Raw genomic sequence first — 57,671 nt, forward strand, 5'->3', positions numbered from 1 at the left:
CCTGAAAAGGCGAATTCCACCATGTTGGTGCGGCCCACCAGCACCGCGCCGGCGGCCCGCAGGCGGGCGACCGCGGGGCAATCGGCCTGGGCGGGGGCGTTTTGGGCCAGCACCTTGGAGCCGGCGGCAGTAACCTGGCCCGCCACGTCGAACAAATCCTTGATGGACACAGGGATACCGGCAAGCGGCAACCCGGAGCCGCCGGGAGGGGTGTTTTTCAGCGTTTCAGGGGGATTTGCGGGCGAGCCGGGCATAAAAACATGGCGGCAGGCCTCGCTTTGCGCGGCCAGGGCGGCTCGCGCCAGGATTTCCGGGGCTTGCGCTTGGCCCGCCTGGAGTGCCTGGCGGACGGTATGGAGGTCGCCGGAAAGGAGGGGCTGGCTCATGGGCGGAGGGTGGGATCGAGAGAGGAGGGCAGGAGGATGTTATACTCGACAGGCTTTGCGAATGACGATTGTGTTGTTTGCAATGCAAATCGCAAATCAGCCACCCCAAGGTGTTGTCCCGGAGTCTCAAAAAGAGAGCGTCGGGGCGATAAGCGCTGATTTTAGACACAACCTTTTGGAGTATTTTTATGTCGACCACTATGCGCGAAATGCTGGAAGCAGGCGTTCATTTCGGACACCAAACCCGCTTCTGGGACCCCAAGATGGCCCCGTACATCTTCGGCCATCGCAACCGCATTCACATCATCAACCTGGAAAAATCGCTGCCGATGTACCAGGAGGCGATGAAGTTCGCCAAGCAGCTGTCCGCCAACCGCGGCACCATCCTGATGGTGGGCACCAAGCGCCAGGCTCGCGAAATCGTCGCCACCGAAGCCAAGCGTGCCGGCGTGCCTTACGTTGACCAGCGCTGGCTGGGCGGCATGCTGACCAACTTCAAGACGGTCAAGACTTCCATCAAGCGCCTGAAAGAGATGAAGGCCCAGCAGGAAGCCGGCCTCGAATCCATCAGCAAAAAAGAACAGCTGACCTTCAAGCGCGAGATCGAAAAGCTGGAAAAAGACATTGGCGGCATTCAGGACATGAACGCATTGCCGGACGCCATCTTCGTGATCGACGTGGGTTTCCACAAAATCGCGATCCTGGAAGCCAAGAAGCTCGGCATCCCACTGATCGGCGTGGTTGACTCCAACCACTCGCCTATCGGCATCGATTACGTGATCCCCGGCAACGATGACTCCTCCAAGGCCGTGGCGCTGTATGCCCGCGGTATCGCCGACGCGATCCTCGAAGGCCGCGCCAACGCCGTGAACGACGTTGTCAAGGCGGTTTCCGCCGAGAGCTCGGACGAGTTCGTGGAAGTGGACAACGCAGCCGCCTGATAGTTTGCGGCGCTGCGCCAGACGCGAAAAAGGGGCTCGCGTAGCCCCTTTTTCACAACTCAAGCATCAAGAAGGGACAGGCCCGGTCGGCCCATCCCTGTGAACACGACAAAACGGAGAATCAAAATGGCAATTACTGCAAGCATGGTCGCTGAACTGCGCGCCAAGACCGACGCCCCCATGATGGAGTGCAAGAAGGCACTGACCGAGGCAGAGGGCAATTTCGAAAAAGCTGAAGAGCTCCTGCGCGTCAAGCTCGGCAGCAAGGCCGGCAAGGCCGCCTCCCGCGTCACCGCTGAAGGCGTGGTGGCCGCGCACCGCGAAGGCGATGTGGGCGCGCTGGTTGAGATCAACTGCGAAACCGACTTCGTGACCAAGAACGACAGCTTCCTGGCTTTTGCCAAAGCCGTGGTCGAAGGCATCGTCAAGAACAACCCGGCCGACGTGGACGCCGTGGGCGCCATGCCCCTGTCGCTGGACGGTTTCGGCCCTACGGTTGAAGACGTGCGCAAGGGCCTGATCGGCAAGATCGGCGAAAACATGAGCGTGCGCCGCTTCAAGCGCTTTAGCGGCAGCAAGCTGGCTTCTTACCTGCACGGCACGCGCATCGGCGTGGTGGTTGAGTTTGAAGGCGACGAAGCCGCCGCCAAGGACGTGGCGATGCACGTGGCCGCGATGAAACCCGTGTCGCTGTCCAGCGCCGAAGTTCCCGCCGAACTGGTCGCCAAAGAGCGCTCGGTGGCCGCTGCCAAGGCTGCTGAAGATGCCGCCAAGGCCCAGGCCGAAGGCAAGCCCGTGCAGTCCGCTGAAATTGTTGCAAAGCGTATCGAAGGCGGCGTGCAAAAGTACCTGAAGGAAGTCAGCCTGTATAACCAGACTTTCGTCAAGAACGACAAGCAGACCGTCGAGCAAATGCTCAAGGAAAAGGCCACCACGATCAAGTCCTTCACGCTGTACGTGGTGGGCGAGGGCATCGAGAAGAAGGTCGACGATTTCGCCGCCGAAGTCGCCGCCCAGGTCGCGGCCGCCAAGGGCGCTTAAGTACTCAGCCTAGCCGGAAGGCCGCTAAACTCCAGTTCACTTCAACCATAGAAAGCCCCTCACATGCCAGCCTACAAGCGAATCTTGTTAAAACTGTCAGGTGAGGCCTTGATGGGGGATGATGCCTTCGGCATCAACCGCGCCACCATTGTGCGCATGGTCGAGGAAATCGCCGAGGTCACCCGCATGGGTGTCGAGGTGGCTGTGGTGATTGGCGGCGGCAATATTTTCCGCGGCGTGGCGGGCGGCTCGGTCGGAATGGACCGCGCCACCGCCGACTACATGGGCATGCTGGCCACCGTGATGAACGCCCTGGCTTTGGGCGACACCATGGACAAGGCCGGCCTTATCGCTCGCGTGATGTCCGCCATCGGGATTGAGCGTGTGGTGGAGCCCTATGTTCGCCCCAAAGCCTTGCAGTATCTCGAAGAGGGCAAGGTCGTTATTTTCGCGGCCGGCACCGGCAACCCCTTCTTCACCACCGACACGGCCGCCGCGTTGCGCGGCGCCGAGATAGGCGCCGAGATCGTACTCAAGGCCACCAAGGTCGACGGTGTGTACACTGCGGACCCCAAGAAAGACCCGAAGGCCACGCGCTATACCAACATCACGTTTGATGAAGCCATGGGCAAAAACCTCGAGGTCATGGATGCCACCGCCTTCGCGCTGTGCCGCGACCAGAAGCTGCCCATCAAGGTGTTCAGCATTTTCAAACACGGCGCGTTGAAGCGCGTGGTGCAAGGCGAAGACGAGGGAACGCTGGTTCACGTCTAAGTTTGGGCCTTGCATGGCTTGCTTTTTTCGCTATAAAAATCCGGAGATTCGACCATGAGCATTGTTGAAGTCAAGCAGCTGGCAGAGCAAAAAATGCTGCAGTCCATCGACTCGTTCAAGAACGGCCTGACCAAGATCCGCACCGGCCGCGCCAACCCCGGCCTGCTCGATACCGTGCACGTTGACTACTATGGCTCCATGGTGCCTATCAGCCAGGTTGCCAATGTGTCGCTGCTCGACGCGCGCACCATCAGCGTGTCGCCCTGGGAAAAAGGCATGGGCGCCAAAATCGAAAAAGCCATCCGTGACTCCGACCTGGGGCTTAACCCGGCGGCGCAGGGCGACCTGATACGCGTCCCCATGCCGGCCATGACGGAAGAGCGCCGCAAGGAGCTCACCAAGGTCGTGCGCGGTGAGGGCGAGCACGCCAAAGTCGCCATCCGCAACCTGCGCCGTGATGCCAACGACGGCATCAAAAAATTGGTCAAGGAAAAGCTGGCGTCCGAAGACGACGAGCGCCGCGCCCAGGAAGACATCCAGAAGTTCACTGACCGTTTCATTGCCGAAGTCGACAAGCTGGTCGCCGGCAAGGAACAAGACATCATGGCGGTTTGACGCTTCAGCGTCTGGCCTGAACTGTCCATGGCCGCCACTTCCAATCCGGTCCCGCGCCACATTGCCATCGTCATGGACGGCAATGGCCGCTGGGCGACCAAACGATTTCTGCCCCGCATCGCGGGCCACAAGCAGGGCGTTGATTCGCTGAGCCGCTGCGTGCGCGCTTGCCTGGAGCGCGGCATCGGCGTGTTGACGGTATTTGCGTTCTCATCCGAAAACTGGAACCGGCCATCCGAAGAGGTCTCAGGCCTGATGGAGTTGCTGGCCCTGTCATTGGCCAAGGAAGTGCCCAGCCTGAATGAAAACGGCGTGCAGCTGCACTTCATCGGGGACCGTGAGCGGCTCTCTGAGAAGGTCCGGGCCGGCCTGGCAAAGGCCGAGCTGGATACCTCTGCCAACAGCCGGCTGGTTTTTAACGTCTGTTTCAACTACGGCGGCCGTTGGGACATCGCGCAGGCCGCGCAGAAGCTGGCCGACCGCGGCGAGGCGATCACCGAGCTGTCGCTGGACCGGGCCATGGCCATGGCGCATGTGCCGGATCCGGACCTGCTGATACGCACCGGCGGTGAACTGCGCATCAGCAACTTCTTGCTGTGGCAGGCAGCCTATTCGGAGCTGCATTTCTCTGACAAGCTCTGGCCCGAATTCGACGAGGCGGCGCTCGATGAGGCGATTGCCGTTTTTCGCACTCGCGAGCGGCGCTTTGGCCAGACGTCGGCGCAGGTCGGCGGCCAGGGCAACAACCATAATGCAAAGGCGGCTTGATGCTTAAACAGCGTGTCATCACGGCGATCGTCCTGCTGGCCATTTTGCTGCCCGCACTTTTTTATTCCACCCCCCAGCCCTTTTGCGCCGTGGCGCTGCTGCTGATCGCAGCGGGTGCCTGGGAGTGGGGCCGCCTCAATGGTTACGGGCAGGGCGTATCCACGGCGCTGGGCCTGGTGTGCGTGGCGGCTTGCGCGCTGTCCTGGTACACCGGCCTGCTGGATCAATCCTTGCCCCTGCTCTGGGCCGCAGCGGGCGCTATCTGGGTGCTGGCCGGTGGCTGGCTGTTGCGCAATGGGGTAGCCGGCTGGCCGCGCATTCCCAAGGCGCTGCGGCTGGTGGCGGGGCTGGCTGCGCTGTGGCTGGCCTGGCTGGCCGTTGCACAGGCGCGTGTCCTTGGTATCAATTTCCTGCTGTCCGTGCTGCTGCTCGTCTGGGTGGCCGATATCTTTGCCTACTTCGCCGGTCGCACTTTCGGCGGCCGGTTCAGCAAGGGTAAGTTGGCACCTTCGATCAGCCCCGGCAAAAGCTGGGAAGGGGTCTGGGGCGGCATGGCCGGCGTGGTCGTGCTGTCATTGGTTTGGGGCTACCTGGGCAGCGGTTTTGGGGGCGAGGCCACGCTGTACAGCCGGCTGGCGGCGACCCACGGCGTGCTGATCATGCTTTTGGCGGTCATTTTCCTGGCGGCCATGAGTGTGGTGGGCGACCTGGTCGAATCGCTGATCAAGCGCAGCGCTGGCGTCAAGGATTCCAGCGGCCTGTTGCCTGGCCACGGTGGGGTGCTGGATCGCGTCGACGCCCTGTTGCCCACGCTGCCGCTGGCGATGATGCTGGTCAGCCTCTAAACCTATCTTTCCCGTATGTCCTTCAGCAAGCAGCGCGTCACCGTTCTGGGTTCCACCGGGTCCATAGGCGTCAACACGCTGGACGTGATCGCGCGCCATCCGGATCGTTTTGAAGTCTTCGCGCTCAGCGCGGCGACCCAGGTCGACTTGATGCTGGCGCAGTGCGTCCAGTTCAAGCCGCACTATGCCGTGATGGCGAGCGAGCCGCACGCCCGCCAACTGGCGGACAAAACCAAGGCCCACGGGCTGCCCGTGCAGGTGCTGTCGGCGCCCGATGCGCTGGAAATGATCGCCTCGCATGAGTTGGTGGACACCGTCATGGCGGCCATCGTGGGTGCGGCGGGCCTGGCGCCCTGCATGGCCGCGGCCCGCGCCGGCAAACGCCTGTTGCTGGCCAATAAAGAGGCTTTGGTCGTCGGCGGCGAAGTGTTTATGCGGGCGGTTCATGAAGGGGCGGCCCGGTTGCTGCCGATTGACAGCGAACATTCGGCCATCTTTCAGTCCTTGCCGGAAGACCCTGTAGTTTGGCCCCGGCGCATCGAAAAGATCATGCTGACCTCGTCGGGCGGCCCTTTTCGCGCTCGCGATCCGGCAACCCTGCGGGACGTAACGCCCGAGCAGGCCTGCGCGCACCCAAATTTTTCCATGGGCCGCAAGATTTCGGTGGATTCGGCCACGATGATGAACAAGGCTTTGGAGGTAATCGAGGCCAAATACCTGTTTGGTGTTCTGCCTGAGCAGATCGAAGTGGTCATCCATCCGCAGCAAATCATCCATTCGATGGTGCAGTTCCACGACGCGTCGGTGATGGCCCAGCTGGGCACGCCGGATATGCGGGTGCCGATCGCGTATGGTCTGTCTTGGCCGGAGCGGATCGAAAGCGGCACGGCACGCCTGGATTTTGCTCGCATGGCGGCCATGACATTCGAGGTTCCGGACTTTCAGCGCTTTCCCTGCTTGCCGCTGGCCTGGGAGAGTTTGCGTGGACCACCGGGCACCTGTGTGGTGCTGAATGCCGCCAATGAGATTGCTGTTGCCGCCTTCCTGGACAAGCGGATCCGGTTCGACCATATTCACCATGTAAATCACGCAACTTTGGAGGCGCTGGCGCCCTCTGAGGTAAGTGATATTGAGGGCCTGCTCGGTCTGGATGGGCAGGCTCGCCGCCTTGCCCTTCGCATTGCCGGACAACTGGAGCCCTGACATGCTGCTGACTGCGATTTCTTTCGTTGTAACGCTGGGAATCCTGATCGCCGTGCACGAGTATGGACATTACCGCGTGGCCGTGGCCTGCGGCATCAAGGTCCTCAAGTTTTCGATCGGATTTGGCACGCCGATTTACACCTGGAAGTTCAAAAACAAGCCCACCGAGTTTTGCATCGGCATGCTGCCGCTGGGGGGGTACGTCAAGATGCTGGACGAGCGCGAGGCGCCCGTCGACCCGGCCGAGCGCCACCTGGCCTTCAATACCCAGCCGCTGAAATCCCGGGCCGCGGTGGTTGCTGCCGGCCCGGCGGCCAACCTGCTGTTGGCCGTGCTCTTGTACGCCGTCCTCAACTGGAGCGGTCTGCAGGAGCCCAAAGCCGTCCTGGCCAGCCCCGTGGCCGGATCGCTCGCGGAAAAGGCCGGCCTGCGCGGTCATGAAACGGTGGTCCAGGCGTCTTTTGAAGGCGACGAACTCCAGGATGTACGCTCGTTTGAGGACCTGCGCTGGCGCCTGACACAGGGCGCACTGGACGGTCGCGACCTCACGCTGGTGCTGGGCGCAGACACCGCCGGCGCCGGGCAAACGGTGCGCCTGCCGCTGAGCGCATTGGGCGCTCCCGAGGCCGATGCGCAGTTGTTCCGCAAAATCGGCATCCTGGGGCCGTGGACCGCTCCCGTGATCGGGAACATGCTACCCGGAAGCCCGGCTGAAAAGTCCGGCCTCAAAACGGGGGACAGGGTGGTAGCTATAGGCGATGCCGCGATCAATGATGGGCAGCAGTTGCGCGAAGTCATACGCGCCTCCCCGCGAACCTCCGGTGCGGATCCCGCAGCCGTAGTGCCCCAGAGCTGGCAGATCATCCGCGCAGGCCAGAAGCTGATGTTGCAGGTCACGCCTGAGCTGAAGCTTCTGGACGGGACCATGGTGCCCCGGATTGAGGCCTCCGTGGATGCGCCACCCGAACTCGTCACGGTGCGCTACGGCTTTGCCGAAGGGCTATGGCAAGGTGCAGTTCGCACCTGGCAGGTGTCAGCCCTCACGCTGCGCATGATGGGGAAAATGCTGATCGGCGAGGCCTCCCTCAAGAACCTCAGCGGGCCACTCACCATCGCCGACTATGCGGGCAAGTCGGCGAGCCTGGGCTGGAGCTATTACCTGACCTTCCTGGCCCTGATCAGCGTGAGCCTGGGTGTCCTGAATTTACTCCCGCTGCCGGTTCTGGATGGGGGGCACCTGATGTATTATCTTTGGGAGGGGATCACTGGCCGAGGCGTGTCTGACGCCTGGATGGACCGGTTGCAGCGCGGTGGCGTTGCGATCCTGCTGGGCATGATGTGTGTTGCCCTGTTTAACGATGTCACCCGGCTCTTGGGCTAATTCCATACATTTCATGCAAAAACAAATAAATCGCTTCAAAGTTCGCGCAGTTTGCGCCATAGCCGCCGGTCTTTTTGCAGCCACTTCTGCCTGGGCGGTTGACCCATTTACGGTACGCGACATTCGGGTTGAAGGTTTGCAGCGCGTGGAGCCTGGAACCATTTTTGCGTCACTTCCCTTTCGTGTCGGCGAAACCTACAACGACGATAAAGGCTCCACTGCCATTCGCGCGTTGTTCGGCCTGGGCCTTTTCAAGGATGTGAGGCTGGAAGTCAATGGGGACGTGCTGGTGGTGATTGTTGAAGAACGCCCCACCGTGGCTGATGTGGATTTCGTCGGAACCAAGGAGTTCGACAAGGAAGTGCTGAAAAAAGCACTGCGCGAAGCGGGCGTCGCCGATGGCCAGCCTTTCGACAAGGCGCTTGCCGACAAGGCCGAGCAGGAGCTCAAGCGCCAGTACATCAACAAGAGCCTGTACGGTGTCGAAGTCATCACCACCGTCACACCCATTGAGCGCAACCGCGTCAACCTGACGTTTAGCGTCGTGGAGGGCGAGGTGGCCAAGATCAAGGAAATTCACGTTACGGGCAACAAAGCCTTCAGTGAATCCACGCTGCTGGGTCTGTTTGACCTGGACACCGGCGGCTGGCTCAGCTGGTACACCAAGTCCGACCGCTACTCGCGCACCAAGCTCAACGCCGACATCGAGACGCTGCGTTCCTACTACCTGTCGCGCGGCTACCTGGAATTCAAGGTCGAGTCGACCCAGGTCGCGATCTCTCCAGACAAGCAAAGCATCGCCATTACCGTCAATGTGAGCGAAGGTGAGCGTTTTGTGGTGTCGGGTGTCAAGCTCGAAGGCAACTATCTCAACAAGGAAGAAGAGTTCAAGACCCTGGTGAAGATTGAACCGGGCGAGCCCTACAACGCCGACCAGGTGGCCGAAACCACGAAAGCCTTCACCGACTATTTCGGCACCTTCGGCTTTGCTTTTGCACGCGTCGAGGCGGTGCCCGAGATAGACCGCAGCAACAACCGCGTGGCTTTCGTCATCCAGGCCGATCCATCCCGCCGCGCTTATGTGCGGCGCGTGAACGTGGCGGGCAACAACCGCACGCGCGATGAAGTCGTGCGCCGCGAATTCCGCCAGTTCGAGTCCTCCTGGTACGACGGCGACAAGATCCGCCTTTCGCGCGACCGCGTGGACCGTCTGGGTTACTTTACTGACGTGAACGTGGAAACCCAGGAAGTTCCCGGTACGCAAGACCAGGTCGATGTGACGATGAGCGTGACGGAGAAGCCCACCGGCAACCTGCAGCTTGGCGCGGGTTATTCCAGCGCAGACAGCGTGTCGCTGCTGTTCGGCATCAAGCAGGAAAACGTGTTCGGTTCGGGCAATTACCTGGGTATTGAACTCAATACCAGCAAGTCCAATCGCCAGGTGGTGCTGAGCACCATAGACCCTTATTTCACCGCCGACGGTATTTCACGCACGATAGACGTTTATGACCGCACCTCCAAGCCACTTTCCGGCCAGGGCGGCGATTACAGCCTGAAAACCCGCGGCGCCAGCATACGCTTCGGGGTGCCGTTCACCGAGAACGACACCGTCTATTTCGGCAGCGGTTACGAGCAACTGACCATTGTTCCCGGCACCAACCTTCCCGTCAGCTACCAGGACTACGCCAACCAGTTCGGCTACAAGAGCAGCTCCGTTCCCCTGACGATCGGCTGGTCCCGCGACAGCCGGGACAGCTCCCTGGTTCCCACCATGGGCCGCTACCAGCGTGTGTACGGCGACTGGGGCGTTGCGGGCGACATCAAGTTCGTCCGGGCGAATTACCAGGTCCAGCAGTACATTCCGCTGAACAAGCAGTTCACCGTGGCCCTGAATGGCGAGTTTGGCTGGGGCAAGGGCCTGAACGGCCAACCTTATCCGCTGTTCAAGAACTACTACTCGGGCGGCCTGGGATCAGTGCGCGGCTTCGAACAGGGGTCCCTCGGCCCGCGCGACGCCTCGGACCTGGCCATTGGCGGACCTAAAAAATTGACCCTGAATGCAGAACTGATCGCGCCGTTCCCGGGCGCCGGCAATGACAGGACACTGCGTTTGTACGGCTTCGTGGATGCCGGCAATGTGTTCGGGGAAAAAGAACAATACAAGTTGAACGACCTGCGTATCTCAACCGGTATTGGCATCAGCTGGATTTCCCCATTGGGGCCTTTGCGGCTCGCGATTGCGACGCCGATCCGTAAAAAGCCAGGCGATAGAATAGAGCGGTTGCAATTCCAAATTGGTACATCTTTCTAATGAAGCATCTTTCAAGCAAAATTTTTCTCGGCCTTGTTGTCGCATTGGCGGGTTTCTCCGCGAGCGCGCAGGAGTTCAAGGTCGGTGTCGTCAATCTGGACCGCATTTTCCGCGAAGCCAATTCCGCCAAAGCGGCCCAGACCAAGCTTGAGCAGGAATTCAGCAAGCGTGAAAAAGAGCTGAACGACCTGGCTAACCAGCTCAAGACGCTTTCCGATAAGTTTGAGCGTGAAGCACCCACGCTGGCCGAAAGCCAGCGCAACACGCGCCAGAAGCAGCTCGTGGACCAGGACCGGGATTTCCAGCGCAAGCGCCGTGAGTTCCAGGAAGACCTGAACACCCGCAAGAACGAAGAGCTCCAGCAGGTGATCGAGCGCGCCAACAAGGTCGTGAAGACCCTGGCGGAAACCGAAAAGTACGACCTGATTCTCCAGGAGTCGGTCTACGTCAACCCCAAACACGACATCACCGACAAGGTGATCAAGGCGCTGAACGCTTCCCGTTGATTGCGGGGGTGTTCACCACGATCACCATCGCCAAAACGGCAGGCGCAGTGTGACACTCCGTCTTGCCGACATCGTCCAGTTCCTCGCAGGCCTCAATGCGGAGTTGGTCGGCGATCCGGGCTTGCAGATTGAGCGTCTCTCTACCTTGGAGGCCGCTGGCCCCAGGGATCTGAGCTTCCTCAGCAACCCCAAGTACCAAGCCAAGCTCGCGCAGTCCGCTGCGGCCTGTGTCATCGTGGCGCCTGCCGCGCGGCAAGCCGCCGTAGCCAGGGGCGCCTGCATCGTGGTGGACGATCCCTACCACGCCTTCGCGCTGGTCACCCAGCTCTGGAAGCAGCGGCATACCCCACAGCCCGCGCCGCACGTTCACCCCAGTGCCTTCATCGACCCCACTGCCTCGCTGGCTCCCGGCGTTTCGGTGGGAGCCTTCGCCTGCATAGGGGAGGGCGCCGTCATAGGCGAGGGCGCCCGTATCGCCGAACACTGTGTCATCGGCAGGGGCGCGCAGATCGGTGCCGGCAGCCGCCTGTCGGCGCGCGTTACCCTGGCGGACGGTTGCCGCATGGGGGCGCGCTGCATTGTGCATCCGGGCGCTGTGATAGGCGCAGACGGCTTTGGTTTCGCCTTGCACCAGGGGCAGTGGGTCAAGATAGAGCAACTGGGCGGTGTGCTGATAGGCGACGACGTGGAGATCGGGGCCAACACCTGCATAGACCGCGGTGCCCTGCAGGACACCGTGCTCGAAGATGGCGTCAAGCTCGACAACCTTGTCCAGATCGGCCACAACGTGCGCGTGGGCAAGCACACCGCGATGGCAGGGTGCGCCGGTGTCGCGGGCAGCGCCACGATAGGCGCTCACTGCACGGTGGGCGGTGGCGCCATTGTGCTGGGCCACCTGAGCCTGGCCGACCATGTGCACGTGTCGGCTGCGTCCGTCGTGACGCGGTCCATCCTCAAGCCCGGAAATTACACCGGGCTCTTTCCCATCGACGACAATGCTGTCTGGGAAAAAAACGCCGCCTCGCTCAAACAGCTCCACACGCTGCGCGAGCGCCTGCGGCAGGCTGAAAAAGCCATTCTGAACTCAGGACACATTGAAGAAAAATCATGATGGATATCCACCAAATTCTCAAGCAGCTTCCGCACCGCTATCCCATCCTGCTGGTGGACCGCGTACTCGAAATTGAAAAAGGCAAAAGCATCAAGGCGCTCAAGAACGTCACGATCAACGAGCCGTTTTTTATGGGCCATTTTCCCCATCACCCGGTCATGCCCGGCGTGCTGATGCTCGAAGCCATGGCCCAGGCCGCCGCCTTGCTGGCCTTTGAAACCCTGGGCGTGACGCCCGACGACAAGACGGTGTATTACTTCGCGGGCATAGACGGCGCGCGCTTCAAGCGGCCGGTCGAGCCGGGCGACCAACTGATCATGGATGTCACGCTGGATCGCATGAAGGCCGGCATTTTCAAGTTCAAGGGCGTGACCCGCGTCGGCGACACCGTCGCCTGCGAGGCTGAACTGATGTGCACCATGCGCACCATAGCGTGAGCCGGGCAGCCACCATCCAGGCGAGCGCGACATGACCGCACCTCTTACCGCGCCGGGCATACACGCCACGGCCATCGTGGACCCGCAGGCCCAGCTCCATGAGTCGGTGAGCGTCGGGCCCTACACCATCATCGGGCCGCACGTGAAGATAGGCGCTGGCACCACGGTCGGCGCGCACTGCGTCATCGAGGGCCACACCACCATAGGCCGCGACAACCGGATTTTCCAGTTCAATTCGCTGGGGGCGATCCCGCAGGACAAAAAATACGCGGGCGAGCCCTGCGAGCTGGTCATAGGCGATCGCAACACCATCCGCGAGTTCTGCACCTTCAACATCGGCTCGCCTGGCGACACCGGCGTGACTCGTGTGGGTGACGACAACTGGCTCATGGCCTATGTGCACCTGGCGCACGACTGTTCGGTCGGCAACAACACCATTTTTGCCAACAACTCCCAGCTGGCCGGCCATGTGCATGTGGGTGACTGGGTGATCCTGGGCGGATTCACCGTGGTCCACCAGTTTGTCAGGCTGGGCGCGCACAGCATGACGGCGATGTGCTCGCTGCTGTTCGCCGATTTGCCGCCATTTGTCATGGTGCAGGGCCAGCCTGCCGAGGCGCGGTCCATGAACTTTGAAGGCCTGCGCCGGCGCGGTTTTTCGCCCGAGCGCATTTCCGCCGTCAAGGCCATGCACAAGGCGCTGTACCGTGACGACCTCACGCTGGACCAAGCCCGCGCGCGTATTGCCGAGCTGACCGGGAAACACCCGGAGTCGGCACCTGACGTGCAGATGATGCTCTCCTTTCTTGAGCACACCTCGCCGCAACGCGGCATTGTCCGGTAAGGCCCATGTCTCTCGAGACCAGCCCTCTGCCAGCCCGTGGAGAGGCTGGCGGCTCCACGGCAAGGCCCAAGGTGGCCATGGTCGCGGGGGAAACCTCCGGCGACCTGCTGGCGGGCTTGCTGCTTGACGGACTCAAGGCTCGCTGGCCGGCATTGTCTTCCAGCGGCATAGGCGGCCCGCAGATGGCCAGGCGCGGGTTTGAAGCGGGGTGGCCCAGCGAGAAACTGGCCGTGCGCGGTTACGTCGAGGTGCTGCGCCACTACCGCGAGATCGTCGGCATACGCGAGCAGCTCAAGCAACGCCTGCTGGCGCAGCGCCCCGACGTCTTTGTCGGTGTGGATGCACCCGACTTCAACCTGGACCTCGAGGCCGCATTGAAAGCCCAGGGCATCAAGACCGTGCATTTCGTCTGCCCGTCCATCTGGGCCTGGCGCGCCGACCGCGTTGAGAAAATCCGGCGCAGCGTCGACCACGTGCTGTGCATCTTTCCGTTTGAGCCGGCCTTGCTGGCCGTCCACGGCATTGCCGCGACTTATGTGGGGCACCCGCTGGCCAATGTCATTCCGCTGCAACCCGACCGCGCCGCGGCGCGCCGCGCGCTGGGGCTGCGGGACGAAAGCACTGTGGTCGCTATCCTGCCCGGTAGCCGGAAGTCGGAAATCCAGTATCTGGCCCAGCGGTTTTTCGCGGCTGCAGCCTTGATCCGGAAAGCGCAGCCAGCCATCCAGTTCGTCGTGCCCGCCATCCCGGCCCTGAAAGCGACGATCGAACGCATCGCCGACGAAACCGGCATGCGGGCCCATCTGAAAATCCTTGAGGGCCAGTCGCACACCGCCCTGGCCGCCTGCGACGTGACCCTGATCGCCAGTGGTACAGCCACCCTGGAGGCGGCGTTATACAAGCGCCCCATGGTGATCGCGTACAACATGAACTGGCTGTCCTGGCAGATCATACGGCGCAAAAAACTCCAGCCTTGGGTAGGCCTGCCCAACATTTTGTGCCGTGACTTTGCCGTGCCCGAATTGCTGCAGGACCAAGCCACACCCGAAGCGCTGGCCGGAGCGATCCTGCAATGGGTGGAGGCAAAATCGTCGGCACCTGACAAAATAGCGGCTGTGGAACAACGATTCGCCGCGCTGCACACCGAACTGCGGCGAGACACTTCAACATTAGCGACCGATGCGATCCAGCAAATTCTTGAAGGCTGAGCAAACCGCGCTGTCCTGGGACATTCCCGGGCTGGTGGCCGGCGTTGACGAGGCGGGACGCGGCCCCCTGATGGGCCCTGTGGTGGCCGCCGCCGTCATCCTTGACGAATTGAACCCCATCAAGGGATTGGCCGACTCCAAAAAGCTGACGACCCTGCGCCGTGAAAAACTTTACGACGAAATCCGTGCCAAGGCCTTGTGCTGCTCGATTGCCGAGGCCAGCGTCGAGGAGATCGACAGCCTCAACATCCTGCAGGCCACGATGCTGGCCATGAAGCGCGCGGTCGAGGGCCTGCGCCTGAAGCCCAACAAGGTGCTCGTTGACGGCAACCGCCTGCCTACGCTGGTCATCCTGTCGGAAGCCATTGTGGGAGGCGATGCGTTGGTGCCCGCCATCTCGGCGGCCTCCATCCTGGCCAAGGTGCACCGCGACCGATGGTGCGCCCAATTCCATCTCGAATATCCGCAATACGGCTTTGCCGACCACAAAGGCTACGGCACGGCCGAGCACCTGGCTGCGCTGCGCGAGCATGGTGCCTGCCCGCAACACCGCAAGTCCTTCGCGCCGGTGGCCGAGGTCCTGCGATGAGCCAGGATACTTCCGGGCCGTCCTCCGAAGTTACGCACGTCACCTCGCGCGACAACCCGCTGATCAAGGACTTGCGCAAGCTGTCCCAGGACAGCACGGCCTACCGAAAGCAAGGGCGCGTCTGGCTGGAAGGCGACCACCTGTGCCGCGCGGCGCTGGCGCGTGGACTTAAACCCGCTCTGGCCGTCTTCTCCGAGTCCTATTGGCCCGGGGCGCCTGCGGCGTTTACGCGGGCAGCGGCCAAAAGCATCGTGATCCCCGACACCTTGCTGCCCGAGATCAGCGGCCTGGAGTCGCCTGCGCGCATGGGCTTTGTGCTCGATTTGCCCGCCAGCGCGGGGCTGCAGCCCGATGCTGCTTCAGTGATTCTGGACCGGGTGCAGGACGCCGGCAATGTCGGCTCCATCCTGCGCAGCGCGGCGGCCTTTGGTTTCGGCCAGGTCATCGCCCTCAAGGGCACTGCGGCGCTCTGGTCGCCCAAGGTGCTGCGCGCAGGCATGGGCGCCCACTTTGCCCTGCAACTGGTGGAAGGCCTGGAGCCCGACGCGCTGGCAGCCTTGACGGTTCCCATCGTCGTCACCAGCTCGCACCACGGCAGCTTTTTGCACCAGCAAAAGCTGCCCATGCCCTGCGCCTGGGCCATGGGCCACGAAGGGCAGGGCGTAGGCGACGGCCTGATGGCCAGGGCAGCCCTCAAGGTCCGCATAGACCAGCCGGGCGGCGAAGAGTCGCTCAACGTCGCCGCCGCCGCGGCGATTTGCCTGTACGCAAGTTCGTTGGTGAAGAACTCCTAATTCCAGCAGGGGCCGCGGAACTGGTTTTGCCAGGCGGCAGGCGCAGCGGCCCCTCGTGTGATGAAAGGGGCAGGGAGATGCCGCAGGCCCACGCAGTGAGCGACCGTGGGGGCCACGGCCTAGGCTATAATCAGTGGCTTTTCAAAACACAGCTTCGCCCGAGCGCATACAAAGCCACCACCCTCTCAAAAGCAGCCTGCAAGAGTCTTGACCGAGACGTATCTTGTGCACGCTTGGGCGAACCGTAACCAACCCGGAGAACCCAGTGCTTTTGTCTCTACAGGGAAACACCCCTCACGCCATCCTGGCGCTCGCAGACGGCACGGTCTTTATCGGCAATTCGATTGGGGCCGCGGGCTCCACGGTCGGCGAAGTGGTGTTCAACACCGCGATGACCGGCTACCAGGAAATCCTCACGGATCCCAGCTACTGCCAGCAGATCGTCACCCTCACGTACCCGCACATCGGCAACTACGGCATCAATGCCGAAGACGTCGAAGCTGAAAAAGTCCACGCCGCCGGCCTGATCATCAAAGACCTGCCGCTGCTGGCCTCGAACTTCCGCATGTCCATGACCCTGTCCGAGTACCTGGTCAAGGAAAACACCGTCGCCATCGCCGGCATAGACACCCGCCAGCTGACCCGCCACCTGCGCACCAAGGGTGCGCAAAACGGCTGCATCCTGGCTTTGCCCGCGGGTGAGGCGGTGAGCCAGCCCGCGATCGAGAAAGCCGTCGCGGCAGCGCGTGGCGCCCCCAGCATGGCCGGCCTGGACCTGGCCAAGGTCGTCTCGGTCAAGCAGACCTATGAATGGACGCAGACCGAGTGGAAGCTGGGCGCCGGCTACGGCGTGCAGATCACCCCGAAGTTCCACGTCGTGGCCTTCGACTTCGGTGTGAAGAAAAACATCCTGCGCATGATGGCCGAGCGCGGCGCGCGCATCACGGTGGTGCCGGCGCAAACGCCCGCCGCCGACGTGCTCAAGCTCAAACCCGACGGCATCTTCCTGGCCAACGGCCCGGGCGACCCGGAGCCTTGCGACTACGCAATCACCGCGGTGCGCGAGCTGATCGAAACCGGCATCCCGACCTTCGGCATCTGCCTGGGCCACCAGATCATGGCGCTGGCCAGCGGCGCGAAGACCTTCAAGATGAAGTTCGGCCACCACGGCGCCAACCACCCGGTCAAAGACCTGGACAACGGCCGCGTCAGCATCACCAGCCAGAACCACGGCTTCGCGGTCGACGAGAAAAGCCTGCCCGCCAACCTCAGGCCCACGCACATCAGCCTGTTCGATGGCACGCTGCAGGGCCTGGCCCGTACCGACAAGCCGGCCTTCTGCTTCCAGGGCCACCCGGAAGCATCGCCGGGCCCGCACGATATTTCATACTTGTTTGACCGTTTCACCGCGCTGATGGAACAGGCTGGGGAGAAGAAAAATGCCTAAGCGCACAGACATCAAGAGCGTCCTCATCATCGGCGCCGGCCCCATCATCATCGGCCAGGCCTGCGAGTTCGACTATTCCGGCGTGCAGGCCTGCAAGGCCTTGCGCGAAGAGGGCTACAAGGTCATCTTGATCAACAGCAACCCCGCTACGATCATGACTGACCCGGCCACCGCCGACGTCACCTACATCGAACCCATCACCTGGCAGACTGTCGAAAAAATCATCGCCAAGGAGCGCCCCGACGCCATCCTGCCGACCATGGGCGGGCAGACCGCGCTCAATTGCGCGCTGGACCTCTGGCACAACGGCGTGCTCGACAAATACAAGGTCGAGCTGATAGGCGCCAAGCCCGAAGCCATCGACAAGGCCGAAGACCGCCTGAAGTTCAAGGACGCGATGACCAAGATCGGGCTCGGCTCGGCCCGCTCCGGCATCGCGCACAGCATGGACGAGGCCTGGGCGGTGCAGAAGACCGTCGGCTTCCCCACCGTGATCCGCCCCAGCTTCACGCTGGGCGGCACCGGCGGCGGCATCGCCTACAACTCTGAAGAGTTCGAAATCATCTGCAAGCGCGGCCTCGAGGCCTCTCCCACCAACGAGCTGCTGATCGAGGAATCGCTGCTAGGCTGGAAAGAGTACGAAATGGAAGTCGTGCGCGACACCGCCGACAACTGCATCATTGTCTGCTCCATCGAAAACCTGGACCCTATGGGCGTGCACACCGGCGACTCCATCACGGTGGCCCCGGCCCAGACGCTGACCGACAAGGAATACCAGATCCTGCGCAACGCCTCGCTGGCTGTGCTGCGCGAGATCGGCGTGGACACCGGCGGCTCCAACGTGCAGTTCTCGATCAACCCGGTCGACGGCCGCATGGTTGTGATCGAGATGAATCCGCGCGTGTCGCGTTCCTCGGCGCTGGCCTCCAAGGCCACGGGCTTCCCGATCGCCAAGGTTGCCGCGAAGCTGGCCGTGGGCTACACGCTCGACGAGCTGCGCAATGAAATCACGGGCGGCGCCACCCCCGCGAGCTTCGAGCCCAGCATCGACTATGTGGTCACCAAGATTCCGCGTTTCGCATTCGAGAAATTCCCGGCCGCTGATTCGCGCCTGACCACGCAGATGAAATCCGTCGGCGAGGTCATGGCCATGGGCCGCACCTTCCAGGAGTCTTTCCAGAAGGCACTGCGCGGCCTGGAGGTCGGCGTGGACGGCATGAACGAGAAAACCCAGGACCGCGAAGTGCTCGAGAAAGAGCTCGGCGCGCCCGGCCCGGATCGCATCTGGTACGTGGGCGATGCCTTCGCCCAGGGCATGAGCGTCGACGAAGTTTTTGCGTTGACCAAGATCGACCCCTGGTTCCTGGTGCAGATCGAGCAGATCGTCAAGATCGAGCTCGAACTCGAAACCACCTCGCTCGACAAAATCGATGCCGTCACTCTGCGCGCGCTCAAGCAAAAAGGCTTTTCCGACCGCCGCCTGGCCAAGCAGCTCAAGACCACCGACACAGCCATCCGTGAAAAGCGCCGCGCCCTGGGCGTGCGCCCGGTCTACAAGCGCGTGGACACCTGCGCCGCCGAGTTCGCGACCAACACCGCCTACATGTATTCGACCTACGAGGCCGAAGGCAGCGAGTGCGAAGCCGCGCCCACCGACAAGAAAAAAATCATGGTGCTGGGCGGCGGGCCCAACCGTATCGGGCAGGGCATCGAGTTTGACTACTGCTGCGTGCACGCGGCGCTGGCCATGCGCGAAGACGGCTACGAGACCATCATGGTCAACTGCAACCCCGAGACTGTCTCCACCGACTACGACACCAGCGACCGCCTGTATTTCGAGCCGCTGACGCTCGAAGACGTGCTCGAGATCGTCGACAAGGAAAAACCGCTGGGCGTGATCGTCCAGTACGGCGGCCAGACGCCCCTGAAGCTGGCGCTGGACCTCGAAGCCAACGGCGTGCCCATCATCGGCACCTCGCCCGACATGATCGACGCCGCGGAAGACCGCGAGCGCTTCCAGAAGCTGCTGCATGAACTCAAGCTGCGCCAGCCGCCCAACGCCACGGCGCGTACCGAGCCCGAAGCACTGGAAAAAGCCGCAGCGCTGGGTTACCCCCTGGTTGTGCGCCCCAGCTATGTGCTGGGCGGCCGTGCCATGGAAATCGTGCATGAGCAGCGTGACCTCGAACGCTACATGCGTGAAGCCGTCAAGGTCAGCCATGATTCGCCGGTGCTGCTGGACCGCTTCCTGAACGATGCGATCGAATGCGACGTCGACTGCCTGCGCGATCCTGAGGGCCGCACCTTTATCGGCGGCGTGATGGAGCACATCGAACAGGCCGGCGTGCACAGCGGCGACTCGGCCTGCTCGCTGCCGCCGTATTCGCTGAGCGCGGAAACCGTGACTGAAATCAAGCGCCAGACCGCGGCCATGGCCGAAGCGCTGACGGTGGTTGGCCTCATGAACGTGCAGTTCGCGATCCAGAACATTGACGGCAAGGACGTGATCTACGTGCTGGAAGTCAACCCGCGTGCCTCGCGCACCGTACCCTTCGTCAGCAAGGCCACCGGCATCCAGCTGGCCAAGGTGGCGGCGCGTTGCATGGTCGGCCAGTCGCTGGCTTCGCAAGGCATCAAGGACGAGGTCACGCCGCCTTACTTCAGCGTCAAGGAAGCGGTGTTCCCCTTCGTCAAGTTCCCCGGAGTGGACACGATTCTCGGCCCCGAGATGAAGTCCACCGGTGAGGTTATGGGCGTGGGCAAGACCTTCGGCGAAGCCTTCGTGAAGTCCCAGCTGGGCGCGGGCACCAAACTGCCCACCTCCGGCAAGGTCTTCCTGACCGTCAAGAACAACGACAAGCCGCGCGCCGTGGAAGTGGCGCGTGCGCTGGCCGCGCAGAAGTTCGAGCTGGTCGCGACCAAAGGTACGGCGGCGGCCATCCAGGCGGCAGGCATTGCCTGCACCGTGGTCAACAAGGTCACCGAAGGCCGGCCGCACGTGGTGGACATGATCAAGAACAATGAAATCGCCCTGGTCATCAACACGGTCGAAGAGCGGCGCAACGCGATCACCGATTCGCGCCAGATCCGCACCTCGGCGCTGCTGGCCCGCGTGACGACCTACACCACCATTGCCGGTGCCGAAGCGGCCGTGGAGGGTATGAAATACCTGGACAACCTGCCGGTGTATTCCGTGCAGGAGCTGCACGCCCAGCTGGCCTGATGGTCTGGTACCCGGGTTTTTCCCGGGCTATTTCCAGGGCCATTTCCAGCTTGAGCCGGGCTTGATTTGCATTAAACTTGTTTGATTGAAATTTTGGATTCAAGCGCCGCCGCCAGGTGACTGGTGGCGGTTTCGCTTTTGCAGGAGCAAAAAACATGGCCACCATTCCCATTACCAAGCGCGGCGCGGAAAGCCTCAAGGCCGAGCTGCACCAACTCAAGACCGTTGACCGCCCCTGGGTCATCAATTCGATTTCCGAAGCGCGCGCCCAGGGCGACCTGAGCGAAAACGCCGAATACGACGCCGCCAAGGACCGCCAGGGTTTCATCGAAGGCCGCATCCAGGAAATCGAGGGCAAGCTTTCCGCTGCGCAAATCATCGATCCGTCCGAACTGGACGCGGGCGGCAAGGTCGTGTTCGGCTCGACCATAGAGCTCGAAGATGAAGACACCGGCGACAAGGTGACCTACCAGATCGTCGGCGAAGACGAAGCCGACATCAAGCTGGGCCGTGTCAACATCAGCTCGCCGATCGCGCGCGCGCTGATCGGCAAGAACGAGGGCGACACGGCCGAAGTCCAGGCGCCGGGCGGTGTCAAGCGCTATGAAATCATCGCGGTGATGTACATCTGAGTTTCATTTCGTGAAGCAGCGCTTCAATGTGATGGTGGCCGCCCTCTGGTGGGGCAGCCTGACCGGCCTGGGCCTCGTCGTGGTTCCCATGCTGTTCGCCAACCTGGGCACGCCCGCCGCGGCCGGCGCCATGGCCGCCAAGCTCTTCACCGCACAAACCTGGCTCAGCACGGGTTGCACCATGCTCCTCTTGCTGGTGCTCAATAAAAAAGACGATGCGGCTCTTGCCTTGCAGGCGCAGGCCGCCATGAAGTTCGTGGTCGCCGGCTTGCTGCTGGCCTTGCTGGTGGAGTTCGGCATTGCGCCGCGCATCGTCAGCGCGCGCGCCGAGGGTGGCAACCTCAAGCTCTGGCATGGCCTGGGTACGGCCTTGTATGCCCTGCAGTGGCTATGCGCCGGCCTGGCGTTGTGGCGCCTGGTGCCCACAGCGCAAGTTGATCAGGCGCCTGCCGCGGACTAAGCGCCTCAGCCGCGCTCGGCGGCTTCGAGTGTGTTGACCAGCAGCATGGTGATAGTCATGGGGCCCACACCGCCGGGCACCGGCGTGATGTAGCCCGCGACTTCCTTGACCCCCTCAAAATCCACGTCGCCGCAAAGCTTGCCCTCGTCGTTGCGGTTCATGCCCACGTCAAGCACGACGGCGCCTGGCTTGACCATGTCGGCCGTCAGCACATTGCGTTTGCCGACGGCGGCCACGATCACGTCGGCCTGCAGCGTCATGGCCTTGAGGTCTTTGGTCGCGCTGTGGCAGATGGTGACGGTGGCATTCTTTTGCAGCAGCATCAGCGCCATGGGTTTGCCGACGATGTTGCTGCGGCCTATGACCACGGCATGTTTGCCTTTGAGGTCGTAGCCAATGCTCTCCAGCATCTTCATGCAGCCGTAAGGCGTGCAAGGCCAGAAGCCGGGCTGGCCGACCATGAGGGCGCCGGCGCTGGCGACGTGAAAACCGTCCACGTCCTTGGCGGGAGAGATGGCCTCGATGACCTTGTGCGCGTCGATGTGCGCGGGCAGCGGCAGCTGCACCAGGATGCCGTGGATGGACGGGTCATTGTTAAGTGCGTCCACGCGTGCCAGCAGATCGGCTTCACTGAGGGTGGCGGGGTATTTCTCGAGCACCGAATGCAGGCCGCTGTCTTCGCAGGCTTTCACCTTGTTGCGCACATAGACCTGGCTGGCCGGGTTGTCGCCCACCAGCACCACGGCCAGGCCTGGCGTGACGCCGCGCGCGCGCAGGGCGGCGGCCCGCTGGCCGACGTCGGCGCGCAATTGTTTGGAGAGGGCGTTTCCGTCAATCAGCTGGGCGGTCATTTTTGAATCGGTTTGTCAAAGTAAAAACGCCCGCTGGTCCAATCAATACGGGCGTCAAGGGGCTATCGGAAAAACAGCGAAGGAGAGCGGTCAGCCTTTGGGCGCGTTGGACCCCAGGGCGATTTTGAGCAGGTCGGCCACGGTGTTGGCGTTGAGCTTTTCCATGATGTTGGCGCGGTGCGCCTCCACCGTCTTGATGCTGATGCCCAGGTCGTCGGCGATCTGCTTGTTGAGCCTGCCCGCCACGATGCGCTCGAGCACCTGGGCCTCGCGCGAGGTCAGCTTGGCCAGCAGGGCGTCGCGGCTGGCGGACTGCTGGAACTCGCTGAAGGCTTCCTTGGCTTGCTCCAGCATGCGCTCCACCAGGTTGACCAGGGCTTCTTCCTGGAAAGGCTTCTGGATGAAGTCCATCGCGCCTTTTTTCATGGTGTTGACCGCCATGGGCACGTCGCCATGGCCGGTGATGAACACGATGGGCAGGGGCGACTTGCGCTCGACCAGGCGGTCCTGCAGCTCAAGGCCGGTCATGCCACCCATGCGGATGTCGACGATCAGGCAGGCCACTTCGCGGGGGTCGTAGCGGGAAAGGAAAGTTTCGGCCGAGTCGTAGCAGCGGACGCGGTAGTCCTTGCCCTCGAGCAGCCACTGCAACGAGTCGCGCACGCCTTCGTCATCATCAACGACGTAGACGGTACCTTTTTTGGGAATCAAGCTCATGCCAAACTTTCTTTCGTGAACTTCTCAAGAGACGGTTCTTGAAGGGTCTTCAGTGAACGCCTGCGTTTCGGGCTGCTGCGCTGTCGCCGGCTGGCGCCGCCGGCAGGAGCAGGGGTGTCACAGGGATCCAGAAGGTAAACCGGCACCCCACCACTTCGTCCCCATTGTAGAGGTTCTCGGCCTCCATCCTGCCCTGGTGGGACTCGACGATGCTGCGGCACAGTTTGAGGCCTATGCCCATGCCTTCGGCCTTGGTGGAATAGAAGGCTTCATACAGCCGGCTCATGACTTCGGGCGACAGGCCGCGCCCGGTGTCGAGCACTGAAAACTCCACCACGGCCTGGTCTTCGATCTGCTTGGGCACTACGCGCAGCTCGACGCTGCGGCGCGCCGTGGGCAGATGGGCCTGTTCAATCGATTCCGCTGCGTTTTTCATCAGGTTGATCAGCACCTGCTCGATCAGGATGGGGTCCACCATGATCTCCGGCAGGCGGGCCGCAATGTAGTGGCTCAGGCGCACGTGGTGGCGGCGCAGCTCGATGTCGGCCAGCTCCATGGCGTTGCTGACCATGGTGGCCACGTCGGCCGCCGTGCGGTTGGGCTCGCTGCGTTTGACGAAGGAGCGTATGCGCTGGATGATCTGGCCCGCCCGGTGCGCCTGCTTGGCTGTCTTGTCCAGCGCGATCAGCAGGTCTTCGTTGCTGATCTGCTTGCCCTTGATGCGCGACACCATGCCGTTGCAGTAGTTGTTGATGGCCGTGAGCGGCTGGTTCAGCTCGTGCGCTACGCTGGAGGCCATCTCGCCCATGGTGATCAGCCGGCTGGCGGTCTGGGCGCGCTCGTTCTGCTGCGCTGCCTGTTCTTCGGCATGGCGCCGCGGCGTGATGTCGGTGGCAATCACCATCTGGGCCAGGCGGCCGTCCACCCAGGTCAGGTAGCGTGAACGCACTTCCAGCCATTTGCTGAGCTCGGGCACGAAGATTTCGGCGTTCTCCGTCTGCGCCGCCGTCAGCGTATCGGTCGGGAAACCGGCCAGGCCGTCGACCGCATCCAGCGTGTCGTCGGTGGGCACGGCGCTGGGCACACCGGCCTGCGCGATCAGGTTCAGGTGGCCCGACACCTCGCCGCCAAACCAGGAGCGGTACAGCTTGTTGGCAAACAGCAGCTCCTCGCTGCCCAGCGGTGCCACTGAAACGGCGGCGTCCAGCCCTTCGAGCACCGTGGTGAAGCGCTCATAGGAGGCGGTCAGCTCCTCGCGGATGCGCTTGGGCTCGGTGATGTCCGTCATGGAGGTCATCCAGCCGGTCTGCTGGCCGCGCGGGTCTATCAGCGGCGAGACATACATGCGGGCGTCGAAGATCTGGCCGTTCTTGCGCTTGACGCGTACCTCAAAGCCGCCCGGCGGCGTGCGGCCGTGCAGCTCATCGTCCAGCCGTTGCATCAGGGTGTCGATCTCGCCTTCGGGCCAGTGCGGAAACGGCGGCGTGCGGCCCACCAGGTCACCCTCAGTCAGCCCCGTCATCTGGCAGAAGGCCGGGTTGACGTAGGTAATGCGGCCCTGCAGGTCGAGCGCGCGCATGCCGGTCAGCATGGAGTTCTCCATGGCGCGGCGGAAGTTGGTCTCGGCGATCAGCGCCTGCTGGGCCTGCACGCGGCGGCGCGTGTGGCGCCAGGTGCCCAGCAGCATCCATACCGTGAGCGCACTCAGGGCGCTGACCAGCCAGAAGAAGCCGCTACCCACCACACCCAGCGAGGTGCGGTAGCCCTCGGCGCGTATCAGCAGGCCGTTTCCGACCGGCGAGACCGGTATCTCGTATTCGGCCGCGCCGTCGGACCAGGGCAGCAGCCGGGCTGCAGGATTGCGCGGCGGCGGCAGGCTGCCCGCCAGCACCTGGTTTTTGTCGTCAATCAGGGTCACGGCGTATTTGGCGGTGACTTCGGTCGGCACGCCGAAGCGCAGCAGCCCGTCGATGGAGTATTCGCCCATGATCACGCCGGCGAATTTGCCCTGGTCGTCCAGCGGCACCTGCAATTGCAGGGTGGGGGCGTTGTAGCCGCCGGCTTCCTTGGGCGTCAGCGGGCGTGAGTACACCGGCTGGCGCAGGTCCCTGGCCAGCTCGTAGGTGCCGTCGGTCTCGCCGACCTTGAGCTGTTCACCCGCGCCGCGCAACTGGCTGCCGTTGGCGCTGGGCGATACATAAGCCACCTTGATGCGCCGCTTGCTGTCTACCCAGGTCACCGCCATGAGCTCGGGGTATTGGTTGACGAGTGATTCGGCCTGGGTGATGAATTCCTCGGTGTCGACTTCCTTGTTGGAGACGTCGCGGCCTATGCGCATGAGCTGCTCCTGCCGCTCCAGCAGGCGCAGCCGCAGGCGCTGCTGGGCGTACTCCACGTCGCGTTTCACAGCTTGTTGCTCGCGGTCGATTTCCTCGATGCGAAGGTAGCCGAAGGCGGCGATCACGGCCGCCAGGAAGAGCGCGACGGCCAGCAGCGGACCCAGCGTGATAAAGCGGTCCTGGCGCGACGGCGATTGCCGCCGCCACCAGCGGCGCCACAAGGCCAGGGGGGCAGGATTCACCGTGGGATCGGCGAGGGCAGGGGCTTGCTGGGTCATAGGGATGTGCAGTTTAAGGGAGATGCCTCGTGCGGGGCAGGGTTGTCCCTGATTCTTGAAGGTGAAGCGCGGCGCGGCGGTGCGGCGGCAATGCCGTGGAAATGTCGCGGAAAAGGCTTGCTCCGGACCCATGGATGCGACGTATGCTTACTTTTGAATTTCTTAATATGAAATCAATAAGCACTATTTGAAATCTCACAAATATTATGAGAAACTAGGGACTTGAATCTAATTTGCGTTTACAACACGTTTAGACCCAAGTTGGACACAGGCCCTGTGAGCGGCTCGACAAGAAGCCGCATCGCAGCTTAAACAAGCTTTATCAGGCTACTCAGGAGACAAAAAATGGCTGCCAATCCCACCCAAGCCGGCGACAACTTGCGCGCCGCCGCCAACGACGCGCTGGACAAAGACAGCCAGGAAACCCGAGAGTGGATGGACGCCCTGTCCGCCGTCATCGAAAGCGAAGGCCCTGAGCGCGCCCACTTCCTGCTCGAGCAACTGCTGGAGCACGCCCGCCAGAAAAGCATAGACATGCCTTTCTCGGCCAACACCGGTTACGTCAACACCATTGAGCCCGACCAGGAAGAGCGCTCGCCCGGCAACCTCGAGATCGAGGAACGCCTGCGCGCCTACATGCGCTGGAACGCCATGGCCATGGTGGTCAAGGCTAACCGCCTGCACCCCGCCGACGGCGGCGACCTGGGCGGCCATATCGGCTCCTTCGCCTCGCTGGCCAGCCTGTTCGGCGCCGGCTTCAACCACTTCTGGCACGCCGAGAGCACTGAACCAGGAAAAGAGCACGGCGGCGACTGCCTCTACATCCAGGGCCACGTGTCGCCCGGCGTCTATGCCCGCGCCTACCTTGAAGGCCGCCTGACCGAAGAGCAACTGCTCAACTTCCGCCAGGAAGTCGACGGCAAGGGCCTGTCCAGCTACCCGCACCCCAAGCTGATGCCCGAGTTCTGGCAGTTCCCCACCGTCTCCATGGGCCTGGGCCCGCTGATGGCGATCTACCAGGCGCGTTTCCTCAAGTACCTGCATGCCCGCGGCATCGCCAACACCGAAAACCGCAAGGTCTGGGCGTTCCTGGGCGACGGCGAGATGGACGAGGTCGAATCCATGGGCGCCATCGGCCTGGCCGCGCGCGAAAAGCTCGACAACCTGGTTTTTGTCATTAATTGCAACCTGCAGCGCCTGGACGGCCCGGTGCGCGGCAACGGCAAGATCATCCAGGAGCTCGAAGGCGAGTTCCGCGGCGCCGGCTGGAACGTCATCAAGCTGCTGTGGGGCAGCAACTGGGATCCGCTGTTGGCCCGCGACAAGGACGGCGCGCTGCGCAAGGTCATGATGGACACGCTGGATGGCGACTACCAGGCCATGAAGGCCAACGACGGCGCCTACGTGCGCAAGCATTTCTTCGGCCAGGACCCGCGCACGCTTGAGATGGTCGCCAAGATGAGCGACGAGGACATCTTCAACCTGCGCCGCGGCGGCCACGATTCGCAAAAGGTCTATGCGGCTTTCCACAAGGCGGTCAACCACAAGGGCCAGCCCACCGTGCTGCTGATCAAGACCGTCAAGGGCTTCGGCATGGGCAAGATCGGCGAAGGCAAGAACAACGTCCACCAGACCAAAAAACTGGCCGATGAGGACATCAAGGCCTTCCGCGACCGCTTCAACATCCCCATCCCCGACAGCAAGCTGGCCGACATTCCCTTCTACAAGCCGGCCGACGACACGCCCGAGATGCGCTACCTGCACGAGCGCCGCAAGGCCCTGGGCGGCTACCTGCCGCACCGCCGCGTCAAGGCCGACGAGCAGTTCACCGTGCCCGCGCTGGAAACCTTCAAGTCGGTGATCGAGCCCACGGCCGAAGGCCGTGAAATCTCGACTACCCAGGCCTACGTACGCTTCCTCACGCAGTTGCTGCGCGACCAGGCCCTGGGCCCGCGCGTCGTGCCCATCCTGGTGGACGAGGCCCGCACCTTCGGCATGGAAGGCCTGTTCCGCCAGATCGGCATCTACAACCCCGACGGCCAGAAGTACACGCCGGTCGACAAAGACCAGGTGATGTACTACAAGGAAGACAAGCAGGGCCAGATCCTGCAGGAAGGCATCAACGAGGCCGGCGGCATGAGCAGCTGGATCGCGGCGGCCACCTCGTACAGCACCAACAACCGCATCATGGTGCCCTTCTACGTGTACTACTCGATGTTCGGTTTCCAGCGCATCGGCGACCTGGCCTGGGCGGCCGGCGACATGCAGGCGCGCGGTTTCCTGCTGGGCGGCACCTCGGGCCGCACCACGCTCAACGGCGAAGGACTGCAGCACGAAGACGGACACAGCCATATCCTGGCCGGCACCATCCCCAACTGCATCAGCTACGACCCGACCTTCGCGCATGAAGTCGGCGTGATCCTGCACCACGGCCTCAAACGCATGGTCGAGAAACAGGACAACGTCTATTTCTACCTCACCCTGCTCAATGAAAACTACGCCATGCCCGGCCTCAAGCCCGGCACCGAGGAGCAGATCATCAAGGGCATGTACCTGTGCAAGGAAGGCGCCAAGCTCACGCCGCGTGTGCAACTGCTGGGCTCCGGCACCATCCTGCGCGAATCCATTGCCGCGCAAGAGTTGCTCGAAAAAGAATGGGGCGTCGCCGCCAACGTCTGGAGCTGCCCCAGCTTCAACGAATTGGCCCGCGACGGCCAGACGGCCGAACGCTGGAGCCTGCTGCACCCGACCGAAAAAGCGAAGGTGCCGTTTGTGGCTGAGCAGCTTGAAAAGCACACCGGCCCCGTCATCGCATCGACCGATTACATGAAGGCCTACGCAGAGCAGATCCGCTCCTTCATCCCCAAGGGCCGCACCTTCAAGGTGCTGGGCACTGACGGCTTCGGCCGCAGCGACTTCCGCAGCAAGCTGCGCGAGCACTTCGAGATCAACCGCCACTACATCGTCGTGGCGGCCCTGAAGGCGCTTAGCGAAGAGGGCACGGTGCCGGTTGCCAAGGTGACCGAAGCCATCAAGAAGTACGGCATCAATGTCGACAAGATCAATCCGCTTTACGCTTGAGTTAAAACCCTGACGTAGACGCCCGAATACTGAACGCCTGAAGCAAACGGAGACAAGAACATGGCAGTGGTAGACATTCAAGTTCCTGATATCGGGGATTTCGACGAAGTGACAGTGATTGAATTGCTGGTCAAGCCCGGCGACACCGTCAAGGCCGAGCAGTCGCTGATCACCGTGGAGTCCGACAAGGCTTCCATGGAAATCCCCTCCAGCCACGCGGGTGTGGTCAAGGAACTGCGGGTCAAGCTGAGCGACAAGGTCAAGCAAGGCTCGGTCGTGCTGACGCTGGAAGTGGCAGGGGCCGGCGCCGAAGCCGCCCCGGCTCCCAAGGAAAAGGCAGCGGCCGCTCCGGCGGCTCCCGCAGCCTCTGCGCCCACAGCGCCGGCACCTGCTGCCACCGCACCCGCCGCTACCGGCCCCGTCGAAGTCCGCGTGCCCGACATCGGCGACTTCAAGGACGTCTCCGTCATTGAAGTCCTCGTCAAGCCCGGCGACACCATCAAGGCTGAGCAGTCGCTGGTCACGGTCGAATCCGACAAGGCCTCGATGGAAATCCCGTCCTCGGCCGCCGGTGTGCTCAAGGAACTCAAGGTCAAGCTGGGCGACACCGTCAACATCGGCGACCTGTTGGCCATCCTCGAAGGCTCCACCGCCTCGGCTGCGGGCGCATCGCCCGCTCCGGCGCCGGCCCCTGCGCCGGCATCCGCTCCCGCCGCAGCTGCGGCAGCCGCACCCGCGCAAGCCGCCACATCGGCCCCCGCCAGCCAGCCGGCCCACGATCCCACCACGGCGCCGCAAGGCAACCTGCCGCATGCCTCGCCCTCGGTGCGCAAGTTCGCGCGCGAGCTCGGTGTGCCGCTGGCCGAAGTCAAGGGCTCAGGCCCCAAGGGCCGCATCACGCAGGACGACATCCAGGCTTTCACCAAGTCGGTGATGGACGGCAGCGTCCGCACCCAGGCACAGGCCGCCAAGGCGCCCGCGTCTTCGGGCGGCGGGGCGGGGCTGGACCTGCTGCCCTGGCCCAAGGTCGACTTCACCAAGTTCGGCCCGGTCGAGCGCAAGGACATGTCGCGCATCAAGAAGATCAGCGGCGCCAACCTGCACCGCAACTGGGTGATGATCCCGCACGTCTGCAACCACGACGATGCCGACATCACCGAGCTCGAAGCCTTCCGCGTGCTCATGAACAAGGAAAACGAAAAAGCCGGCATCAAGATCACCATGCTGGCCTTCCTGATCAAGGCCTCGGTCGCCGCGCTCAAGAAATTCCCCGAGTTCAACGCCTCGCTCGACGGCGAGCAGTTGGTGCTCAAGCAGTACTACAACATCGCTTTCGCCGCCGACACCCCCAACGGCCTGGTCGTTCCCGTCATCAAGAACGCCGACCAGAAGGGCATCGTGCAGATCTCGCAGGAGATGGGCGAACTCGCCAAGAAAGCGCGCGACGGCAAGCTGAGCCCTGCCGACATGTCCGGCGCCTGCTTCACGATCTCGTCGCTAGGCGGCATAGGTGGTCGTTATTTCACGCCCATCATCAATGCACCTGAAGTCGCCATCCTGGGCGTCTGCAAGAGCTCGACCGAGCCGGTCTGGGACGGCAAGGCCTTCCAGCCGCGCCTGATGCTGCCGCTGTCATTGAGCTGGGACCACCGCGTGATCGACGGCGCCGCCGCCGCGCGCTTTAACGCCTACCTGGGCCAAATCCTCGCCGACTTCCGCCGCGTCCTGCTCTAAACAGGAAGCGAATCATGACAACGCTAGTAGTCGTCAAAAAGGCGGGGCAGGTTGCCATCGCCGCCGACACGCTGGTCACCTTCGGCGACACCAGCCTGGGCCATCGATACGAGGCCAACAGCAAGATCTTCAAGGTCGACACGCCGGCAGGCATGAGCTACATCGGCATGGCCGGCACGGTGGCGCATTTCCCGGTGCTGCGCAAGGCCATGTCGGCCCTGCCCAAGGACCAGCTCAAGCTGGGCTCGCGCGACGAGGTGTTCGACACCTTCGTGAAGCTGCACCCGCTGCTCAAGGAAACGTTTTTCCTGCAGACCAAGGAAGACGACAACGACCCTTATGAGTCCAGCCAGTTCACCGTCGTCATCGCCAATGCCAGCGGCATCTACGGCCTTTACAGCTACCGCGAAGTCTTCGAGTTCAAGGAATTCTGGGGCATAGGCTCTGGCCGCAGCTTCGCGCTGGGCGCCATGCACGCCGCCTGGGACAAGGCCAAGACCGCGCGCGAAGTGGCCATGGCCGGCCTCAATGCGGGCTGCGAGTTCGACAAGAACTCCGCCGGACCCGTCGACATATTCACCCTTAAATTGAAAGCCTCCAAATGAGCGCATCCAGCCTGGTAGACATCAAGGTGCCGGACATTGGCGATTTTGACGAAGTGTCCGTGATTGAAGTGCTGGTCAAGGCCGGCGACACCATCAAGGCCGAGCAAAGCCTGATCACCGTGGAAAGCGACAAGGCCTCGATGGAGATTCCATCCTCCGCCGCTGGCGTGGTCAAGGAAGTCAAGGTCAAGCTGGGCGACAAGGTCAAGCAAGGTTCCGTCGTGCTGACGCTGGAAGCGTCCGGTGTCGCCGCCGCCGCCACTCCGGCGCCTTCGCCTGCGCCAGAGAAGAAAGCTGCTCCCGCTCCGGCCGCAGCCGCACCTGCCGCACCCGCCCCAACGGCCGCCAGCTTCAGCGGCTCCGCAGATCTTGATTGCGACGTGCTGGTGCTGGGCGCCGGCCCCGGCGGCTACTCGGCCGCCTTCCGCGCCGCCGACCTGGGCCTGAAGGTCGTGCTGGTCGAGCGTTACGCCACGCTGGGTGGCGTCTGCCTCAACGTCGGTTGCATTCCCTCCAAGGCGCTGCTGCACGTGGCCGCCGTGATGGACGAGGTCAAGCATTTCGACAGCCTGGGCGTGAGTTTTGGTGAACCCAAGCTCGACATCAACAAACTGCGCACGCACAAGGAAAAAGTCGTCGGCAAGCTCACCGGCGGTCTCACGGCCATGGCCAAGATGCGCAAGGTCACCACCGTGCGCGGTGTAGGCCAGTTTGTCGGCGCCCATCACCTCGAGGTTGAAGAAACCAGCGGCGCCCAAGGCCAGGAAAAAACCGGCAAAAAACAAACCATCGCCTTCAAGAACTGCATCATCGCGGCGGGTTCACAAGCCGTGCGCCTGCCTTTCATGCCGGACGATCCTCGCGTGGTGGACAGCACCGGCGCACTGGCGCTCAAAGAGGTGCCCAAGCGCATGTTGATCCTGGGCGGCGGCATCATAGGCCTGGAAATGGGCACCGTGTATTCCACCCTGGGCGCGCGCCTGGACGTGGTCGAGATGATGGACGGCCTGATGCAGGGCGCCGACCGCGACCTGGTCAAGGTCTGGCAGAAGATGAATGCGCCGCGTTTTGACAACATCATGCTCAAGACCAAAACCGTGGGCGCCAAGGCGACCAAGGCCGGTATAGAGGTCAGCTTCGAAGGCGAGGGCGCCCCGGCGCCGCAGACCTACGACCTGGTGCTGCAGGCCGTGGGCCGCACACCCAACGGCAAGAAGATCGCGGCCGAGAAGGCCGGCATCAGCGTGAGCGACCGCGGCTTTATTCCCGTCGACATCCAGATGCGCACCAATGTGCCCCACATCTTCGCCATCGGCGACATCGTGGGCCAGCCCATGCTGGCGCACAAGGCCGTGCACGAAGCGCACGTGGCCGCCGAAGTTATCGCCGGTGAACTGCAGGGCAACAAGGAACTGGCCAGCGCCGCCTTCAACGCCCGCGTGATCCCCAGCGTGGCCTACACCGACCCCGAAATCGCCTGGGTGGGCCTCACCGAGGACCAGGCCAAGGCGCAGGGCATCAAGGTCAAAAAGGGCTTGTTCCCCTGGACGGCCTCCGGCCGCGCCATCGCCAACGGCCGCGACGAAGGCTTCACCAAGCTGCTGTTTGACGATAGTCCTGAAGCCCACGGCCACGGCAAGATCCTGGGCGGCGGCATTGTCGGCACGCACGCCGGCGACATGATCGGCGAGATCGCGCTGGCGATTGAAATGGGCGCCGACGCGGTCGATATCGGCAAGACCATACACCCGCATCCCACGCTGGGCGAAAGCATGGGCATGGCCGCGGAAGTGGCGCACGGCAGCTGCACTGACTTGCCGCCGGCGCGCAAATAAGTCGTACCAGGGCCTGTCCCAAGCCCGGACCTTGATGGGTTCGGGCTTTTTTTTGCCTGGGCCTTCAATGCCCGTAATGAACACGCCTGAGACCGGCGACCAAAGCATTCTTGTGTTGTTTTGCCGTCGTCGAAGCGATCAATAGTCGCTGCTTGCCGTGGCAATCCCCTTAGAATTTCCGCGACGCCAGCATTCCAAGTGTTGCGAGCGGGACGTGATTCGTTGCTGCCTGTCCGCACCATGGGGTACCCCCATGGTTGTTTTGTACTTTGCGATTTCGGCGCGTGAGCGGCCTGCGCATTCTGCGCACCCAGCTCACGCAGGACCTGCTGGTTGGGATGCAGGCGTCAACCCAATTCCATGCGCGAAGCCAACTCCCGACATCTGATTGCACGCGGCCTGGCTCGCGCACTGCTCGCCGACGCGGACAGGCCGGGAGGCACCGCATTGCGTGCCCTTCAGGCCAGGGCTGAGGCAGCGCTCGGACAGCGCCCCGCGTGGCTTCGGGAGTTGCTTGAACCCTTGGTCCTGCTGTCGACTATCACCTGGCAAAAATTTGACATCACCTCGCTTGCGCGGCGGCTCGAGGCCTCACATGCCTTTGACCTGGCCTTTGGGAAAGAGGACGACGAAGACGAAGAGACCGGCGACACCGGTGATGCGCACAGCTTGCCGCAGAACGATGAGCGGGATGATGCTGAACCGCAAAAGCCACCGCGCATTCGCCGGCTGATTCTGCGGCCACCGGTGATGCGGCCCCGGCCTATGGGGCTGGAAGCCTGCGTCTTGCCTGATATCACCACGGATGCTGATCTAATGCGCTGGCTCCAGCTTTCGCGCGAGCAACTGCGCTGGCTGGCGCCGGCGACACCGCCGGTAGTTGAGCACTACCGTTACACCCTGCAGGCCAAACAGACGGGTGGCCTGCGCCTGCTCGAGACGCCCAAGGCGGGACTCAAGCGTGTGCAGCGCCACATCCTGCAAACGCTGCTAAGCCAGGTGCCTGTGCATGAAGCCGCGCATGGCTTTAGCGTCGGCCGTTCGGTCAAGACCCATGCGGCGGCTCATGTCGGGCAAGCTGTGGTCATTCGTTTTGATTTGCGCGATTTCTTTGGCAGTGTAGGGGCAGCCCAAGTCAACGCCGTCTGGCGCACCTTGGGTTATCCCGAAGGTATCGCGCGAAGCCTCACCACACTCTGCACACATCGTACGGCGAAGATGGTTGTTGAGCGTTTGCGCGACGACGGTGGGCTTGACTGGATAGGCGCCAAGCGCCTGGGCTCAGCGCATCTGCCGCAGGGCGCGCCGACCTCGCCGGCATTGGCAAACCTTTGTGCTTTCAATCTCGATTTACGGCTTGAAGGGTTGGCCTGGGTGTTCGGCGCGAGTTATACGCGTTATGCCGATGACCTTGTATTTTCGGGTCCGGAATCGCTGCGCCGGCAGTTTCGCGCCTTGCACGCCTGGGTCGCAGAAATCGTCCGGGAGGAAGGTTTTACCCTGCACCAGGACAAGACGCGCTGCCTGCCCGGGCATCAACGCCAGCGTGTGACCGGCGTCGTGGTCAACGTCCGCCCGAATGTGCCGCGAGACGATTTTGATCGGCTTAAAGCGTGTTTGCATCAAAGTGTGCTGCACGGGCCGGCATCGCAAAACGTGGACCGGCTTGCTGATTTCCGCTCGCACCTGCTGGGCAAGATCGGCTGGGTCGGGCAGTTCAGTACGACGCGTCAGGTCAGACTTATGCATCTGTTTGAGCAGATCGACTGGCGGGCTGAGCCCCTCTAGGGCCGCACGCCCGGCGCCTCCATGGCCATGCCTTTGGCGCGTGTCTTGAGGTAGAGCTCCAGCTCGACCAGTTCCTGCGCGCCATAGGCAAAGGGCTCGGCGCGCACGCCGCTCATGCAGCCGCGCAGGCGGCGCTGCAGCGAGCCCATGGCCTGCCATTCGAGGCGGTATACCGGGTAGCCGGTAGGGTGCGCTTCGGGGATCAGGCTGCCGGCCAGGCGTTTGCCGGGCAGGCTGTCGTGGCATTGCGCGCAGGACAGGTTGAGTTGCCCGATACGTTGCGCGAACAACTGCTGGCCGCGTTGCCGGAACGGGTCCAGTCTGGCATCGTCGGGCGGTGCCAGCGGCAGGCCGCGCGACTGCAGCGCGACATAGGCTTCCAGGCCCAGCAAGTCCTGGCTCTCGGGGCGCAGCGGCGAGGCCTGCTGGTGCTGCTGGCGGCACTGGTTGATGCGTTGGCTCAATGTGATGGGGCGGCCCAGTCCGGTGTCAAACGCCGGGTAGCGTGCCGCCACGCCGCGCATGCTGCTTTGCGCCGCCGCGTGGCAGCTGATGCAGGCCTTGCCGCTGACGCCTGCCGGCTGCTTCCATAGCGCCTCGCCGTCCTGGACCCACAGCATGCCGGGATTGAGCGCGTCATCCTTCTGCATGGCCTGGGTGGCGGCGCCCATGTCTTCAAAGCCCGAGCGGCGTGTGTCCTTGCCGGCAGTGTTTTGCGCGCAGGCATTTCCAAGGGATAAAGACAGCAGAAGGCAAACCAGAATGCGCGTCATGCCGTGACGGCCAGCTGGATGCTTTCCGCCTGCGAAAAACCGTTGTCGCCTTCCCAACTGAGCACCAGCGTGCCGCTCTCGGTGGCCAGGGTATGGAAGGCGATATAGGGATTGGCCGAGACGGCCGAAAACAGCTCGGCGCTGAAGACCAGTTCGCCGTTGTAGCGGCAGCTGAAGCTCTGGATGATGTTGCGCGGCAAGACCTTGCCGTCTTCGCCGGCGCGAAAACCGGTTTCCATCGGGTGGCCTATGGTGGCGCGTATCTCGATGACTTCACCACGCCTGGCGGTGGAAGGGGCGTTGATCAGGGTGCGGGCCATGTCAGCAACGCCTGTAAGAGTCACTCTGCCCATCATTAGGCAGGCAGATAGAAGTTAGAGAAGACCAAGCTGGGGCCGCGGAACCGGCTTTGCCGGGCCGCAGGCGCAGCGGCCCCTTTCGTCGTGAAAGGGGCAGGGAGAAGCCGTAGGCTACACGAAGTGAGCGACCGTGGGGGCTCATGTATCGCCTTCAATGCAGGCGGCTAGCGTGACGATGACATTCACCGTATGCGACCAGTAGCTGCCGTCGCTCATCTGCGCGACGGCGACGAGCTGCTGCGAGGTGGCCAGCCGTATGCGTGTCGTCACAGCGGCCTTGCCGGCGCGCGGCCCCAGCGTGAAGCGGGCGACGTCGCGCTGGGGATTTTTTTCGTTGAAGACGGCGATGCTTTTCACGTGGTCGGCGGCGGTCATGGGGCTGTCCACCGTGACGGTGATGGGCACCACATTGCCGTTGTCGACCAGTTCGGCTACGTCAAGCTTGACCTTGCCCGCACGCGCCGGCGCACCCTGGGTGTAAGCCGCTACGGCCACCGCCAGGTCGCCCGCAGCAGCGGATGCGGGGCGCAGCACCACCGCCATGGCCAGGCCGGTGGCGCCCGCCAGGATGTGGCGCCGGCGCGGCAGGGCGAGTGGGTGCATGGGCAGCGTCATGGCCGTCTCAGTTCCGCAGCGTGCTCAGGTAAGCCACGACGTCTTCAATCTGCTGTGGGGCCATGATGGGTTTGCCCTGCCAGGCTGTGCCCACGCGCACCAGGCCCTCGCTGCGGTAGTAGGCGGGCATGATGCTGGCCGGGTTCAGGCGTTGCGCATCGGCGATGCGCAGGCGCAGCTGGCCTTCGCTCCAGCGCGAACCCGCGCCTGCCAGGTCGGGCGCCAGGCTGCCCTGGAAGCGCTCTTCGGGAATGGGGCCGGTATGGCACAGCAGGCACAGGCCGTGCTGTCGGCTTGCAACAATGGCGCGGCCGCGCGCCGGATCGCCCGGTGTGCTTGTCAGCGCTTGCGGGATGGCATCGCCGACGACCTGCAACGGTGGCGATGGCTGCTGTTGTTGCGACAGGCTGGCCCAGGGCGCCACCATCATCATCCCGCCGGCGATGGCGCCTTGCCAGTTCATGCTTTCTTGAGGTCGTGGTTTTTCAGCGGCAACTCGCGTATGCGTTTGCCTGTCGCCGCGAACACGGCGTTGAGCACCGCTGGCGCGGCGACCGCAATGGTCGGCTCACCGACGCCGCCCCAGAATCCGCCCGAGGCCACGATGATGGTTTCTACCGCGGGCATATGCTGCATTTGCACCACGGGGTAGGTGCTGAAGTTGTCCTGCTCCATCCGGCCGTCTTTTTGCGTGCATTCGCCGAACAAGGCGGCGGACAGGCCGTAGGCGAATGAACCCTCCACCTGCGCCTCGATCTGCTGCGGATTGACCGCATAGCCGGGGTCGGTGGCCGCCACGATGCGGTGGACCTTGAGCTCCCCGTCCTTGCTGACCGACACTTCGGCGCAGGCCGCCACATAGCTGCCGAAGCCCATGGTCTGGGCCAGGCCGCGGTAGACCTTCTGGCCGCCCACGTCGGGCGGCGGTACGTTCCACTTGACGCGCTCGGCCACGGCATTGAGCACCGCCAGGTGCTTGGGATGGCTGCCCATGAGCTTGCGGCGCAGGGCCAGCGGGTCCTGCTTGGTGGCAAACGCGATCTCGTCGATAAAAGATTCGAGGTAAATCGTGTTCTGGTTCAGGTTCACGCCGCGCCAGAAGCCCGGCGGCACGCTGGGGTTGCGCATCGCATGGTCTATCAGCAGGTTGGGGAAGCTGTAGCCTATGGAGGCCTCAGGACCCGGTGCGTTGAGGCCCTGGAACTGCACCGGGTCCAGCCCGTTGCGGATGTTCTGCGGCGCCACGCCGGCCAGGATGGACTGGCCCGAAATGCGCATGTGCAGTGCCGTGACATTGCCCTGCGCGTCCAGCCCTGCCTGCAGCTTGCACTGCGTGACCGGGTGGTAGCGGCCGTGCAGCATGTCTTCCTCTCGCGACCACAGCAGCTTCACCGGCACGCCCGGCATCTGCTTGGCGATGTCCACGGCCTGGCGCACCCAGTCGTGCACCGCGCCGCGCCGCCCGAAGCCGCCGCCGAGGTGAATTTTGTAGACCTCGCATTTGGCGACCGGCAGCCCTGCAGCTTCAGAGGCGGCGGCCAGCGCCGCCTCGCCGTTCTGGGTCGGCGTCCAGACCTCGCAGCGCTCGGGCGTCCAGCGCGCCGTGGCGTTCATGGGCTCCATGGTCGCGTGGTTCTGGTGCGGGTAGGCGTACACCGCCTCGATGCGCCTGGCCGCCGAGGCCAGTGCGGCCTTGGCGTCGCCGTTCTGGTTGCCGACGGCAGCATCGTTCGCGTCCAGCCCGGCCTTGAGCATCTGGGCCACGCTGGCGCTGGAGTTGGCGACATTCGGGCCGTAGTCCCATTCGATGGGTAGCGCGTCCAGCGCGGTCTTGGCGCGCCACCAGGTGTCGGCCACGACGGCGACCGCGCTGTCCCCGACCGCCAGCACCTTCTTCACGCCGGGGCGTTTTTCGATCGCGGCGGCATTGAAGCTCTTGACCTTGCCGCCAAACACCGGGCAGTCCTTGATGGCCGCGTTGAGCATGCCGGGCAGCTTGAGGTCGGCGCCGTAGACCTGCTTGCCCGTGACCTTGTCCTGCGTGTCCAGGCGCGCCAGGCGCTTGCCCACGAGCTTCCAGTCTTTCGGGTCCTTGAGCGTGACTTCGGCCGGCGGTGCCAGCCTGGACGCCGCGACCGCGACCTTGCCGTAGCTCATGCTGCGGCCGCTTGGCGTGTGCGTGATGAGGCTGTTGGCCGCGCGGCATTCGGACACCGGCACCTTCCATTCATCGGCCGCGGCCTGCACCAGCATCATGCGCGCGGTGGCGCCGCCCTTGCGCACATAGTCGTGTGATTCGCGTATGCCGCGGCTGCCGCCGGTGGAAAAATTGCCCCAGGCCCGGTTGCGCGCGAGGTTTTGCCCCGGTGTTGGGTATTCGGTGCTCACCTTGGCCCAGTCGCATTCCAGCTCTTCGGCCACGAGCTGCGCCAGGCCGGTCAGGCTGCCCTGGCCCATTTCAGAGCGCGCGATGCGGATGACCACCGTGTCGTCGGGACGCACCACCACCCAGGCGTTGATCTCCTGGGTGTCGGCGCCCTGGGCCGCGGCCATGCCGGCGAAGGGAATGTGGAAGGCGACCACCAGGCCGGCGGATGCGCTCGAGGCCAGGAAGCGGCGGCGCGACAGCCGGGGCGATGCAGGAGCGGAAGAGGAGGGCAGGGTGGTGGTGCTCATGTCGTGCTCCCGTCGGTGTGCTGGATGGCGAGCGCCGCGCTCTTGGTGTTGCCGCCTGAGGCGACAACCTTGATGGCGGCGCGTATGCGGTTGTAAGTACCGCAGCGGCAGATATTGGTCATGGCCTCGTTGATGTCGGCGTCCGTCGGGTTGGGCTTGGCCTTGAGCAGCGCCGCCGCCGCCATCACCATGCCGCACTGGCAGTAGCCGCACTGCGGCACGTCCAGCGCGACCCAGGCTTTTTGCACCGGGTGCGAGCCGTCGGGCGACAGGCCTTCGATGGTCACGATTTTTTCGGCCGCGCCGACGGTGGACACCGGCCGCACGCAACTTCGTGTGGGCACGCCGTCGATGTGCACGGTGCAGGCACCGCAGGCCGCGATGCCGCAGCCGTATTTGGTGCCGGTCAGCCCGAGCTGCTCGCGCAGGACCCACAGCAGCGGTGTGTCGTCCTCCACTTCAAACTCACGCACGGTACCGTTGACGTTCAGTTTTGCCATGGATGCGCTCCTCACTATTCAAAGAATGAAAGAACCAGGGTGGGCCGGAAGACTAGGGCCTGTTAACGCTATTGATGCAAGATGCGTTGCGAGTCAAAAAGGCCTTGAGCAAGGCGCAAAATGCAGGCGGGGTAGACCCCGTCAAGGCTTTGCAACGCCGCGCAGGGCCTTTTTGATCGCAACCCGGAGGGAATGGGGCGAAAACGGCGCCACTCCGCGTTGCGCTCCTAGCGCAGACACCCGGTCTGCGCGTCGTCGCACGCCTTGATTGGCGCCGTTTTCACCCCATTCGCATTTGCATCAATAGCGTTAGCAGGCCCAGGCGATAGTAGCGCCGGCGCATGTCGAATGCACCAGGGGCTTCTATACCTGAGTAATGTGCTGACCTGTGATGGCAGAGAAAAGTTCGACCGGGTAAACCCTTGTGATGAAGGGTGTCAGCTGACTTCCGCGAGCGGCAAGCCCATAAAGGCCGCATAGCGCTGCGCGGCCAGCCGCAGCGCACCGGCACTGCCGCGCGGCAACGGCGCGAAGGGCGCGGTGTTGATGCTGAGCGCGGTTTTCTTGATTTCCACTTGCCAGGTGCCGGCCACACATCCGCCGACCAGCAGGGCCGGGCGAAACAGGCCGTTCGGTGTCATGAGCTTGCCGGCATGCACGGGGTCGACGATGGCTTTGCGATCGGTGTAGCCCAGCACGTACTCGTCAAAACCCGCCAACAACTGCACCGCCGGCTGTGCGAGCACGGGTGTGACCGGTGTACGTTTGGCCCACCACACAGTGTCGCCCTCAAACAGTGCATGCGTGAGTTTGGGCCCGGCCATCTCCAGCGCCGCCCTGGCTTCGCCGGCCGCCAGCCCGGACCACCACGTGAAGTCCGCCAGTGTGGCGGGACCGTGGCTCGCAAAATAACGTTGCGCGAGTTTTTTCAGCGCGTCTTCATGGGGCAACTCGGGTTGCGGCGGCAACCACTCATCGAGCAGTGCATAGCGGGCCTGCTTGCCCCGCGGATCGCCGAGGCAGATCAAGCCCGTTTGCGCCGCGCGGTACAGGATGCGCCCGCCACGATGGCCCTCGGTGTCTATGCGGCGGCGCGCGAGTAACGTGAAAAGTTCCTCGCGCGTCAACTGCTGGCCGCCTTGCAGGCATTGACGAATGGCCGGCAGGATTTTGCGGAAGGCGGCTTCATCGAGATTTACTTCGCGATAGGCGGCCGCGGTGCGGGTGAGCAAGGCCGGCGCGGCCAGCGCCAGCAGCCAGCGCAGGTCGGCCGCGGCCGCCAGGTGCAGGGTGCCGCGCAAGACCCAGCTGCGTACCACCTTGCGCTGCGCCAGCGCCTCTTCAACCGACGCGTCGGTGGTGGCGGCATCGTGCGGCATGCGCGATGCGACGGCCCAGCGCGCATGAGCATATTCCTGCGCCTGCACAGCGCCCATCCATTGCACGGCCTGGTCGATCCGCTTGAAGCCGGCTGGCTTGGACGGTGTGGCAGCGAGGCGGTGGCTGGCCAGCCGCAGCGCGATCAGCTCTTGCCGTGATATCTCCGCCATGCTCAGGCAATGCTTTCAATCATCGCCAGCATGCGGCTTTGCCAGGCTGCCGGCGAGAAGCGCTCGCGCAGCAGCATTTGCGATGCGCGCACCATGGCTTCGCGCCGCGGCACATCGGCCAGCAGTTCCGCGCAAGCCTGCGGCAGGTCTTCAAGTTCCGCCAGCACCATGTGCTCGCCGGGAACGATGCCGAAATCTTCCCAGCCTTCAAAACTGTCGGAGACCACCGCCGTGCCGGCCGCCCAGGCTTCAAAGGTGCGGAACTGATCGAAGTAGCGCAGTTCGGCATCGGCATGCACGTTAAGGCAGATGCGCGCGCCCGCGCGGCAGGCGTCGCGCGCCGCGCCCCAGAGGCCGCTCCAGATGAACTCGGCCTTCAGCGGCGCTGGGCTGGCGAGGAACAGGCGCTCGGCTTCGCGCCGCCTGGCCGTGTCGCCGCCCAGCATGACGATGTCCCGCGTCCTGTCCGTTTCAGTCAGTGGCGCGCGCAACTGCCTGTCGGCCACGAGGTAGGGCAGGCGAAAGGTTTTGAGCGCCGGGAAATGCTGCGCGAGGTAGCGCTCCATGGACGCATCCATGGCCATCACGGCATGCAGGCTCGGCGCGATGGCATCGAACAGTTCGGCCTTGTACCGGTGCACGGTGGCCGATGCGTTGCGCGTCAGCGGGTCGAACATCCAGAGCACATGCTTGCCGTGCCGCGGCATGCCGTGCTTCGCAAAGCGCTCAAAGGCGTAGATGCCGGCGACCAGCAGGTTGACGTCGCAAGGGCCCACATCGGGCAGTGGCGCATCGGTGCTGTTGCCCATGTCAATGAACTCGACCTCGTGCCCGGCCTGCAGGAGAACGTCCATCCACAGGCGGATGGCGCGGCCGAACAGCGTGTCAATGTCGGTGTAGAGATGGATTTGCAATGCGGGTCTCGTTCTGCTTGTTTGCCTTCGCCGTTTAGGCAGTGAACAGGTTCTTATAGCGCAATTTTGCGGCGTGGCAGGAAGAGCGGAGCAGCGCGGCTAACTCACTGCGGACGGCGGGTAGCTGTAGTGCATCGCAGATGGCTGTCTGCACTGGTTGACACCGTTTGTGAAACCGGCCGGGTCCAAAAAAACGGGAGGCGACGACGTTAACGGCCGTTTTCACAAAAACTTTACACAGCAGTTCAAGTTTTTTCGGACCATCCGGGCCTCGCTTGAGGCTGCGGAAAAAAGCGATGCAGTAAGCCGCAAGTAGCAGAAGACGCCCAAAAAAATCCAGGAAACCAGGGAAAAGTCAAAAAGTGTAAGTAACAAGAATTCGTTGCTAAAAACTCAGAGCTGCCTTGCTGCAAAAAGCCGTCGGTTATTAATCACTTTTTCTTCCTTGTATCGAGTTTCACAATTGGTTACTGTGAATTAATTCACGAAAAATGCTGCTTTATAAGTAAGGCAGTTGGTCCGGAAGTTTGTAACTCTCGATTTTTCAGTGGGATGCAGCAATGAAGCGTACCGATGGTGCAGGCATGCACGAAGTTCTTTCTTTTGCCCTTGCCTTGCATTTGGCGCTTCCCGCCGTCGCTCTGGCACAACAGCAGCCCTCCACCATAGATCCGGGGCGCCTTCGCGAACGCTTCGACATCCAGCCCGAGGCCGCGCCCGCGCCCCCGCCGGCACAACTCAAGAGCGAGGCCGCCGAGCCTCTGCCGGATTCACTCAAGGCCATACGCGTCACGCTCAAGGAAGTCCGCATTGAGAGCGCCACCGTGTTGCCGGGCAATGCGCTGCAGGTACGCGCCGACAGCTACACGGGACGCGAAATCACGGGTGCGGACATCCTCGAACTGGCGTCCTCGCTGACCGCGATGTACCGCAACGCGGGCTACATTCTTTCGCTGGTCGTGGTGCCGCCCCAATCGCTGGCGGACGGGACGCTGACACTGCGCGTCATCGAGGGCTACATAGCCCGCGTGGACGTGAAGGCGGGCCCCGGTGTGAGCGCGCATGTGCAGGAGCGGCTGATGCGCATCGGCGAAAAAATCCAGGCCTCCAGGCCCATAGAGGGGGCGGTGCTGGAGCGCTACCTGCTGATTGCCAATGATTTCCCCGGCGTGGAACTGCGCAGCGTGCTGGCGCCTTCGCAGGCGCCTGGCGCGGCCGACCTTACGCTGGTCGCCAACGTCAAGACGGTGGAGGGCTTTGCCTCCATCGACAACTACGGCTCCAAATACCTCGGGCCGGGCCAGCTGACTTTGGGGGTGGTCGGCAACCAGCTGCTGGGGGTGAACGACCAGTGGCGCTTTGTCGGTGTGGGCAGCGGTAATTCCGAGATGGCCTACACGCAGCTTTCCTACAGCCAGCTTGTGGGCACCGAAGGCTTGCGGCTCTCGGCGGCTGTGTCCCGCGCGCGCACGCAGCCGGGTGACGTGCTCACGCCGTTTGATGTGCACGGCAGTGCCGACACGGTGTCGCTGTCCGCTGCCTATCCCTTGCTGCGCACCCGTAACGAAAGCCTGACGGCGCGCGCGGCTTACGACCATTCCGACGTCCACACCGAAGTGCTGGGCACCCGTGTGATCGAAGACCGCATACGCGCACTGCGCCTGGGCTTGAGCTGGCGTGTGCTGGACCGCCTGGACGGGCAGAACTCGCTGGATCTTGACTTCAGCCAGGGACTGGGCGGCACGCAGGAGTCCGATGTGCTCAAGAGCCGGGTAGGCGCCAAGGGCGTGTTTAACAAGCTCAGCTTCGACTACGAGCGCTCGCAGTTCGTGGGCGCGAATTTTTCATTCAGCGTGGGCGTGGGTGGGCAGTGGGCCAACACGCCGCTGCTGTCGTCCGAACAGTACGCGCTGGGCGGCCGCCGTTTCGGCCGGGCCTACGAGCCGGCCGAGCTCGTGGGCGAACGCGCGCTGGCCTTTCGCATCGAGCCGCGCTATGCGGGCGCCGCTGCCGGCATGCCTTGGCTCAGGTCCTGGCAGCTGTTCGGCTTCTATGACATCGGCAAAGTCTGGAAAGTCGGCAGCGTGACGCCCGGCACGCCGGCCAGCCAGAGCCTGGCTTCCGCGGGGCTTGGGCTGCGCGTTTTCCTTGAAAAAAACCTGGTCGCCACGATCGAGGTGGCTTGGCCCTTGACCAAATCCATCGCGAGCTACCAGACCGGCGGCAAGGACCCGCGGCTGCTGGGCTCGCTGCTGGCGCGGTTTTGATGATGTTCACCGGATCCGTCCCTGTTGTTCTTTATTTTTTTACGTTCAAGAGGTGATTCCATGCAAGCCAAACTCCATCCGCAGCGCGCTCGCCCTCCCGCACGGCTTAGGCCGTCCTTCGCACTGAAAGCTCTGCCTGCGGCGGCGGCGCTGCTGTTCGCGCCGCCCGGCTGGAGCGTGGATATCGCGGGCGCGACGGGCCTGCCGCAGAACGGATCCGTGGTTTCCGGCACGGCCTCGGGCTCGGTGTCGGGCAACGGCAACCAGATGACCATCAACCAGACCAGCAGCCGCGCCGTGCTGGACTGGGCCTCCTTCAACATCGATGCCGGCAAGGCGGTGCAGATCGCGCAGCCCAATGCCGCGTCGGCCATCCTGAACCGCGTCACCGGCGACGCCAATCCCTCGCAAATCCTGGGCGGCCTGTCGGCCAACGGCACGGTGATGCTGATGAACCCCAACGGCGTGATGTTCGGGCAGAGCGCCGTGGTGAACGTGGGCTCGCTGATCGCCACCACGGGCACGATTGACGAGAACTACTTCCTCACCACCGGCGGCGCGAAGATCACGGGCGCCGGCGGCAGCATCGTCAACCAGGGCGGCATCACTGCGCAGGGGGCCGGCCTTGTGGCGCTGGTCGCGCCTTCCGTCACCAACCAGGGCAGCATCAGTGCCACCGGCGGCACGATCGCATTGGGCGGCGCCACGGCCGCCACGGTGTCGCTCAACGGCGGCCTGTATGAATTCGCCATTGCCTCCGGGGCCACGGGTACGAGCGTGTCCAACGCAGCCGGCGCCAGCCTGAACGGCGTGAACCTGCGGCTCGGCGTGGGCGACGCGGCCAACCTGCTGTCGGGCGTGATCAATCTCGAGGGTGTGCAGCAGGCCAGCAATGCCATTGTCGTGAACGGCAATGCGGTGGTGCTCAAGTCGGCGCTGCAGGCGCTCAGCGTCAGCGGAAACTCCAACCGGGTCGACGTCTACGGCGGTGCTCGCATCCAGAACGCGGTGGACGCCTTGGTCGCGGGCGGCACGGTCAATGTCGCGGCCGGGAGCTACAGCGGCAACGTCACCATCACCAAAGCGCTGACGCTGGACGGCGCGGGCGCGGGACAGACCGTGCTGCAGGCCGCCTCGGCGGGCGTCGGTGACGGCGTGACGATCAACAACGCCTCCAACGTCACGATCTCCGACCTGTCGATTGCCAACTATGGCAACGGCCTGCGCATCGACGGTGTCTCCAACAACGTGACGGTCAACCGGGTTGCCTTCAACAACAACACCTCCGGTATGCGCAACGGCACGGCGACCCGGGCCGACAACTTCCGCATGCTCAACAGCAGCATCTCCGGCGGACAGATCGGCGTGCAGACTTATAACGGCTATCAGATGGTGGGCGGCCACCCCGTGGCCACGGGCTCTTTCAACAACGCCCTGTTCGAGAACGTCACGGTGGACGGCCCGACCTTCAAGGGCTTTTACCTTGAGACCGCGAACAACCTGACGCTCAGGAACGTCACCGTCACCAACGCCGGAAATTACGGCGCGCCCCCTTCATCGTCGCTGCACAAGCGCTACGGCGCGGGCATAGACATCAACCTCAAGTACGACGCTTTTAATTCGATCAATTTCGACAATGTGGTGGTCAAGAACTCGGGCGCCAGTTCGGGCGACGCGACGGCCGCGGCGGTAGTGATCAAGACCCGCGGCATTCCCGGCGACAGCAGCGATTACACCGCCGCGCCGGCCAGCCTGCAAAGTGTCAACATCTCAGGCGGCAGCATTGAGGACTCCAGCCGCACCGGCATACGTTTTGAGACCATGGGCAACGGCAGTGGCGGCCAACCCACCGTGACCATCAGCGGCGGGACCCAGTTCAAGAACAACGGGCAGGACATCTCGGTGGATGCGGTTGCGGTGGACGCCCGCGGTGCCGTCTTTGTGGGCGCGGCCGACGGCTTCGCCATTGAAGACCGTGTGACCCATGCGCTGGATACCACCGGGCGCGGCCTGGTGACCTGGACCGCCGGCAACGTCTATGTCACGCAGACCAGCGGCAGCATACAGCGCGGCGTGGACGCCGTGGCCGCGAGCGGCACAGTGAACGTGGCCGGCGGCAGCTACATCCAGGCCGCCACGCTGAATGTCAACCGCGGCGTGACGCTGGCCGGTTCGGGCCAGGGAACTACCGTGATCGACGCGCGCGGCGTCAGCGGCTACGGCATTAATGTGACGGCCGACAATGTCTCGCTCAGGGACTTCACGCTCTACGGGCCCAGCGCCAATGTCTCATCGGCTTACGGTATCAAGGTGGCGCCTGTGGGCGGGGCATCGGCCAGGCTGAATAACTTCACCATCCGCAACGTGACCACCCGCGGCGCAGGCCGTGCCGAGCTGGACCTCAACGGCGTGGACGGTGCGGTCATAGACCACGTCACGGCCAACGGCGCGCCTGTCGGCAACGACGCGGGCAGCACGCAGGGCGCCGGCATCCAGCTGACCGACAGCGCCAACGTGACGGTCAGCAACAGCATCACGCGCAACAACGCCTGGGGCGGCCTGGCGCTTTACCAGGCCAACCGCTATTACAACCAGCAGATGAACAACATCACGGTGGCGGGCAACAACAGCTTCACCGAGCGCAACCCGGTCTTTATGCAGGATGAGTCGGCCAGCCGCAACTTCGGCACGCTCAGCATCGCCGGCTTCGATTTCGCGGTGCGCAACGCCAGCAGCGCGGGCGACAACAACCAGTACACCTGGCTGCAGGCCTCGCAGCAAAACGCGTTTGACTACGCGGTCAACCTGGGCAGTTCCGCCTCCAGCTATGTGCAGGGCTGGAACGGCGCGCAGGCCACGCAGGACTTCCACGTCGGCATCGGCAGCCTGCTGGGCGGCGGCACACAGGCCCTGTCGATCAACACGGCGCTGGGCAACGCGGGCAACGGCGCCAACATCCGGGTGGGGGCGGGCACCTATGCCGAGAACGTGGTGGTGAACAACCCCTACAACCTCTACTTCAGCGGCAGCACCCTGCACAGCCTGGTGCTCAATGGCGGTGCTGGCGGCTCCGGCATCGCCGGTACGGTGACGGCCGATAGCGCGGGCGGCATTGTGTTCAATGCCGCGGCCAACTTGCTGGGCGACACCACGCTGGCCACCCTGGGCGCCGATATCTCGCTCAACCGCGACATCCAGAACGCCGGCGGCACGGCTCGCGCGCTGAGCCTGGTTGCGGGCTCAGGCGCCAACCGCGGCAATGTGCATATGGTGTCGGGCGGCACAGAAACCGATGCACTCGGCCGGCTTGAGGTGGTCTCCAACCAATACAGCCTGGACAGCACGCTCTGGGTCAAGGGTTACGGCATAGACGCTTTGGGCAACGTCGCGCTCAGCAACCACACCCTGCGCGGCCAGGATGCCGGTGCCACCAACACCCTGAACGCCGGCGGCGACGTGAGCGGCTCCACCATCAGCCAGGGCGCGGTGCAGGTCACCAGCGGCGGTGATGTCTCGGCCAACGTGACCGCCAGCCAGGTGGCGGTGGCCGCCGTCGGCGATGTGAGCGGCACCACGACCAGCCAGGGCAACGTCCAGGTCAGCAGCAGCACGGGTGACATCAGCGGCAACATCAGCGGCAACAACGTGGTCGTGCAGGCGCAAGGCAACGTGAGCGGCACCACCACCAGCCAGGGCGCCGTGCAGGTCAGCAGCAGCACGGGCAACGTCAGCGGCAGCATCAGCGGCTCCAGTGTGGTCGTGCAGGCGCAGGGTGACATCAGCGCCACCACCACCAGCCAGGGCAATGTGCAGGTCAGCAGCAGCACGGGCAACGTCAGCGGCAGCATCAGCGGCTCCAGTGTGGTCGTGCAGGCGCAGGGTGACATCAGCGCCACCACCACCAGCCAGGGCAATGTGCAGGTCAGCAGCAGCACCGGCAACGTCAGCGGCAACATCAGCGGCAACAATGTGGTCGTGCAGGCGCCGCAGGGCGACGTGAACGTGGTGGTGGTGGCTTCGGGCTCCGCTTCCCTGGCCGGCGAATCGGTGGTGGCCAATGTGGTGGCGCCCGTGGTGGCCGTGGCCGCCGCCGGCGAGGCTCAGGTGACGGGCTCGTCTTCGCAGGTCACGGTGACCGCAGCCAGCGGCAGCGTCAGCGGCAATTTCGGGACGGTGACGAACTCGGGTGGCGGCCTGGTCAACGTCAACGGCAAGCCGCAAGGCAACCAGCAGCTGTCGTCCAACGCCGAGAACAACCGCGTGATCCCCTCCGGCAACAGCGTGGCGGAAGGCGCACCGGCTGAGCAGCCCGCGCTTCAGCTGGCGCAGGCCGGCATACAGGTGAGTGAAGGCGAGGTGCTCACGGTTCGCAGTTCACCGTCCGGCGCCGGCGAGGCCCTGGACAACGGCAAATCGGTGGAGCTCGACATGTCGCCCAAAAACGAGCGGGAAAAGCAATAAGGGAAAAGAAAGCCCCGGGGATATCCGGAGAAGGGGCGAAAAAAAACCGGCTCAGCGCCGGTATTGTTCCTGCAGTTGCTGCGCCTGCAAGCTGGCTGCTAGCGGCGGGGTCGCGGTTTGCGCGGCCTGGATTTCGGGGGCACGGACTGCCGCCGCCTGGGAAACCGGCAGGCTCGCCGTGCGCTCGGTTTCCGGCAGGGGGGTGCCTGTCGCCTGCACGCGGCGGGCACCGTCAAAGCGGCGCTGCCAGTAGCTCACGCCCATGCTTTCGACGCGCACTTCGGCCCCGGGTTTGGGCGAGTGGATGAATTTGCCGTCGCCGACATAAATGCCGACATGGCTGAAAGCCCGCCGCATGGTGTTGAAGAACACCAGGTCGCCGGGCTGGAGGTCGTTCTTGTCGATGCGCTGGGTGGCCGCGGCCTGTTGCTCGGCCCGGCGCGGCAGCAGCAGGCCGACGCTTTGTTCATAGATGGCGCGCACAAAGCCGCTACAGTCAAAGCCGGTTTCCGCCGTATTGCCGCCGCGCTTGTAGGGAACCCCCAGGAAACCCATGGCGTTAACCACCAGCTCGGAAGCCTTGTTGCTGACGTTCTGGCGAACGTGGTCAATCTTGGTGAGCAGGCCTTTGTCGGCCAGCAGTTTGTCCATCTCGTCGTTGGAGTTGCCCGGTGCCGCCTGCACGCCGGCTGCCAGCAAAGCGGCAGAGGCAATGATGAGGGCAGGGGCAATTTTTCGCATGGCGCTGAGGATACTTGACAGATCTGTCCTACGTCAACCTCAAGTGGCTTCTTGATAAGCTTTACAAGCCCTTGATTTGTAACGAATTTATCTAGGGGAAAACCCGTTTGTACGCCATCGGTGCTATGTTTACATACGAAAAAGGCGCATGGGCGGCCCACCTGAATTGGGGCGCGGAGGCCTGTATTGTAGTCGCTGGTTTTGGCGTATTTTAAGGAGCGAAATATGAGTGCTTTCAAGGCCATGTCGGTAAAGTTCGCTCTTGTTTTAATAGCGTTCTTTTGGGCCGCCCCAGCCGTCCAAGCCCAGGGTGTGCGTCCGCAAACCGTGGCCACCGGCCTGCAAAATCCCTGGGGCCTGGCCTTCCTGCCGAACGGTCGGTTTTTGGTGACTGAACGGTCGGGCCGGTTGCGCGTGGTTGCGCCCGACGGCAAGCTGGCAACGCCTGTGGCCGGCTTGCCCGAGATTGCCGCCGGCGGCCAGGGCGGGCTGCTGGACGTGATCACCGACAGCGACTTTGTGCGCAACCGCACTGTCTTTTTCTGCTTCTCCGAACCCGGGCCCGCCGGCCGCGGCAACAGCACGGCGCTGGCTCGGGCAACCCTGAGCGCCGACGAAAGCCGGTTGGACAACCTCAAAATCATCTTCAGCCAGAAGCCCAAGGTGGCCAGCAGCGCGCACTTTGGCTGCCGCATCGTCGAAAGCCGGGCCGCCGGAAACGGCGCCACCGACGGCAAGCTTTTCCTGACGCTGGGCGAACGCTTTTCGCGCAAGGAAGACGCCCAGGCGCTGGACAACCACCATGGCAAGATTGTCCGCATCAACAAGGACGGCTCGGTCCCCCAGGACAACCCCTTGGTGGGCACAGCCGGGGCCCTGCCGGAGATCTGGAGCTACGGCCACCGCAATGCCCAGGGCGCGACGCTGGCGCCGGACGGCACTTTCTGGATGCACGAGCACGGCCCGCAAGGCGGCGACGAAATCAACCTGCCCAAGGCGGGCGCGAATTACGGCTGGCCCGTCATCACCTATGGCGAGAACTACGGCGGCGGCAAGATAGGCGAGGGCATCACCGAAAAAGCCGGCATGCAGCAGCCCCTGCATTACTGGGTACCCTCGATCGCGCCGTCGGGCATGGCCTTCCTGACGAGCGAGCGCTACGGAAAGGCCTGGCAGGGCAACCTGTTTGTCGGCTCGCTCAAGTTCGGCTACCTGGATCGCATCGAACTCTCCGCCCCCTTCGCCGGCAAGGTGGTGCGCGAAAGCAAGCTGCTTACCGAACTCGGCGAGCGCATACGCGACGTGCGCCAGGGCCCGGACGGGCTGCTCTACGTGCTGACCGACAACAGCAACGGCAAGTTGGTGCGCCTGCTGCCGGGGAACTGACCGGTTATTGCGGCGTGACGGCGGCGATCAGGTCCAGTTCCACCGCAGCGTTTTTCGGCAGCTGGGCCACGCCTACCGAGGTGCGCGTGTGCGTGCCGGCGCCGCCCAGCACCGCATGCAGCAGGTCCGAAGCGGCATCAGCCACCTCGCTTTGCTGGCTGAAGTCGGCGGCGGACTGTGTGTACACCGTGACGCGCAGGATTTGCTGGATGCGGTCCAGGCTGCCCAGGCTTTGCCGCAGCAGCACCAGCGCGCGCATGGCGCAGACTTTGGCCGCCAGCTGGGCCTGGGCCAGCGAAACGTCCGCGCCGACGCGGCCGGTGACCACCACGGTGCTGCCCACGCGCGGTACCTGGCCGCTGACGTAGACCACGTCGCCATGGCGCACGGTGGACACATAGTTGCCGCCTATCTTGATCTCGCCTTCAAAGCTGTAGCCGAGGGCGGTTTCCTGGGCGGCAAAACGGGCATCGCGTGAATCTTCCATTTGGGTCTTCCTGGATGGTTATATATACAGAGGGACGGAAATCAGGGGGGCTTCAGCTGGGGCTTTTCAGCCGCAGCAGGCTGAGCCCCAGAAGGCCGAAGGCGCCGCCGCAGATGCGGTTGAACACCCGGGCCCGGCGCGGTGTGCCGAACCAGCGATGCGTGTGGCGCGCCAGCAGCACGTAGACCATGTGCGAACTCAGCACACAGGCCGCGAAGGCGCTGGTCAGCGCCAGGAACTGCGGCAGCACGGGTGCGTGGGGAACAATGAACTGCGGAAAGAGCGCGGTGAAAAACAGGATGCTTTTCGGGTTGGTCAGCGCCACCAGCAGGCCCTGGCGGAACAGCGCGGCGTTGCTTTTGCCGGGCGCCGACTGCTCCGGCAGGGGCGTGTCAAACATCGAGGTCTTGCTGGTCCACTGGCGCCAGCCGAGGTAGACCAGGTACACCGCGCCCACGGCCTTGAGCACCGCGAACAGCCAGGCGGAAGTGTGCAGCAACGTGCCCAGGCCCGCCATTGCCGCGGCCGAGACCGAGAACACGCCCAGCACATTGCCGGCCGAGCTCCACAGCGTCTTGCGCGGCCCCCACGCCACGGCGTTGGAAACCGCCAGCAAAATGCCCGGCCCCGGGCTTAGCGCGGTCACAAGGGAAATGGTGAGGAACAAGAGCCAGGCGGAAGTGGTCATGAGGCGGATGAAGAAGGGGTAAAAATCGAATCTACCGTGGCGGCCTTAAACCGGCTCGGCCCCACGGTATCGCCCGTGCGCGGCCTGGGTGATTGCCCAGAGACCGCTCAGCCAATACTTGCCTGCCGCCGCCAGCCTGGCCAGGCGCGACGCCCGGCTGGGCTGGTTCACGATGCAGGCCGCGCCGCCATGCTGGGCGGTGATGGTGATCCAGCCGTCACGGGCGACGGTCTGTGATTGCCCGGACTCCAGTGCCGTGGCATCGCGAAACACCTGTTCGCCGAGCCAGCGCGGCGCGCCCGTCACCAGCAGCGTGCCCGAGGTGCTGATCAGCGCGCTGCCGGCCTTGCTGTGAAAAAACAGGGATTCACCGGCGTCGAGTTCAAGGTGGCGGGAGGCGGGGCGGTTTTGCATGGCGGCTCCATTCGGGTTGGGTAAGTCGGGAGAGGGCATGGCTGCAAGATTAAGGAAAGCCAGGAATTCCCGACAGATGCACACAAGCTCTTTCTGTATCGGTACAGGGGCTTCTTTTTGCATCTGTTATGGTCTGGTTTTAATCCATCTGTGGCTGTGTTGCCGCAGTCCCTTCACGGATCATTCAGCCATGGACGTGCAACCCCTGACCCAAACCCAGGCGCAAGCCCCGTCACAACCGCTTTACCTGCGGCTGTCCAGCCATTACCGGCAAGCCATACAGTCCGGCGTGCTGATGCCCGGCGAACGCATGCCTTCCGTCCGGGCGCTGACCCGGCTGCATCAGGTCAGCTTGTCGACCGCGGTTGAGGCCTGCCACACGCTGGAAGACGAAGGCCTGCTCGAAGCCCGGCCGCGCTCCGGTTACTTTGTGCTCAAGCGGCGCCGCACCGACCTGCAGCCGCCCAGCGAGCCCGACTCCGGTCGCAAGCTGGACCCGGCCCAGTACGTTGGCGTCCACGACCGCGTCTCCGACTTTGTCGCCAAGTGCGATGTCTACCCGCTGGTCACCAACCTGGCGGGCACCTACGGCTCCCCCGAGATGTACCCGGCCGAGGCGCTCAAAAACGCTGCCACCCGAACCCTGCGCAAGCATCCCTTCCTGCTGGTCAGCGCGCCCGACTTCCTGCACGACTCGCCACTCAACGCCGTGCTGGCCAAGCGCGCGCTGGAGGCCGGCATGCAGCTCTCGCCCGAAGACATCCTGGTCACCCATGGCTGCATAGAGGCGCTCAACATCGCCTTGCGCGCGGTGGCGCAGCCCGGCGATACCGTGGCGGTGGAATCTCCCACCTACCACGGGCTGTTGCAAATCCTGGAAAGCCTGGGGCTGCGCGCGCTGGAAATTCCGACCAGCCCGCAGCAGGGCATTTCGGTTGAAGCCCTGGATCTGGCCCTGCGCACGCACGACCGGATACGGGCCGTGGTGGTCATGCCCAATTTCCACAATCCGCTGGGCAGCGTCATGCCCGATGCCGAAAAAGAAAAGCTCGTGCGCCTGTGCGAGCGCCAGCAGATCGCTCTGATCGAGGACGACACCTACGGTTCGCTGGGCCCCGACGATGTTCCTCTCAAGGCCGCCAAGGCCTGGGACCGCAACGGCTCGGTGATCTACTGCGCCTCGCTGCGCAAGACCCTGGCGCCCGGCCTGCGCCTGGGCTGGGTTGCGGGCGGCCGCTGGCAGGCCCGCATCCACATGATCAAGTACGCGCAAAGCCGCGCCAATGAAGTCCTGGCCCAGTTCACCGTGGCCGAGTTCATGGCCTCCAGCGCCTACGACCGCCACATGGCCCGGCTGCGCCGCATGCTCAACGCGCAGCGCGAGCAGATGGCCGAGGCCATCGCGGCCCATTTCCCGGCCGGCACCCGGCTGTCGGTGCCCAGGGGCAGCATGATGCTGTGGGTGGAACTGCCCGCCGGCACTTCGGCGCAGGCCGTGTTCGACACCGCCATACGCCAGGGCATACGCGTCGCGCCGGGTTCCATGTTTTCCAACTCCAAGCGCTTCGACAATTTCTTGCGTATCAGTTGCGGCGAGCCGTTCTCCAGCAAGGTGGACGAGGCCTTGCGTACGCTGGCGGCGATTGTGTCTGCCCAGGTTGCCAAAGCCTGAGCGCCAAGCCTAGTGCGCTGCCGCGTGGCTGCGCTTCACAAAAAACAAGCCCGCGCCCACCGCCATCAGCATGCCGCCGAACACCCGGTTTTGCAGCTTGATGGCACGCGCATTCTTGAACAACACTTGCAGCCGGCTGGCCGCGAAGGCATAGCCGTGCATCACCACGGTGTCCACCGCTACCGTGGTCACGGCCATCACCAGCAGCTGCGGCCACAGCGGTCGGCTCGGGCTGATGAACTGCGGCAACACCGCCACCATGAACAGAATGCCCTTGGGGTTGGTCACATTGGTCAGCAGGCCTGTGAGGAAGCGGCGTTTTGCCGACAAGCCATTGGCATCGGCCGTACCGGCCTCGCCATCCGCTGCGATGCCGTTTGAAGAGCGCCACTGCGCCCAGCCGATGTAGATCAGATAGGCCGCGCCCAGGATTTTCACGACGCTGAAAGCTAGCTCCGACGCCACCAGCAGCGAACCCACACCCGCACCCGCCACCAGCAGGATGACCACCAGCCCGATCTGCAAGCCGGCAATCGTCGCGCGCGTGCGCCGCATGCCGAAGCTCAGGCCATGGCTCATGGCCAGCACGGCGCCCGAGCCCGGGGACAGCGCAATCAGGATGGAGGCGAGGAAGTAGGCGGTCCAGGTGTCGAGGGCCATGGTCGAGTGCGATTGAAGAAGGGATGGAGGGGGGTAGGGAAGCGAAACGAAACGCAGGCATCCTACACGGCATTGGCGCTGCATGGGGAGGGCCATCCCAAAGACCCGGAGTTGCCGCAATGCCAAATATTTGAAAACGTCGAACAGCGGGAAACGGAACTCGCTATAACATTGGCGAGTTCTCCTCCGCGGAGAAAGCCAAGAAAAGCTGCGAATCCATCAAAACAGCGCGCCATGAAAAAACCATCCATTCTCAAAAAACGCACAACCAACGCCGGCCAAAGAGCGCCTGGATTCACCTTGCTGGAGTTGCTCGTCGTGATGGTCATCATCGGCCTGTTGGCCGCCTACGTCGGCCCGCGCTACTTTGCCCAGATCGGCAAGTCCGAGCAGGGCGCAGCCAAAGCGCAAATCGAAGCGCTCGCCAAAGCCCTGGACACCTACCGGCTGGACACGGGGTCCTATCCCAGCGCCGACAAAGGCCTGAATGCCTTGATGGTCAAACCGGCCGATGAGCCCAAATGGCAAGGTCCGTATCTGCAGAAAAGCGTGCCGCTGGATCCTTGGGGCAAGCCCTATGTGTATAAGCCGCCTTCTGCGGGAAGTGATTTTGATCTGATCTCTTATGGCAAGGATGGGCAACCAGGCGGCGACGCGGAAAACGCAGACGTGTCTTACCGTTAGCGGCGAGTCAGCCATACAGAAGCTCTAGATTCTTCACGTTGCGGAAGTCTGTCCTCCAATCGGAGGAGGCGAGTAATGGCACGCGTTGCTGCGCATGGCAAGACTCGCCATGGCAATAGTTGCCGGGAAATAAAGTGTCTGCGCCACGCGTCCTGTGGACATAATCCAAAGCAAAAATTCGATTCAAATAACGGGATGCCGCAAGGCAGCAGAGGGGCACCGATGAGGTACATGGGGGGAGCCTGCGCGCGGATCGCAGCGGCAATTGCATTGCCATTTGTTTTTTGGGGCGCGAGTTTCGCGCAGGCGCAAGCCACTACGGTCGCGGGCATCACGCCCGGCCAGTTTTCGGTCAATGAATCGGGCGCGGCCACCTATCGCATACCCATCCAGATTCCGCCGGGTGTTACCGGCATGGAGCCCAAGCTGGAACTGGCTTACAACAGCCAGGGTGGTAATGGCCTGCTGGGCATGGGCTGGAGCCTCAGCGGTTTGAGTGCAATCGGTCGTTGCCCTCGGACCATAGCCCAGGATGGAGTCAGGGGGACCGTCAAACTTGATATGAATGACCGCTACTGCATGGACGGCCAACGGCTGATCCTGGTCAGTGGCACGTATGGCGTCGCGAGCAGTGAGTACCGCACGGAGCTGGACGGGTTCAGCCGCATCACTGCAACAGGAAGCGCAGGCAATGGTGTGGCCTCCTTCACGGTGCAGACCAAGGCCGGCCTCACGATGGAGTACGGCAACACCGCCGACTCGCGGATTGAAGCGCAGGGCAAGGCCACCGTGAGGGTCTGGGCCCTCAACAAGATCAGCGATGTCAAGATCAACTACCTGACGGTCAGCTATTACAAGAGCGCTGACAGCAGCATGTATGCGCCTTTAACCATCGGTTATGGCGGTAATGTGGTGAACATTGAATATGAGACCACTCGGGCAGACAGGGTTCAGGGTTATATGGCCGGTAGCCTTGTTCAGGTTGATCGGCGTATCTCTCATATTAAAACTTATGCGAGAGGCTCTTCGGATTTAGTGTTTGATTACAAGGTCAGTTACACGGGTGGGGGGACAGTTCAGCGCTCTGTGGTGGCCAATATTTCAAGATGTGAACGGAATGGAAACTGTCTGCCTGGATTGGCTTTGACTATTGGAAATACGGCGACGGTGGGCTTTACGTCAAACAGTCCTTATTTAGCCAACCTGTCCGACAGCGCATTTGTACACGGTGGCGGGGACGCCGGTCTTCGTGTTGTGGATTTGAATGGTGATGGCTTGCCGGATCTGTTGCACTTGGGGTACTTCGTCAGTGGCGAGTTTGGTGGTGGTTTGATCAGACGGGCTTTTATCAATACCGGAACCGGTTTTGTTCGAAACGATGCCTATGTCAGCGGAGTCAGTGACAGTGCCTTTTCTCATAGCTATAGCCGTGACGCAGGCTTGCGGGTCGTGGATCTCAACGGTGATGGCCTGCCCGATCTGCTGCATCTGGGCTACTTTGCGAATGGTGAATGGGGCGGAAGCGTAAGACGTGCTTTCATCAACACAGGTTCAGGATTCGTGCAGGACAACACGTGGATCGCCAACCTGTCCGATAGCGCATTCGTGCACGGTGGCGGGGACGCTGGTCTTCAGATTGTGGATTTGAATGGCGATGGCTTGCCGGATCTGTTGCACTTGGGGTACTTTGTCAATGGCGAGTTTGGCGGTGGTTTGATTAAACGGGCTTTTATCAATACCGGAACCGGGTTCGTTCGAAACGATGCCTATGTCAGCGGAGTCAGTGACAGTGCCTTTTCTCATAGCTACAGCCGTGAGGCAGGCTTGCGGGTCGTGGATCTCAACGGTGATGGCCTCCCCGATCTGCTGCATCTGGGTTACTTTTTGAATGGCGAGTGGGGTGGAGGCGCGCTAAAGCGTGCTTTCATCAACACAGGTTCAGGATTCGTGCAGGACAACACGTGGGCCACCAACCTGTCCGATAGCGCCTTTGTGCATGGCGGCCGTAGCAGTGGTCTGGAAATTGTTGATTTGAATGGTGACGGAGTGCCCGATTTGCTGATGTTGGGATATTTCCTGT

Annotated in this window: 48 protein-coding genes (2 of these 48 cut by a window edge); 31 read left to right on the forward strand and 17 right to left on the reverse strand. The window is 63.2% G+C overall.

All coding sequences use genetic code 11. The annotated features are described in order from the left end of the window. Window positions 1-386, reverse strand: the 5' portion of a protein-coding gene (locus AC1DXS_RS07945; RefSeq protein WP_477736974.1) for an amidase. It extends 967 nt beyond the left edge of the window; the window shows 386 of its 1,353 coding nt (coding positions 1-386); its start codon is at window positions 384-386; the stop codon falls past the left edge of the window. 188 nt (window positions 387-574) lie between these two features. Here AC1DXS_RS07945 and rpsB point away from each other — a divergent pair, with 188 nt between their 5' ends. The 20 genes from rpsB to AC1DXS_RS08045 all read left to right on the forward strand — a co-directional run bounded on the left by rpsB (window position 575) and on the right by AC1DXS_RS08045 (window position 21,516). Then, window positions 575-1,327 (forward strand): 30S ribosomal protein S2, encoded by a 753-nt coding sequence (gene rpsB, locus AC1DXS_RS07950; protein WP_074579930.1) that lies wholly within the window; start codon window positions 575-577, stop codon window positions 1,325-1,327. Between the two features lie 126 nt (window positions 1,328-1,453). Beyond that, complete coding sequence (tsf, locus tag AC1DXS_RS07955) at window positions 1,454-2,368, forward strand: translation elongation factor Ts (protein WP_477736975.1); 915 nt, start codon at window positions 1,454-1,456, stop codon at window positions 2,366-2,368. 63 nt (window positions 2,369-2,431) lie between these two features. Next, on the forward strand, window positions 2,432-3,142 hold the full coding sequence (pyrH, locus tag AC1DXS_RS07960; protein WP_036838012.1) for a UMP kinase: 711 nt from the start codon (window positions 2,432-2,434) through the stop codon (window positions 3,140-3,142). 54 nt (window positions 3,143-3,196) lie between these two features. Further along, window positions 3,197-3,757, forward strand: coding sequence for a ribosome recycling factor (gene frr, locus AC1DXS_RS07965; protein WP_477736976.1), 561 nt, complete (start codon window positions 3,197-3,199; stop codon window positions 3,755-3,757). 27 nt (window positions 3,758-3,784) lie between these two features. Then, window positions 3,785-4,525, forward strand: a complete 741-nt coding sequence (uppS, locus tag AC1DXS_RS07970; protein WP_477736977.1) for a polyprenyl diphosphate synthase — start codon at window positions 3,785-3,787, stop codon at window positions 4,523-4,525. Continuing rightward, on the forward strand, window positions 4,525-5,370 hold the full coding sequence (locus tag AC1DXS_RS07975; protein ID WP_477736978.1) for a phosphatidate cytidylyltransferase: 846 nt from the start codon (window positions 4,525-4,527) through the stop codon (window positions 5,368-5,370). The genes uppS and AC1DXS_RS07975 overlap by 1 nt, the downstream gene beginning before the upstream one ends. A 15-nt stretch (window positions 5,371-5,385) precedes the next feature. Further along, on the forward strand, window positions 5,386-6,573 hold the full coding sequence (gene ispC / locus AC1DXS_RS07980) for a 1-deoxy-D-xylulose-5-phosphate reductoisomerase (protein WP_477736979.1): 1,188 nt from the start codon (window positions 5,386-5,388) through the stop codon (window positions 6,571-6,573). A gap of 1 nt (window position 6,574) precedes the next feature. After that, entirely contained in the window at window positions 6,575-7,954 is a 1,380-nt protein-coding gene (gene rseP, locus AC1DXS_RS07985; protein ID WP_477736980.1) for an RIP metalloprotease RseP, read from the forward strand. Between the two features lie 13 nt (window positions 7,955-7,967). After that, a complete protein-coding gene (gene bamA, locus AC1DXS_RS07990; RefSeq protein WP_477736981.1) occupies window positions 7,968-10,265 on the forward strand; it encodes an outer membrane protein assembly factor BamA in 2,298 nt (765 codons plus the stop codon). Beyond that, window positions 10,265-10,771, forward strand: a complete 507-nt coding sequence (locus AC1DXS_RS07995) for an OmpH/Skp family outer membrane protein (protein ID WP_477736982.1) — start codon at window positions 10,265-10,267, stop codon at window positions 10,769-10,771. The genes bamA and AC1DXS_RS07995 overlap by 1 nt, the downstream gene beginning before the upstream one ends. Before the next feature lie 49 nt (window positions 10,772-10,820). After that, entirely contained in the window at window positions 10,821-11,882 is a 1,062-nt protein-coding gene (gene lpxD / locus AC1DXS_RS08000; protein WP_477736983.1) for a UDP-3-O-(3-hydroxymyristoyl)glucosamine N-acyltransferase, read from the forward strand. Next, window positions 11,879-12,319, forward strand: coding sequence for a 3-hydroxyacyl-ACP dehydratase FabZ (gene fabZ, locus AC1DXS_RS08005; RefSeq protein ID WP_007866435.1), 441 nt, complete (start codon window positions 11,879-11,881; stop codon window positions 12,317-12,319). Before lpxD ends, fabZ begins: the two co-directional genes overlap by 4 nt. 31 nt (window positions 12,320-12,350) lie before the next feature. Further along, complete coding sequence (gene lpxA, locus AC1DXS_RS08010) at window positions 12,351-13,163, forward strand: acyl-ACP--UDP-N-acetylglucosamine O-acyltransferase (protein WP_477736984.1); 813 nt, start codon at window positions 12,351-12,353, stop codon at window positions 13,161-13,163. A 5-nt stretch (window positions 13,164-13,168) separates the two neighbouring features. Further along, window positions 13,169-14,371, forward strand: a complete 1,203-nt coding sequence (gene lpxB, locus AC1DXS_RS08015) for a lipid-A-disaccharide synthase (RefSeq protein WP_477736985.1) — start codon at window positions 13,169-13,171, stop codon at window positions 14,369-14,371. Further along, the gene (rnhB, locus tag AC1DXS_RS08020) at window positions 14,343-14,960 is read left to right on the forward strand and encodes a ribonuclease HII (protein ID WP_477736986.1); all 618 of its coding nucleotides are present in this window, start codon (window positions 14,343-14,345) and stop codon (window positions 14,958-14,960) included. The genes lpxB and rnhB overlap by 29 nt, the downstream gene beginning before the upstream one ends. Next, window positions 14,957-15,754 (forward strand): TrmH family RNA methyltransferase, encoded by a 798-nt coding sequence (locus tag AC1DXS_RS08025; RefSeq protein ID WP_477736987.1) that lies wholly within the window; start codon window positions 14,957-14,959, stop codon window positions 15,752-15,754. The genes rnhB and AC1DXS_RS08025 overlap by 4 nt, the downstream gene beginning before the upstream one ends. 265 nt (window positions 15,755-16,019) lie before the next feature. Further along, entirely contained in the window at window positions 16,020-17,201 is a 1,182-nt protein-coding gene (gene carA / locus AC1DXS_RS08030) for a glutamine-hydrolyzing carbamoyl-phosphate synthase small subunit (protein ID WP_477736988.1), read from the forward strand. Further along, complete coding sequence (gene carB / locus AC1DXS_RS08035; RefSeq protein ID WP_477736989.1) at window positions 17,194-20,424, forward strand: carbamoyl-phosphate synthase large subunit; 3,231 nt, start codon at window positions 17,194-17,196, stop codon at window positions 20,422-20,424. Before carA ends, carB begins: the two co-directional genes overlap by 8 nt. A gap of 155 nt (window positions 20,425-20,579) precedes the next feature. Beyond that, window positions 20,580-21,056, forward strand: a complete 477-nt coding sequence (greA, locus tag AC1DXS_RS08040) for a transcription elongation factor GreA (RefSeq protein ID WP_477736990.1) — start codon at window positions 20,580-20,582, stop codon at window positions 21,054-21,056. Between the two features lie 10 nt (window positions 21,057-21,066). Further along, entirely contained in the window at window positions 21,067-21,516 is a 450-nt protein-coding gene (locus AC1DXS_RS08045; RefSeq protein ID WP_477736991.1) for a DUF4149 domain-containing protein, read from the forward strand. A gap of 5 nt (window positions 21,517-21,521) precedes the next feature. Here the strand turns inward: AC1DXS_RS08045 and folD are convergent, their stop codons facing one another. The 3 genes from folD to AC1DXS_RS08060 all read right to left on the reverse strand — a co-directional run bounded on the left by folD (window position 21,522) and on the right by AC1DXS_RS08060 (window position 25,701). After that, window positions 21,522-22,367, reverse strand: a complete 846-nt coding sequence (folD, locus tag AC1DXS_RS08050) for a bifunctional methylenetetrahydrofolate dehydrogenase/methenyltetrahydrofolate cyclohydrolase FolD (protein WP_477736992.1) — start codon at window positions 22,365-22,367, stop codon at window positions 21,522-21,524. Window positions 22,368-22,457: 90 nt separating this feature from the next. Further along, the gene (locus tag AC1DXS_RS08055; RefSeq protein WP_007866460.1) at window positions 22,458-23,084 is read right to left on the reverse strand and encodes a response regulator transcription factor; all 627 of its coding nucleotides are present in this window, start codon (window positions 23,082-23,084) and stop codon (window positions 22,458-22,460) included. Between the two features lie 49 nt (window positions 23,085-23,133). After that, complete coding sequence (locus tag AC1DXS_RS08060; protein ID WP_477736993.1) at window positions 23,134-25,701, reverse strand: PAS domain S-box protein; 2,568 nt, start codon at window positions 25,699-25,701, stop codon at window positions 23,134-23,136. 345 nt (window positions 25,702-26,046) lie between these two features. Between AC1DXS_RS08060 and aceE the strand changes: the two genes are divergently transcribed. The 5 genes from aceE to AC1DXS_RS08085 all read left to right on the forward strand — a co-directional run bounded on the left by aceE (window position 26,047) and on the right by AC1DXS_RS08085 (window position 34,744). Beyond that, window positions 26,047-28,782, forward strand: coding sequence for a pyruvate dehydrogenase (acetyl-transferring), homodimeric type (gene aceE, locus AC1DXS_RS08065; RefSeq protein WP_477736994.1), 2,736 nt, complete (start codon window positions 26,047-26,049; stop codon window positions 28,780-28,782). 60 nt (window positions 28,783-28,842) lie between these two features. After that, the gene (gene aceF / locus AC1DXS_RS08070; RefSeq protein WP_477736995.1) at window positions 28,843-30,516 is read left to right on the forward strand and encodes a dihydrolipoyllysine-residue acetyltransferase; all 1,674 of its coding nucleotides are present in this window, start codon (window positions 28,843-28,845) and stop codon (window positions 30,514-30,516) included. Between the two features lie 14 nt (window positions 30,517-30,530). Continuing rightward, window positions 30,531-31,121, forward strand: coding sequence for an MFS transporter (locus AC1DXS_RS08075; RefSeq protein ID WP_477736996.1), 591 nt, complete (start codon window positions 30,531-30,533; stop codon window positions 31,119-31,121). Next, window positions 31,118-32,956, forward strand: a complete 1,839-nt coding sequence (gene lpdA, locus AC1DXS_RS08080) for a dihydrolipoyl dehydrogenase (protein WP_477736997.1) — start codon at window positions 31,118-31,120, stop codon at window positions 32,954-32,956. The genes AC1DXS_RS08075 and lpdA overlap by 4 nt, the downstream gene beginning before the upstream one ends. 360 nt (window positions 32,957-33,316) lie before the next feature. Beyond that, a complete protein-coding gene (locus tag AC1DXS_RS08085; RefSeq protein WP_477736998.1) occupies window positions 33,317-34,744 on the forward strand; it encodes a reverse transcriptase family protein in 1,428 nt (475 codons plus the stop codon). Here the strand turns inward: AC1DXS_RS08085 and soxA are convergent. The 8 genes from soxA to AC1DXS_RS08125 all read right to left on the reverse strand — a co-directional run bounded on the left by soxA (window position 34,741) and on the right by AC1DXS_RS08125 (window position 42,131). Next, on the reverse strand, window positions 34,741-35,517 hold the full coding sequence (gene soxA, locus AC1DXS_RS08090; protein WP_477736999.1) for a sulfur oxidation c-type cytochrome SoxA: 777 nt from the start codon (window positions 35,515-35,517) through the stop codon (window positions 34,741-34,743). The genes AC1DXS_RS08085 and soxA overlap by 4 nt on opposite strands. Further along, complete coding sequence (gene soxZ / locus AC1DXS_RS08095; RefSeq protein WP_477737000.1) at window positions 35,514-35,837, reverse strand: thiosulfate oxidation carrier complex protein SoxZ; 324 nt, start codon at window positions 35,835-35,837, stop codon at window positions 35,514-35,516. The genes soxA and soxZ overlap by 4 nt, the downstream gene beginning before the upstream one ends. Before the next feature lie 177 nt (window positions 35,838-36,014). Continuing rightward, on the reverse strand, window positions 36,015-36,491 hold the full coding sequence (locus AC1DXS_RS08100) for a SoxY-related AACIE arm protein (protein WP_477737001.1): 477 nt from the start codon (window positions 36,489-36,491) through the stop codon (window positions 36,015-36,017). Between the two features lie 7 nt (window positions 36,492-36,498). Further along, window positions 36,499-36,954, reverse strand: coding sequence for a sulfur oxidation c-type cytochrome SoxX (soxX, locus tag AC1DXS_RS08105; protein ID WP_477737002.1), 456 nt, complete (start codon window positions 36,952-36,954; stop codon window positions 36,499-36,501). Further along, entirely contained in the window at window positions 36,951-39,167 is a 2,217-nt protein-coding gene (locus AC1DXS_RS08110) for a xanthine dehydrogenase family protein molybdopterin-binding subunit (protein ID WP_477737003.1), read from the reverse strand. Before AC1DXS_RS08110 ends, soxX begins: the two co-directional genes overlap by 4 nt. Next, window positions 39,164-39,667: a (2Fe-2S)-binding protein gene (locus tag AC1DXS_RS08115; RefSeq protein WP_477737004.1), complete on the reverse strand. Its 504-nt coding sequence runs from the start codon at window positions 39,665-39,667 to the stop codon at window positions 39,164-39,166. The genes AC1DXS_RS08110 and AC1DXS_RS08115 overlap by 4 nt, the downstream gene beginning before the upstream one ends. A 437-nt stretch (window positions 39,668-40,104) precedes the next feature. Further along, the gene (locus AC1DXS_RS08120; protein ID WP_477737005.1) at window positions 40,105-41,217 is read right to left on the reverse strand and encodes a winged helix DNA-binding domain-containing protein; all 1,113 of its coding nucleotides are present in this window, start codon (window positions 41,215-41,217) and stop codon (window positions 40,105-40,107) included. 2 nt (window positions 41,218-41,219) lie between these two features. Then, on the reverse strand, window positions 41,220-42,131 hold the full coding sequence (locus AC1DXS_RS08125) for a glycosyltransferase family protein (RefSeq protein WP_477737006.1): 912 nt from the start codon (window positions 42,129-42,131) through the stop codon (window positions 41,220-41,222). Between the two features lie 560 nt (window positions 42,132-42,691). On the opposite strand from AC1DXS_RS08125, the gene AC1DXS_RS08130 reads away from it, so the two are divergent. Continuing rightward, a complete protein-coding gene (locus tag AC1DXS_RS08130) occupies window positions 42,692-44,398 on the forward strand; it encodes a ShlB/FhaC/HecB family hemolysin secretion/activation protein (RefSeq protein WP_477737007.1) in 1,707 nt (568 codons plus the stop codon). Between the two features lie 60 nt (window positions 44,399-44,458). Then, window positions 44,459-48,859 carry a beta strand repeat-containing protein gene (locus AC1DXS_RS08135; protein ID WP_477737008.1) on the forward strand — a complete coding sequence of 1,467 codons (4,401 nt, stop codon included), beginning with the start codon at window positions 44,459-44,461 and terminating at the stop codon, window positions 48,857-48,859. Between the two features lie 51 nt (window positions 48,860-48,910). Here AC1DXS_RS08135 and AC1DXS_RS08140 read toward each other — a convergent pair whose 3' ends face one another. Next, window positions 48,911-49,510, reverse strand: coding sequence for a C40 family peptidase (locus tag AC1DXS_RS08140; protein WP_477737024.1), 600 nt, complete (start codon window positions 49,508-49,510; stop codon window positions 48,911-48,913). 333 nt (window positions 49,511-49,843) lie between these two features. Here AC1DXS_RS08140 and AC1DXS_RS08145 point away from each other — a divergent pair, with 333 nt between their 5' ends. Next, the gene (locus AC1DXS_RS08145) at window positions 49,844-50,986 is read left to right on the forward strand and encodes a PQQ-dependent sugar dehydrogenase (RefSeq protein WP_477737025.1); all 1,143 of its coding nucleotides are present in this window, start codon (window positions 49,844-49,846) and stop codon (window positions 50,984-50,986) included. Between the two features lie 4 nt (window positions 50,987-50,990). On the opposite strand, the gene AC1DXS_RS08150 is transcribed toward AC1DXS_RS08145, so the two are convergent. Genes AC1DXS_RS08150 through AC1DXS_RS08160 form a run of 3 tightly spaced genes read right to left on the reverse strand, consistent with a single transcriptional unit; the run spans window position 50,991 to window position 52,575 of the window. Then, on the reverse strand, window positions 50,991-51,473 hold the full coding sequence (locus AC1DXS_RS08150) for a RidA family protein (RefSeq protein WP_477737009.1): 483 nt from the start codon (window positions 51,471-51,473) through the stop codon (window positions 50,991-50,993). A gap of 52 nt (window positions 51,474-51,525) precedes the next feature. Then, window positions 51,526-52,161, reverse strand: coding sequence for a LysE family translocator (locus AC1DXS_RS08155; RefSeq protein WP_477737010.1), 636 nt, complete (start codon window positions 52,159-52,161; stop codon window positions 51,526-51,528). 45 nt (window positions 52,162-52,206) lie between these two features. Next, on the reverse strand, window positions 52,207-52,575 hold the full coding sequence (locus AC1DXS_RS08160) for a hypothetical protein (protein WP_477737011.1): 369 nt from the start codon (window positions 52,573-52,575) through the stop codon (window positions 52,207-52,209). A gap of 190 nt (window positions 52,576-52,765) precedes the next feature. Between AC1DXS_RS08160 and AC1DXS_RS08165 the strand changes: the two genes are divergently transcribed. Next, on the forward strand, window positions 52,766-54,247 hold the full coding sequence (locus AC1DXS_RS08165) for an aminotransferase-like domain-containing protein (protein ID WP_477737012.1): 1,482 nt from the start codon (window positions 52,766-52,768) through the stop codon (window positions 54,245-54,247). 9 nt (window positions 54,248-54,256) lie between these two features. Here the strand turns inward: AC1DXS_RS08165 and AC1DXS_RS08170 are convergent, their stop codons facing one another. Further along, window positions 54,257-54,907, reverse strand: a complete 651-nt coding sequence (locus tag AC1DXS_RS08170) for a LysE family transporter (RefSeq protein WP_477737013.1) — start codon at window positions 54,905-54,907, stop codon at window positions 54,257-54,259. 234 nt (window positions 54,908-55,141) lie between these two features. Between AC1DXS_RS08170 and gspG the strand changes: the two genes are divergently transcribed. Then, a complete protein-coding gene (gspG, locus tag AC1DXS_RS08175) occupies window positions 55,142-55,591 on the forward strand; it encodes a type II secretion system major pseudopilin GspG (protein ID WP_477737014.1) in 450 nt (149 codons plus the stop codon). 75 nt (window positions 55,592-55,666) lie between these two features. Further along, window positions 55,667-57,671, forward strand: partial view of a SpvB/TcaC N-terminal domain-containing protein gene (locus tag AC1DXS_RS08180; RefSeq protein ID WP_477737015.1) — the 5' portion only. The gene runs 743 nt beyond the window's last position; only the first 2,005 of its 2,748 coding nucleotides appear in the window; the start codon lies at window positions 55,667-55,669; its stop codon lies beyond the right edge, outside the window.

The organism is Polaromonas sp. P3_B1 (assembly GCF_056402935.1).

What these genes read in the sequence shown, in the direction of transcription:
- soxZ (WP_477737000.1), bottom strand. Translation starts at nt 35,837, where the DNA reads ATGGCCCGCACCCTGATCAACGCCCCTTCCACCGCCAGGCGTGGTGAA.
- AC1DXS_RS08075 (WP_477736996.1), top strand. Translation starts at nt 30,531, where the DNA reads ATGACAACGCTAGTAGTCGTCAAAAAGGCGGGGCAGGTTGCCATCGCC.
- folD (WP_477736992.1), bottom strand. Translation starts at nt 22,367, where the DNA reads ATGACCGCCCAGCTGATTGACGGAAACGCCCTCTCCAAACAATTGCGC.
- AC1DXS_RS08130 (WP_477737007.1), top strand. Translation starts at nt 42,692, where the DNA reads ATGAAGCGTACCGATGGTGCAGGCATGCACGAAGTTCTTTCTTTTGCC.
- AC1DXS_RS07975 (WP_477736978.1), top strand. Translation starts at nt 4,525, where the DNA reads ATGCTTAAACAGCGTGTCATCACGGCGATCGTCCTGCTGGCCATTTTG.
- AC1DXS_RS08135 (WP_477737008.1), top strand. Translation starts at nt 44,459, where the DNA reads ATGCAAGCCAAACTCCATCCGCAGCGCGCTCGCCCTCCCGCACGGCTT.
- AC1DXS_RS08145 (WP_477737025.1), top strand. Translation starts at nt 49,844, where the DNA reads ATGTCGGTAAAGTTCGCTCTTGTTTTAATAGCGTTCTTTTGGGCCGCC.
- AC1DXS_RS08115 (WP_477737004.1), bottom strand. Translation starts at nt 39,667, where the DNA reads ATGGCAAAACTGAACGTCAACGGTACCGTGCGTGAGTTTGAAGTGGAG.
- AC1DXS_RS08055 (WP_007866460.1), bottom strand. Translation starts at nt 23,084, where the DNA reads ATGAGCTTGATTCCCAAAAAAGGTACCGTCTACGTCGTTGATGATGAC.
- AC1DXS_RS08165 (WP_477737012.1), top strand. Translation starts at nt 52,766, where the DNA reads ATGGACGTGCAACCCCTGACCCAAACCCAGGCGCAAGCCCCGTCACAA.
- rnhB (WP_477736986.1), top strand. Translation starts at nt 14,343, where the DNA reads ATGCGATCCAGCAAATTCTTGAAGGCTGAGCAAACCGCGCTGTCCTGG.
- tsf (WP_477736975.1), top strand. Translation starts at nt 1,454, where the DNA reads ATGGCAATTACTGCAAGCATGGTCGCTGAACTGCGCGCCAAGACCGAC.
- lpxA (WP_477736984.1), top strand. Translation starts at nt 12,351, where the DNA reads ATGACCGCACCTCTTACCGCGCCGGGCATACACGCCACGGCCATCGTG.
- frr (WP_477736976.1), top strand. Translation starts at nt 3,197, where the DNA reads ATGAGCATTGTTGAAGTCAAGCAGCTGGCAGAGCAAAAAATGCTGCAG.
- soxX (WP_477737002.1), bottom strand. Translation starts at nt 36,954, where the DNA reads ATGAACTGGCAAGGCGCCATCGCCGGCGGGATGATGATGGTGGCGCCC.
- AC1DXS_RS08120 (WP_477737005.1), bottom strand. Translation starts at nt 41,217, where the DNA reads ATGGCGGAGATATCACGGCAAGAGCTGATCGCGCTGCGGCTGGCCAGC.
- soxA (WP_477736999.1), bottom strand. Translation starts at nt 35,517, where the DNA reads ATGACGCGCATTCTGGTTTGCCTTCTGCTGTCTTTATCCCTTGGAAAT.
- AC1DXS_RS08160 (WP_477737011.1), bottom strand. Translation starts at nt 52,575, where the DNA reads ATGCAAAACCGCCCCGCCTCCCGCCACCTTGAACTCGACGCCGGTGAA.
- carB (WP_477736989.1), top strand. Translation starts at nt 17,194, where the DNA reads ATGCCTAAGCGCACAGACATCAAGAGCGTCCTCATCATCGGCGCCGGC.
- AC1DXS_RS08110 (WP_477737003.1), bottom strand. Translation starts at nt 39,167, where the DNA reads ATGAGCACCACCACCCTGCCCTCCTCTTCCGCTCCTGCATCGCCCCGG.
- rpsB (WP_074579930.1), top strand. Translation starts at nt 575, where the DNA reads ATGTCGACCACTATGCGCGAAATGCTGGAAGCAGGCGTTCATTTCGGA.
- AC1DXS_RS08140 (WP_477737024.1), bottom strand. Translation starts at nt 49,510, where the DNA reads ATGGACAAACTGCTGGCCGACAAAGGCCTGCTCACCAAGATTGACCAC.
- AC1DXS_RS08085 (WP_477736998.1), top strand. Translation starts at nt 33,317, where the DNA reads ATGCGCGAAGCCAACTCCCGACATCTGATTGCACGCGGCCTGGCTCGC.
- uppS (WP_477736977.1), top strand. Translation starts at nt 3,785, where the DNA reads ATGGCCGCCACTTCCAATCCGGTCCCGCGCCACATTGCCATCGTCATG.
- AC1DXS_RS08100 (WP_477737001.1), bottom strand. Translation starts at nt 36,491, where the DNA reads ATGACGCTGCCCATGCACCCACTCGCCCTGCCGCGCCGGCGCCACATC.
- aceE (WP_477736994.1), top strand. Translation starts at nt 26,047, where the DNA reads ATGGCTGCCAATCCCACCCAAGCCGGCGACAACTTGCGCGCCGCCGCC.
- ispC (WP_477736979.1), top strand. Translation starts at nt 5,386, where the DNA reads ATGTCCTTCAGCAAGCAGCGCGTCACCGTTCTGGGTTCCACCGGGTCC.
- gspG (WP_477737014.1), top strand. Translation starts at nt 55,142, where the DNA reads ATGAAAAAACCATCCATTCTCAAAAAACGCACAACCAACGCCGGCCAA.
- AC1DXS_RS08025 (WP_477736987.1), top strand. Translation starts at nt 14,957, where the DNA reads ATGAGCCAGGATACTTCCGGGCCGTCCTCCGAAGTTACGCACGTCACC.
- AC1DXS_RS08170 (WP_477737013.1), bottom strand. Translation starts at nt 54,907, where the DNA reads ATGGCCCTCGACACCTGGACCGCCTACTTCCTCGCCTCCATCCTGATT.
- lpdA (WP_477736997.1), top strand. Translation starts at nt 31,118, where the DNA reads ATGAGCGCATCCAGCCTGGTAGACATCAAGGTGCCGGACATTGGCGAT.
- lpxB (WP_477736985.1), top strand. Translation starts at nt 13,169, where the DNA reads ATGTCTCTCGAGACCAGCCCTCTGCCAGCCCGTGGAGAGGCTGGCGGC.
- AC1DXS_RS08150 (WP_477737009.1), bottom strand. Translation starts at nt 51,473, where the DNA reads ATGGAAGATTCACGCGATGCCCGTTTTGCCGCCCAGGAAACCGCCCTC.
- rseP (WP_477736980.1), top strand. Translation starts at nt 6,575, where the DNA reads ATGCTGCTGACTGCGATTTCTTTCGTTGTAACGCTGGGAATCCTGATC.
- bamA (WP_477736981.1), top strand. Translation starts at nt 7,968, where the DNA reads ATGCAAAAACAAATAAATCGCTTCAAAGTTCGCGCAGTTTGCGCCATA.
- fabZ (WP_007866435.1), top strand. Translation starts at nt 11,879, where the DNA reads ATGATGGATATCCACCAAATTCTCAAGCAGCTTCCGCACCGCTATCCC.
- AC1DXS_RS08155 (WP_477737010.1), bottom strand. Translation starts at nt 52,161, where the DNA reads ATGACCACTTCCGCCTGGCTCTTGTTCCTCACCATTTCCCTTGTGACC.
- greA (WP_477736990.1), top strand. Translation starts at nt 20,580, where the DNA reads ATGGCCACCATTCCCATTACCAAGCGCGGCGCGGAAAGCCTCAAGGCC.
- aceF (WP_477736995.1), top strand. Translation starts at nt 28,843, where the DNA reads ATGGCAGTGGTAGACATTCAAGTTCCTGATATCGGGGATTTCGACGAA.
- pyrH (WP_036838012.1), top strand. Translation starts at nt 2,432, where the DNA reads ATGCCAGCCTACAAGCGAATCTTGTTAAAACTGTCAGGTGAGGCCTTG.
- AC1DXS_RS07995 (WP_477736982.1), top strand. Translation starts at nt 10,265, where the DNA reads ATGAAGCATCTTTCAAGCAAAATTTTTCTCGGCCTTGTTGTCGCATTG.
- AC1DXS_RS08060 (WP_477736993.1), bottom strand. Translation starts at nt 25,701, where the DNA reads ATGACCCAGCAAGCCCCTGCCCTCGCCGATCCCACGGTGAATCCTGCC.